60 protein-coding genes, 1 tRNA gene and 1 pseudogene are annotated in these 42,766 nt (G+C 58.1%); 4 read left to right on the top strand and 58 right to left on the bottom strand.

Annotated elements, in window-relative coordinates:
- Nucleotides 1-136 precede the first annotated feature (136 nt).
- Entirely contained in the window at nucleotides 137-787 is a 651-nt protein-coding gene (msrA, locus tag EDC90_RS06960; protein ID WP_132309879.1) for a peptide-methionine (S)-S-oxide reductase MsrA, read from the bottom strand.
- 396 nt (nucleotides 788-1,183) lie between these two features.
- Between msrA and EDC90_RS06965 the strand changes: the two genes are divergently transcribed.
- A tRNA-Ser gene (locus EDC90_RS06965) sits at nucleotides 1,184-1,273 on the top strand.
- A gap of 147 nt (nucleotides 1,274-1,420) precedes the next feature.
- Here the strand turns inward: EDC90_RS06965 and EDC90_RS06970 are convergent.
- From EDC90_RS06970 to EDC90_RS07230, 55 genes are all read right to left on the bottom strand, one after another.
- Nucleotides 1,421-1,618, bottom strand: a complete 198-nt coding sequence (locus tag EDC90_RS06970; protein ID WP_132309881.1) for a hypothetical protein — start codon at nucleotides 1,616-1,618, stop codon at nucleotides 1,421-1,423.
- Between the two features lie 265 nt (nucleotides 1,619-1,883).
- The gene (locus tag EDC90_RS06975) at nucleotides 1,884-2,102 is read right to left on the bottom strand and encodes a hypothetical protein (protein WP_132309884.1); all 219 of its coding nucleotides are present in this window, start codon (nucleotides 2,100-2,102) and stop codon (nucleotides 1,884-1,886) included.
- A gap of 112 nt (nucleotides 2,103-2,214) precedes the next feature.
- A complete protein-coding gene (locus EDC90_RS06980) occupies nucleotides 2,215-3,036 on the bottom strand; it encodes a DNA adenine methylase (RefSeq protein WP_132309886.1) in 822 nt (273 codons plus the stop codon).
- 143 nt (nucleotides 3,037-3,179) lie between these two features.
- The gene (locus tag EDC90_RS06985; RefSeq protein WP_132309888.1) at nucleotides 3,180-4,151 is read right to left on the bottom strand and encodes a phage late control D family protein; all 972 of its coding nucleotides are present in this window, start codon (nucleotides 4,149-4,151) and stop codon (nucleotides 3,180-3,182) included.
- Nucleotides 4,151-4,408, bottom strand: a complete 258-nt coding sequence (locus EDC90_RS06990) for a tail protein X (protein ID WP_132309890.1) — start codon at nucleotides 4,406-4,408, stop codon at nucleotides 4,151-4,153. The genes EDC90_RS06985 and EDC90_RS06990 overlap by 1 nt, the downstream gene beginning before the upstream one ends.
- A 2-nt stretch (nucleotides 4,409-4,410) precedes the next feature.
- Nucleotides 4,411-4,848 (bottom strand): phage tail protein, encoded by a 438-nt coding sequence (locus tag EDC90_RS06995; protein WP_132309892.1) that lies wholly within the window; start codon nucleotides 4,846-4,848, stop codon nucleotides 4,411-4,413.
- A complete protein-coding gene (locus tag EDC90_RS07000; protein ID WP_132309895.1) occupies nucleotides 4,848-7,169 on the bottom strand; it encodes a phage tail tape measure protein in 2,322 nt (773 codons plus the stop codon). The genes EDC90_RS06995 and EDC90_RS07000 overlap by 1 nt, the downstream gene beginning before the upstream one ends.
- Before the next feature lie 126 nt (nucleotides 7,170-7,295).
- On the bottom strand, nucleotides 7,296-7,688 hold the full coding sequence (locus tag EDC90_RS07005) for a phage tail assembly protein (protein ID WP_132309897.1): 393 nt from the start codon (nucleotides 7,686-7,688) through the stop codon (nucleotides 7,296-7,298).
- A gap of 229 nt (nucleotides 7,689-7,917) precedes the next feature.
- Nucleotides 7,918-8,445, bottom strand: a complete 528-nt coding sequence (locus tag EDC90_RS07010) for a phage major tail tube protein (RefSeq protein WP_245510967.1) — start codon at nucleotides 8,443-8,445, stop codon at nucleotides 7,918-7,920.
- 72 nt (nucleotides 8,446-8,517) lie between these two features.
- The gene (locus EDC90_RS07015; RefSeq protein WP_132309899.1) at nucleotides 8,518-9,786 is read right to left on the bottom strand and encodes a phage tail sheath subtilisin-like domain-containing protein; all 1,269 of its coding nucleotides are present in this window, start codon (nucleotides 9,784-9,786) and stop codon (nucleotides 8,518-8,520) included.
- 157 nt (nucleotides 9,787-9,943) lie between these two features.
- Nucleotides 9,944-10,600, bottom strand: coding sequence for a DUF4376 domain-containing protein (locus tag EDC90_RS07020; protein ID WP_132309901.1), 657 nt, complete (start codon nucleotides 10,598-10,600; stop codon nucleotides 9,944-9,946).
- Nucleotides 10,600-11,580, bottom strand: coding sequence for a hypothetical protein (locus EDC90_RS07025; protein ID WP_132309903.1), 981 nt, complete (start codon nucleotides 11,578-11,580; stop codon nucleotides 10,600-10,602). The genes EDC90_RS07020 and EDC90_RS07025 overlap by 1 nt, the downstream gene beginning before the upstream one ends.
- Nucleotides 11,581-11,684: 104 nt before the next feature.
- On the bottom strand, nucleotides 11,685-14,039 hold the full coding sequence (locus EDC90_RS07030) for a hypothetical protein (RefSeq protein WP_132309905.1): 2,355 nt from the start codon (nucleotides 14,037-14,039) through the stop codon (nucleotides 11,685-11,687).
- A 1-nt stretch (nucleotide 14,040) separates the two neighbouring features.
- Nucleotides 14,041-15,204 (bottom strand): phage tail protein I, encoded by a 1,164-nt coding sequence (locus EDC90_RS07035; RefSeq protein WP_132309907.1) that lies wholly within the window; start codon nucleotides 15,202-15,204, stop codon nucleotides 14,041-14,043.
- Complete coding sequence (locus EDC90_RS07040) at nucleotides 15,201-16,124, bottom strand: baseplate J/gp47 family protein (protein ID WP_165972765.1); 924 nt, start codon at nucleotides 16,122-16,124, stop codon at nucleotides 15,201-15,203. Before EDC90_RS07040 ends, EDC90_RS07035 begins: the two co-directional genes overlap by 4 nt.
- Nucleotides 16,121-16,501: a baseplate assembly protein gene (locus EDC90_RS20845; RefSeq protein WP_165972766.1), complete on the bottom strand. Its 381-nt coding sequence runs from the start codon at nucleotides 16,499-16,501 to the stop codon at nucleotides 16,121-16,123. Before EDC90_RS20845 ends, EDC90_RS07040 begins: the two co-directional genes overlap by 4 nt.
- Nucleotides 16,502-16,518: 17 nt before the next feature.
- Nucleotides 16,519-16,713: a hypothetical protein gene (locus EDC90_RS07045; protein WP_132309911.1), complete on the bottom strand. Its 195-nt coding sequence runs from the start codon at nucleotides 16,711-16,713 to the stop codon at nucleotides 16,519-16,521.
- Between the two features lie 4 nt (nucleotides 16,714-16,717).
- Entirely contained in the window at nucleotides 16,718-16,900 is a 183-nt protein-coding gene (locus EDC90_RS07050) for a hypothetical protein (protein ID WP_132309913.1), read from the bottom strand.
- A 13-nt stretch (nucleotides 16,901-16,913) separates the two neighbouring features.
- Entirely contained in the window at nucleotides 16,914-17,456 is a 543-nt protein-coding gene (locus EDC90_RS07055) for a phage baseplate assembly protein V (protein ID WP_132309915.1), read from the bottom strand.
- On the bottom strand, nucleotides 17,449-17,958 hold the full coding sequence (locus tag EDC90_RS07060; RefSeq protein WP_132309917.1) for a hypothetical protein: 510 nt from the start codon (nucleotides 17,956-17,958) through the stop codon (nucleotides 17,449-17,451). Before EDC90_RS07060 ends, EDC90_RS07055 begins: the two co-directional genes overlap by 8 nt.
- 175 nt (nucleotides 17,959-18,133) lie before the next feature.
- Nucleotides 18,134-18,613: a phage virion morphogenesis protein gene (locus EDC90_RS07065; protein ID WP_132309919.1), complete on the bottom strand. Its 480-nt coding sequence runs from the start codon at nucleotides 18,611-18,613 to the stop codon at nucleotides 18,134-18,136.
- Complete coding sequence (locus EDC90_RS07070) at nucleotides 18,613-19,029, bottom strand: gp436 family protein (RefSeq protein ID WP_132309921.1); 417 nt, start codon at nucleotides 19,027-19,029, stop codon at nucleotides 18,613-18,615. The genes EDC90_RS07065 and EDC90_RS07070 overlap by 1 nt, the downstream gene beginning before the upstream one ends.
- A gap of 122 nt (nucleotides 19,030-19,151) precedes the next feature.
- Nucleotides 19,152-19,553 carry a helix-hairpin-helix domain-containing protein gene (locus tag EDC90_RS07075; protein ID WP_132309923.1) on the bottom strand — a complete coding sequence of 134 codons (402 nt, stop codon included), beginning with the start codon at nucleotides 19,551-19,553 and terminating at the stop codon, nucleotides 19,152-19,154.
- Nucleotides 19,554-19,578: 25 nt separating this feature from the next.
- The gene (locus EDC90_RS07080; RefSeq protein ID WP_132309925.1) at nucleotides 19,579-20,547 is read right to left on the bottom strand and encodes a capsid protein; all 969 of its coding nucleotides are present in this window, start codon (nucleotides 20,545-20,547) and stop codon (nucleotides 19,579-19,581) included.
- A gap of 33 nt (nucleotides 20,548-20,580) precedes the next feature.
- The gene (locus tag EDC90_RS07085) at nucleotides 20,581-20,961 is read right to left on the bottom strand and encodes a hypothetical protein (protein ID WP_132309927.1); all 381 of its coding nucleotides are present in this window, start codon (nucleotides 20,959-20,961) and stop codon (nucleotides 20,581-20,583) included.
- Nucleotides 20,958-22,013: a phage protease gene (locus tag EDC90_RS07090; protein ID WP_165972767.1), complete on the bottom strand. Its 1,056-nt coding sequence runs from the start codon at nucleotides 22,011-22,013 to the stop codon at nucleotides 20,958-20,960. Before EDC90_RS07090 ends, EDC90_RS07085 begins: the two co-directional genes overlap by 4 nt.
- Before the next feature lie 413 nt (nucleotides 22,014-22,426).
- Nucleotides 22,427-23,638 carry a phage head morphogenesis protein gene (locus EDC90_RS07095; RefSeq protein ID WP_132309931.1) on the bottom strand — a complete coding sequence of 404 codons (1,212 nt, stop codon included), beginning with the start codon at nucleotides 23,636-23,638 and terminating at the stop codon, nucleotides 22,427-22,429.
- Nucleotides 23,639-23,688: 50 nt separating this feature from the next.
- Complete coding sequence (locus EDC90_RS07100) at nucleotides 23,689-25,245, bottom strand: DUF935 domain-containing protein (protein WP_132309933.1); 1,557 nt, start codon at nucleotides 25,243-25,245, stop codon at nucleotides 23,689-23,691.
- The gene (locus EDC90_RS07105) at nucleotides 25,245-26,903 is read right to left on the bottom strand and encodes a hypothetical protein (protein ID WP_245510968.1); all 1,659 of its coding nucleotides are present in this window, start codon (nucleotides 26,901-26,903) and stop codon (nucleotides 25,245-25,247) included. The genes EDC90_RS07100 and EDC90_RS07105 overlap by 1 nt, the downstream gene beginning before the upstream one ends.
- A complete protein-coding gene (locus tag EDC90_RS07110) occupies nucleotides 26,900-27,502 on the bottom strand; it encodes a DUF3486 family protein (protein ID WP_132309935.1) in 603 nt (200 codons plus the stop codon). Before EDC90_RS07110 ends, EDC90_RS07105 begins: the two co-directional genes overlap by 4 nt.
- Nucleotides 27,503-27,504: 2 nt before the next feature.
- Nucleotides 27,505-27,816, bottom strand: coding sequence for a VpaChn25_0724 family phage protein (locus tag EDC90_RS07115; protein WP_132309937.1), 312 nt, complete (start codon nucleotides 27,814-27,816; stop codon nucleotides 27,505-27,507).
- Nucleotides 27,813-28,142: a DUF2730 family protein gene (locus EDC90_RS07120; RefSeq protein ID WP_132309939.1), complete on the bottom strand. Its 330-nt coding sequence runs from the start codon at nucleotides 28,140-28,142 to the stop codon at nucleotides 27,813-27,815. The genes EDC90_RS07115 and EDC90_RS07120 overlap by 4 nt, the downstream gene beginning before the upstream one ends.
- Nucleotides 28,132-28,404 (bottom strand): hypothetical protein, encoded by a 273-nt coding sequence (locus EDC90_RS07125; protein WP_245510969.1) that lies wholly within the window; start codon nucleotides 28,402-28,404, stop codon nucleotides 28,132-28,134. The genes EDC90_RS07120 and EDC90_RS07125 overlap by 11 nt, the downstream gene beginning before the upstream one ends.
- Entirely contained in the window at nucleotides 28,370-28,732 is a 363-nt protein-coding gene (locus EDC90_RS07130) for a hypothetical protein (protein WP_132309943.1), read from the bottom strand. The genes EDC90_RS07125 and EDC90_RS07130 overlap by 35 nt, the downstream gene beginning before the upstream one ends.
- Nucleotides 28,732-28,983: an NAD(P)+ transhydrogenase beta chain gene (locus EDC90_RS07135; protein WP_132309945.1), complete on the bottom strand. Its 252-nt coding sequence runs from the start codon at nucleotides 28,981-28,983 to the stop codon at nucleotides 28,732-28,734. The genes EDC90_RS07130 and EDC90_RS07135 overlap by 1 nt, the downstream gene beginning before the upstream one ends.
- 2 nt (nucleotides 28,984-28,985) lie before the next feature.
- Complete coding sequence (locus EDC90_RS07140; protein WP_132309947.1) at nucleotides 28,986-29,687, bottom strand: peptidoglycan recognition protein family protein; 702 nt, start codon at nucleotides 29,685-29,687, stop codon at nucleotides 28,986-28,988.
- Between the two features lie 113 nt (nucleotides 29,688-29,800).
- On the bottom strand, nucleotides 29,801-30,163 hold the full coding sequence (locus EDC90_RS07145) for a hypothetical protein (protein ID WP_132309949.1): 363 nt from the start codon (nucleotides 30,161-30,163) through the stop codon (nucleotides 29,801-29,803).
- A 73-nt stretch (nucleotides 30,164-30,236) separates the two neighbouring features.
- A complete protein-coding gene (locus EDC90_RS07150; protein WP_132309951.1) occupies nucleotides 30,237-30,617 on the bottom strand; it encodes a helix-turn-helix domain-containing protein in 381 nt (126 codons plus the stop codon).
- Nucleotides 30,614-30,823 carry a hypothetical protein gene (locus tag EDC90_RS07155; protein ID WP_132309953.1) on the bottom strand — a complete coding sequence of 70 codons (210 nt, stop codon included), beginning with the start codon at nucleotides 30,821-30,823 and terminating at the stop codon, nucleotides 30,614-30,616. Before EDC90_RS07155 ends, EDC90_RS07150 begins: the two co-directional genes overlap by 4 nt.
- A complete protein-coding gene (locus EDC90_RS07160; protein ID WP_245510970.1) occupies nucleotides 30,820-31,077 on the bottom strand; it encodes a hypothetical protein in 258 nt (85 codons plus the stop codon). Before EDC90_RS07160 ends, EDC90_RS07155 begins: the two co-directional genes overlap by 4 nt.
- Nucleotides 31,074-31,274 carry a hypothetical protein gene (locus tag EDC90_RS07165; protein ID WP_132309955.1) on the bottom strand — a complete coding sequence of 67 codons (201 nt, stop codon included), beginning with the start codon at nucleotides 31,272-31,274 and terminating at the stop codon, nucleotides 31,074-31,076. Before EDC90_RS07165 ends, EDC90_RS07160 begins: the two co-directional genes overlap by 4 nt.
- Entirely contained in the window at nucleotides 31,274-31,936 is a 663-nt protein-coding gene (locus tag EDC90_RS07170) for a gp16 family protein (protein WP_132309957.1), read from the bottom strand. The genes EDC90_RS07165 and EDC90_RS07170 overlap by 1 nt, the downstream gene beginning before the upstream one ends.
- The gene (locus tag EDC90_RS07175) at nucleotides 31,929-32,171 is read right to left on the bottom strand and encodes a hypothetical protein (protein ID WP_132309959.1); all 243 of its coding nucleotides are present in this window, start codon (nucleotides 32,169-32,171) and stop codon (nucleotides 31,929-31,931) included. Before EDC90_RS07175 ends, EDC90_RS07170 begins: the two co-directional genes overlap by 8 nt.
- Nucleotides 32,168-32,854: a DUF7168 domain-containing protein gene (locus EDC90_RS07180; RefSeq protein ID WP_132309961.1), complete on the bottom strand. Its 687-nt coding sequence runs from the start codon at nucleotides 32,852-32,854 to the stop codon at nucleotides 32,168-32,170. The genes EDC90_RS07175 and EDC90_RS07180 overlap by 4 nt, the downstream gene beginning before the upstream one ends.
- Nucleotides 32,851-33,000 (bottom strand): hypothetical protein, encoded by a 150-nt coding sequence (locus EDC90_RS20850; protein WP_165972768.1) that lies wholly within the window; start codon nucleotides 32,998-33,000, stop codon nucleotides 32,851-32,853. Before EDC90_RS20850 ends, EDC90_RS07180 begins: the two co-directional genes overlap by 4 nt.
- Nucleotides 32,997-33,305, bottom strand: a complete 309-nt coding sequence (locus EDC90_RS07185) for a hypothetical protein (protein ID WP_132309963.1) — start codon at nucleotides 33,303-33,305, stop codon at nucleotides 32,997-32,999. Before EDC90_RS07185 ends, EDC90_RS20850 begins: the two co-directional genes overlap by 4 nt.
- Nucleotides 33,305-34,072 (bottom strand): DUF3164 family protein, encoded by a 768-nt coding sequence (locus EDC90_RS07190; RefSeq protein ID WP_132309965.1) that lies wholly within the window; start codon nucleotides 34,070-34,072, stop codon nucleotides 33,305-33,307. The genes EDC90_RS07185 and EDC90_RS07190 overlap by 1 nt, the downstream gene beginning before the upstream one ends.
- Nucleotides 34,069-34,308 (bottom strand): hypothetical protein, encoded by a 240-nt coding sequence (locus EDC90_RS07195; protein WP_132309967.1) that lies wholly within the window; start codon nucleotides 34,306-34,308, stop codon nucleotides 34,069-34,071. The genes EDC90_RS07190 and EDC90_RS07195 overlap by 4 nt, the downstream gene beginning before the upstream one ends.
- Nucleotides 34,305-34,613, bottom strand: a complete 309-nt coding sequence (locus EDC90_RS07200) for a hypothetical protein (protein WP_132309969.1) — start codon at nucleotides 34,611-34,613, stop codon at nucleotides 34,305-34,307. Before EDC90_RS07200 ends, EDC90_RS07195 begins: the two co-directional genes overlap by 4 nt.
- Entirely contained in the window at nucleotides 34,610-35,635 is a 1,026-nt protein-coding gene (locus tag EDC90_RS07205; protein ID WP_245510971.1) for an AAA family ATPase, read from the bottom strand. The genes EDC90_RS07200 and EDC90_RS07205 overlap by 4 nt, the downstream gene beginning before the upstream one ends.
- A 117-nt stretch (nucleotides 35,636-35,752) precedes the next feature.
- Nucleotides 35,753-37,726, bottom strand: a complete 1,974-nt coding sequence (locus EDC90_RS07210; RefSeq protein ID WP_132309973.1) for a transposase domain-containing protein — start codon at nucleotides 37,724-37,726, stop codon at nucleotides 35,753-35,755.
- A complete protein-coding gene (locus tag EDC90_RS07215) occupies nucleotides 37,723-37,929 on the bottom strand; it encodes a hypothetical protein (RefSeq protein ID WP_132309975.1) in 207 nt (68 codons plus the stop codon). Before EDC90_RS07215 ends, EDC90_RS07210 begins: the two co-directional genes overlap by 4 nt.
- Nucleotides 37,929-38,393: a hypothetical protein gene (locus EDC90_RS07220; protein WP_432419992.1), complete on the bottom strand. Its 465-nt coding sequence runs from the start codon at nucleotides 38,391-38,393 to the stop codon at nucleotides 37,929-37,931. The genes EDC90_RS07215 and EDC90_RS07220 overlap by 1 nt, the downstream gene beginning before the upstream one ends.
- Nucleotides 38,390-39,211, bottom strand: a complete 822-nt coding sequence (locus EDC90_RS07225; RefSeq protein WP_132309979.1) for a ParB/RepB/Spo0J family partition protein — start codon at nucleotides 39,209-39,211, stop codon at nucleotides 38,390-38,392. The genes EDC90_RS07220 and EDC90_RS07225 overlap by 4 nt, the downstream gene beginning before the upstream one ends.
- Nucleotide 39,212: 1 nt before the next feature.
- Nucleotides 39,213-39,572, bottom strand: a complete 360-nt coding sequence (locus EDC90_RS07230) for a hypothetical protein (RefSeq protein WP_132309991.1) — start codon at nucleotides 39,570-39,572, stop codon at nucleotides 39,213-39,215.
- A gap of 218 nt (nucleotides 39,573-39,790) precedes the next feature.
- Here EDC90_RS07230 and EDC90_RS07235 point away from each other — a divergent pair, with 218 nt between their 5' ends.
- Nucleotides 39,791-40,228: a hypothetical protein gene (locus tag EDC90_RS07235; RefSeq protein ID WP_132309994.1), complete on the top strand. Its 438-nt coding sequence runs from the start codon at nucleotides 39,791-39,793 to the stop codon at nucleotides 40,226-40,228.
- 149 nt (nucleotides 40,229-40,377) lie between these two features.
- Here EDC90_RS07235 and EDC90_RS07240 read toward each other — a convergent pair whose 3' ends face one another.
- Nucleotides 40,378-40,671: a helix-turn-helix domain-containing protein gene (locus tag EDC90_RS07240; RefSeq protein ID WP_132309997.1), complete on the bottom strand. Its 294-nt coding sequence runs from the start codon at nucleotides 40,669-40,671 to the stop codon at nucleotides 40,378-40,380.
- A 148-nt stretch (nucleotides 40,672-40,819) separates the two neighbouring features.
- Between EDC90_RS07240 and EDC90_RS21545 the strand changes: the two are divergent.
- Nucleotides 40,820-41,041 (top strand): annotated as a pseudogene (locus EDC90_RS21545) (helix-turn-helix domain-containing protein); the annotation flags it as partial.
- 9 nt (nucleotides 41,042-41,050) lie between these two features.
- Nucleotides 41,051-41,338, top strand: a complete 288-nt coding sequence (locus EDC90_RS21185) for a hypothetical protein (protein WP_245510972.1) — start codon at nucleotides 41,051-41,053, stop codon at nucleotides 41,336-41,338.
- 768 nt (nucleotides 41,339-42,106) lie between these two features.
- Here the strand turns inward: EDC90_RS21185 and EDC90_RS07250 are convergent.
- Nucleotides 42,107-42,766 (bottom strand): hypothetical protein (locus tag EDC90_RS07250; RefSeq protein WP_207903867.1); only part of this gene is annotated, 660 nt, incomplete at its 5' end.

Below are 42,766 nucleotides of genomic sequence, written 5' to 3' on the forward strand. Positions count from 1 at the left end.
CATCGTTACACGGCTTCAACAAAATTTCACCACAAAATTTTCCATTTGAGCAAAATTCGGATGAACCGCCCAAAAGAAAAGGGAAGCGCAACCGCACTTCCCTTCGTCATTTCGCTATGAACGGCCTGACCTGACCTTAACCAACGGGGCAGGAAACGCCTGTTCCGCGAAGGCCGCAATATCCACCCGGGTTCTTGGCAAGATACTGCTGATGATAATCCTCAGCCGGATAGAACGCTCCGGCAGACGTAATCTCCGTCGTGATCGGTTCGGCGTGCCCCGTCCCATTGAGCGCGGTCTGAAACCTGTCCCGGATCGCTTTTGCCAAATCCAGTTCTGCCGGATCAGCAAGATAGATCGCGGAACGGTAAGTTGTGCCAATATCGTTGCCCTGTCGCATACCCTGTGTCGGGTCATGCGCTTCGAAAAAGATCTGCAAAAGCTTTTCAAGGCTCACAATTTCAGGATCATAGATCACACGCACGACCTCGGTATGACCGGTCAACCCCGTACAGGTTTCCTCATAGGTGGGGTTCGGCGTGATGCCTCCGGAATATCCGGCAACCGTGACATAGACACCCGGTGTATTCCACAAAAGCCGCTCCGCGCCCCAGAAGCACCCCATGCCGAGCATGACTTCTTTCATGCCCTCAGGATAAGGCGGGGCCAGCGGATGCCCGTTGACAAAATGATGGGACGCAGTGGGAATGGGCTGAGACCGTCCCGGCAAAGCGGTTTCAGGTGTTGGCAGTTCCACCTTGTCTTTCTTCAGCGCTGAAAACAGCATGATCGACTCCATGATCTTCGAAATGACCGGCCCGTTCGGGCGGAATGTCTTTTGGCCTGTTGCGTCTGGATATCGTTTTCCATTTACGACGCCATTGCGGGAGCAAAACGCGATAGAGTGTTGAACTTTACCGGCTCCAGCGGACGATACTACCAGATAGATAGAAACGGCAGCAGCTTTCGGCAAGATGACAACTTATCCGGACGCATCGCAACCAGTTCAAAATCGAAGCGCTTGAAGGAGCCGAATGTATGAAAACACCATCATTTTATGCCAATCAGGCCCGAAAGGCGCAAACGCTTTAAAAAACTGTCAGAATTGGGTTGATCATTCACGGATCATCGGTATATATCGCGCCGGTCCCGATTGATGGCTTCGGCCTCTTACGCGGACTTTGGACAGGTGGCCGAGCGGTCGAAGGCGCACGCCTGGAACGCGTGTATACGGGAAACCGTATCGAGGGTTCGAATCCCTCTCTGTCCGCCATTACCTCGTCCCAAGATCATGTTTTTATTCATGGTTTTATTTCCAGGGTTGGTTGAGGTACATTTCAAGGTATGTAGCGTGACGCGCGGTTCCGGAATTTTGACAGCACGATCCGGAATTTTGTTTTTTGAAATGTAGCGCGCAACGTCACTTGGCGGGCCGCTCCTGCAGACTTTCCTTCCAGTCTCCATCATAGCCAAAGATCGGGGCGTCGGTCATATCGGCGTACCAGAAGGTCGTGAATGCGGCGGCCCTGGGTTTGCAATACCAGTGCGCCTTGCCGTCGGCGTCCATGGCCCACCACCGCGCTTCCCTTGGTGCCTGTTTCCAGTCAACTTTAAACATGCATGGCTCCCTTCCGTGTCCGGAGCGTTATCTGTTTGCGACTTTGAGTACACGGGGCCTCAAGGTCAATCATCAGTCTCGTTTGGGCGGCTTCTTACCTGATCCACCAGGGCTGGTCGTTGGCGTGTAATTTCGTGGTTTGGTATCGCTGCTGTCCAAGCTTACGAGAATGATGGCCAACAACAGCATGCCTAAAATCATCATGTTCTTTGCCCTTTAGTTAAGAAGAAGCCCGCCCCATTCTCATGAGGCGGGGCTGCTGTTTCTAACGCTCAGTTCGCATGCGGTTGATGGAGCGGGTTGCCGAGAGCATGGCGGCGATCTCCTCCAGATGTTCATCCAACCGGCATAAGCCGCCGACCGCGCAGTTCGGGCCGTTTTCCTCAATATCCTTTGACGCCAGATCGGTGATGTTCATGATCTCCTCGGCCGAGACCTGCATGGTCTTGATCAGCTGCTTCATGGTTTCGCGTTTATCGATCATCTTTATCTCCTATGATGGTTGATGACCGGACCATCGCTCTCGTGGCCGTCGAAGACGAGCAATCCACGTGCTTCCGTCGGCCGGACGTGAATCAATTTTGCTGCTCTTCGCTTCATTCTGCCGCCATGCGCAGGGTCTTTGCTGGCGTTATGATCACCTCCTTCACGCCCTTCCCGTTGCCGTCCGATATCGAATAGGTGCAGTCGACCTCCTCGATGTCGAAACGGGCGAAGGTTTCAAAGACGCCTTGAACCGCGTTCAAAGACAGAATGAAGGTGCCTTGAAGTCCTTCGAGAACATCTGCCATCTGTTCGAAATCATCCCGGCCGAAGACGCCGGTTCCGTAGTCGGTCTCATTGCCCCAATATGGCGGGTCGAGATAAAACAGCATGCCCGGCCGATCATAGCGGCGAATGAACTCCTGCCACGGCAGGCACTCGATCACGACACCGGCAAGACGCTCGTGGATATCCTCCAGCGTTGAGGCAAGCTTGGTCAGATTGAACCGGGCGCTGGTGGTTTTGCTGACGCCGAAATTCCGGCCAGCCACCTTGCCGCCGAAGGCCAGACGCTGAAGATAAAGAAAGCGGGCCGATCGCTCCAGATCGGTGAGCGTCGTTGGGTCCGTCTTCATCAGCCGTTCGAATTCGCGGCGGCCGGAGATCTGGAAGCGAAGCGTATCCATGAACTGCGGAAAGTGGCGCTGCAGGATGCGGAAGAAGTTGGCAACATCACCACTGATATCGTTGATCACTTCTGTTTTCGGCTGATGGTCCCGGCGCAGAAACACCCCGCCCATGCCCACAAACGGTTCTGCGTAGCCATCATGATCGATCGCGTTGATCTTGGCGATGACGGTTTTCGAGAGGATGCGCTTGCCACCGATATAACCGGCCGCAGGCGTGACCGGCGTAACCGGCTGCTGATTTACCATTTCAAATATCTCACGACTCAGTCACAAAGCCGCTGCCCGCTTTTCGCGGGTACGGGTGCGACGGTTATCGTGTGTTGCTGTCGGGCGGGTTCGGACCCCCATCCAGTCCCCGCCGCCAGGGCTTGCCCTGGCCACCTGTCACATCATGCTTTCTTGCCCTCCTTTGTTGCCTCCAGACTGATCTGGACTGAGTAGCCATTGGAGAACTGGTGACGCACCGATTTGACGTACCAGAGGCCAGCAGCTTCCTGGCGGAAACCGGTGGCATTGATCGTGGTGCCTGCCAGAATATCGGTGCGGCCTGCCATGGTGATCGAGCCGGAGCCGGTTTTGGCCGCCTGCCGGTTGGCCTCGGATCGCGCGGCGGCTTCGGCTTCCTCTTTTGTGGCATAGGTGGTTCGAAGCGTCTTCGAAGGGCCTTCAAGGCCGGTTTCAGCGGTCGTTGTCTGAACCGTGTTGGTTTCCCGATCGTACCAGCCCGCCTTCGCATTGCCGTAGGTCGGGCGCGGCTCGATGGAAAATGACCAGCTTGCGCATTCCGCTTTGTCGATCGTGATCGGGGCGAGAATGCCGGGTTCTAAAAATAAGAACTTTCCATCCTTGATGGAAAATTGCGCGCCGGTGCGCCGGGCCAGACGGCTTAAAAAATCGGCCGTGCTTTGATTGGTCCGCGCGATATAGGGAATGACAAGCTGGTCGAAGTTTTCCGAGACCTTGGCATCATAACCGTGCCGATCGGCAAGCTGGCGGACGATATCGCCTGCGCTCATATCGTCGAAATGCTCGTCGGCCGGTTCCTTCACCGCCTTGCGCATATCGGTCGAGCGGCCGGACAGCGTGATAAACTCGCCACCGCTGCCGCCCCTGATCTTCGGCTTTTCGATTTCAAACAGGCCCATCCTGGCCGCACCGCCCGGCCGGTAGCCGAAATCGAGCTGAAGCTTCGCACCGGCCGGTGGAATGGCAACGGCATTGTCGGCATCGTCAAAGGTCAGTTCGCAGGTGTCGGCGGTGTCTTGCGTATTATCGACAATGGAAGCCGAGACCAGGCGATTGTAAAAACCATCCCGGACGGCTGAACCGTTGACCTTCGCTTCGATAAAGGGCGTGGCCATCAGTCCCAGAGCCTCACGGTTTCAGCGGGCTTTGCCGCAGTCTCGAACTCCGGCAGGTGAACAACCGTGCCGATCGGCAAAACCGAACCGAGCGCGGCAAGGCCGGGATTGATGGCGAGCGTTGCCTCGACATAGCCGTAAAGCAGCCCGGCCTGTTTGCGGTCGCCAAGGCGAGCATAGGCGAATTCAAAGCAGACCAGATCAAGGCTGGCATCTTCCTTGTTCACTTTGATGGTGGTTGCTGGCAGCTTCGTCATGATCACATCCCGAACAGGCCGACCGGTTTTCCACCGGCCTCATGGCTTGGTGCAAGCTCGATTGCATACTGGATGCGGCGGCCTTTGCCGTCCGGCCCGATATAGGTTTGCGTGTCCTCAATAGCCTTGATCATCACAAGCCCGAAGACTTCCGCTGCCGTGCCGGTACCAACGGCCCAGCCGGTAAACGAAAGCGGGCGACCGGCCATCTGGCTGGCGCGCAGCTTCTCGTATTCCGCGCGGTCATCGAACTCTTCGGGAAACAGCAGGCCGGATATGGTGATGGTGCCGCGCTTGTGGCCGGTAAACTGTGTGCCAGCGCGCCCGCCGAAACGGGCGATTTCGGCCAGCTCGGTTTCGGTGCGCCTACGGATCGACTGGAAATTCAGACTGGTGACCTCAAACGTGTGCGGCCCAAGGCCCAGAAGCGGCATGCCCATCAATCATCTCCATCGTAAAACGTACCGGATTGCGCGGAAGACAGCCCGCCTCCGGAGGCGCGTGCATTGGCGGTTGCCGTGCGCAGTTCACCGGCGGCGGCAGTGATGGCGCTCGCCGCATCCTGCATGGCATTGCCTGCGGCCTTGCCGCCGTCTTCAACGGCCTTGCCGGAGCGCGATGCGCTTTGTTCCAGCTCATCGCCAGCGCCGGTCATCCAGTCCCATGATTTGCCAAGCCAGCTTTTTTCATCTGCCGTTGACGGCTGGCCGATCGGCGGACCGATATCGGCATAGGCTGAAGATGCACCGTTATCATTGGCCGGTTCTGCAGGCGGTTCGTCATCGTCACCGCCGCCGCCAAGCAACCGGTCGAGCCATGCCGGTTTTTTGAAGACGCCGGAAAGATCGATTGTACCGATCTTCTCGCGGATCAAGGCGGGCCAGTTCGTGAGCCATTCCCAGATGAAGGCGGCTCCGGCCTTGATGCCGTTGGCGATCTTTTCGCCGATCTCGCGACCGGCATTCTCATAGTTGGCCTTTTCTTCATCGGTGAGCTTTTCCTGTTTGAAAAGCCCTTTGAGCCAGGCAAACGCCCCGTCGAGCAGTTCCTTCGCGCCATCAATGATGCCGGAGAAGTCGAAGAAATCGCGGACGGCCTGTTTTGCGCCGGATGTATCAATGCCGGTGATGGCGGAGAACTTGTCCAGCAGCCAGTCGATCTTGCCGCCGACAAAATCGAGCGCGCCGCCGAGCAGGTCTTTCAGCGGCCCGAAAAAGCCCGAGAGAAACGAACTAACGTGATCCCAGTATTTCCACACCAACAGGGCGGCAGCCGCGATGGCCGCGCCGACGGCCCAGACTGGCGCTGAAATCCCCGCCAGAACTGTGACCAGCCCGCTGCCAAGTGTACCAAGCAGGCCAAAGGAACCGGCCAGCATGCGGCCAGCACCGGCAATCAACCGCCAGCCGGAGGCAACATTCTTGCCCGACTTATCGAATTTCAGGAAGGCACCTGTCAGTCCCAGCAGCGGCATGCGCAAGCCTGCAACGGCAAAGCTGGCCAGTCGTGTGGCAATATTGAAGGCCAGAAGCCCGGCAACGGCCATGACAATTGTGCGGGTTAATTCCGGATTGGCCTGCGTCCAGGCTAAAACCTGATCGATAAGCGGGCGAACCTCCTGCACGATCTCCAGAACCACCGGAAGCAGAACGTTGCCGATCGTGATCGCCATGGCCGAAAGCTGGTTCTTCAGCATTGCGAACTGCGCGGTGAATTCTTCCGATTGCTTGCGGTAGGCTTCGTCGACCGCATTCGCGCCGTTGCGCATGTCATCAAGCGTGGACGTGAACACCTCGTTTTGCGAGCCGGTCAGCCCAATAACGGCGTTATAGGCCTCTTGTGAACCTAACAGCTTCTGAAGCGCCGCATCATTTCCACCGAGGGCATCACGAATGCGGCTAAACGCCTGCACCATGCCACCGGATTGATCGACCAGGTCTTTGAAATTCTTGGCTCCAAGTTCCTTGAAAACGGAACGGGTCTCTTTGGTATCCTTGGTCAAGCCGCTGATAGCTGCACGGATTTGTGTATGAACCTGAGCAGCTTTCATGCCAGTTGTCGTCATCGCTGCGACAGAAGCCAGATATTCGTCGACACCGATGCCTGCGTTAGCAACCGTTCCAGCAACATCACCGAAGCCCTGAGCAAGACCGTCAATCGTGGTCTTGCCGTTTTTGACGGTCTTGAAGATCACATCATAGATGCGGTTCTGCTCTTCACCTTCGAGGTTGAACGCGTTGATCGACGAGGTCACCAGATCGACCGCTGATTTCGTTGAACCGAGACCGGCAACACCCAGCCTTGCTGAGCCTTCCAGAACCCTGAATTGGTCAGCGGCGGATATTCCGGCCGAACGCACATCATAAAGCGCGCCGGTCAGGTCATTCAGCTTCACCGGCGTGCGGGCAGCGATTTCGAGCACCTTGCTCTTCATCGCGTCCATGCTTTCCACGGACGTATCAATCAGGGTTGAGACATTGGCCATCTGGGCAGAGAAGTCAGCCGCCATCATGATTGGCGAAACGATGATAGCGCCCATGGCGGCAGCGCCGAGAAGGCGCTGCCGCGCCTTCTGCAGATTGGCCTCGGCCTTCTGGGTGGCCGCTTCCAGATTGTCGACGGAAAAGCGCGTGGCAATGGCCCCGCCGACATTTTTCTTCATCCGCGACGCGCCGTCTGCAACACGCTTAAAGCCCTCGCGCAGACGCTGCGCGGGGCCGTTGAACTTATCCACCAGGCGAATGACAAGTGACGCATCCATGTCAGTTCTCCTGTTGTCTCAGGCTAGCAAGGCGTTGGATTTCGGCGCGGTAGCGAACCGCCTCATCGAAAGGCAGTTCGTCGATGTCTTCCGGCGACCAGCGGAAGAAAAAGGCCAGGTCAGCGGCTATTTCGAAGGCGCGGCTGACAGGAGCGCCGGAAAAAAATCGACAAACGCCTCAAACAGTTTCGGCAAATCGTTCCAGTCGAGGCCGTCGATGAAATCGGCGGTTTCGCCGCACATATCGGCAAGAACGGCTGTTGCCTCGTCCAGGACGTCAGCCTTCATCATCGCTCCGGAAATTTCGGTGGCGAGCTTTGCCTTGTCGATTTCGGTCTCGCCATTGGCCATCAGCGCCTTGACCAGCTCCGGGCCGACCAGCACGGCCAGACGCTTGGCATGGCGCAGCTTCGGCCGCTTGATGGTGATGCTGTCACGCGTGGCGGGTTTATCGTCTTCGGTGGTAAACTCGACCGGGACAGAAAGCGGAATGGTGACTTTGGACTTCAGCGGGGTCATTGCGACATTTCCTTTGTTTACGTTAGCGTTGTTGTCTTGTCCTCACGCTGCCATGGCTTCGCCATTTCGCTCCGGACGGGGCCTCGCATTGGCTCGGACGCCCGCTTGGGCTTGCGGCTTCGCCGGTTCTTTTCCCTCGCACCGTCTTGCCGTATGGCACCCCGAAGCCTGCAAGGTTTCGCAAGCGCGACCGCGCGTCGGCCACGGTTGGCCGTGAGGACAGAGCTAATCAACTAAACAAAAACGAACGGCGATGGCTGTTCATCTGGTCGAAATTCTGAATGTCCCAGCCACCGGTTTTGAGCGAGAAACGGTGCAGCACCTGACCGTTCCAGTATTCGGTGTAGGTCCAGATCGACTTGACCTCGTAGTCATAGCCGTTGACCTTGCCGCCCTGCATCGCGGCCGGACCGATCTTGGTCAGGCGGCCGAGAACGTCTATGGCGTGTTCATGTTCTTCGCCGGTCTCTTCATCGACCACCAGTGTCTTGCCGGTCCAGGTGCGCCGCGTGCCGGGTTCACCGGCGAACATGGCATTAATGCCGGGCGCAACGCCTTTTACCTTAGCGCCAAGGGTCAGCGCCTTGGTGCCAAGGCCAGCAATCTCGACTTCGCCATCGGCCCCGCCTGGCTGGAAGGTCTCGACCGTCTCTTCAAGCGTGGGCAGCGCCAGCTCTTCGATCGACAGCGCCAGATTGGCGTCGTCATCGGCGACCAGCGTGAAGCCGCGCATAATCCGTGGTGCTATGACAGCCATGAAAATTCTCCTTTAGTGACGCAATTCCTTCACGCAAAACCGGCATCCACTTTTGCTGGAATTGCTTGTCTCCTAATTCGTGAGGTCGGAAATCGGGGTTTCGAACGAGACGCTCATCATCCGCTGCACGTCGGCGGCCAGATTGTCGAAATAGGCCTCGTTGCGGCGCGATCCGAAAATCAGGTCTTCCAGCGGCGGGGTTTCCTCCGCATCGAATTCGACGCGCAGCTTGCCAAGCCGCAGGTTCGCATTCGGATTGGCGTCGCGGTCCCAGAAGACATTGCCGCCGAGAATGGCCGTGGCGTTTTTCAGCTCATCAAGGAAGGCCTGAACCGAACGCATGACGGCCAGAATATGCTGGGCGGTCAGGTTTTCGTCATTGGCCCAGCGGAAGCCATCAATCAGCGTTTTCTCGATTGCCGCGCGGGTGCGCACGACATTAACGAAACCCCAGAGATTATCCTCGGAGGTGGTGCGGTTGCCCCAGAGAATGCGGCCATTGGCGGAAAAGTTTCCGCCCACGCCCTGGACGAGCCGGGACGGAATGAAAGTGGCAATGCCCGCCGCGTTGAGCTTGTTGGCCTCGTGGTCGATCTCACCGGAAAAATATGTGATCGGCCGGGCCGTGCCGAGAATGCCCAGGACATCCTGATTGGAGGGCGACCAGTAAGGCCCGCCCTTCTGCTTGTCGCGCTTGACGAACATGGACGCGACAAAGCCGGACGCCGGTTTGGCAATGATATCGGTGCCCGAAAGCACCCGCACGAAGGGATCGACCAGATACATGTAGCGGGATGAAAAATCGGCGCGGTAGGCAAGCGACGCATCGGCATCCGGCCCACCGGTATCGGCAATGCCGATGGCTTTCAGCTTGTTGGCGATCTGCTCGATGGCATCGGCGACCGGGTTCTTGGCATCTTCAATGCGGCCTGCCGTATAGCCCGGCGCGATGATCAGATCCGGCTCGACGCCGACATGACCACGCGCATAGGAAAGCGCATGAAGCCCGGTCATGGCCGCAGCCGAGCCGACCATATTCGCCATGGTCGCATCGGCATCGACGCCTTCTTCAACGCGGGAAAAGACAAGCTGGGCTTCAATGCCCTGAGATTTGACGGCATTGACGATATCGAGCGCGGTTCCGCTTGCGCCAAGGGCTGCAACCTTTTCCGTCTCGTGGGTGTAGAAAGCAACCGGCTCGTCGGGCGGAAAGATATCCGTATCGGCTTCAGGCGCGGTCACGCATGCGCCAATGGATGAAGTATCGGCGACCTCAAGCGAGCGGGCTTCGGATGAAGCATCGACAACGCGGGTGCCGTGATTGAATGCGGCTGTCGCCATGAACCTGATCTCCAGCGCGGTTTGAATGAGCGTTGAAGACAGGTTATGCGGGGCTTGAAACGCAAAAGAGCCTGACAGTGTCAGGCTCTACGGGTCGGGGTGTTCGGCTGGCATTAGAGGTAGCAGAGGTTCGGCCGGTCTGCAATCTGGTTGGGCGTTAACCGCCCGAAGGCACAGGCCAGTAACTGTCGTTTTCATAATCGGCAGGAATGGGGTCCATATCCTTGATCAGTCGGGCCGCCAGAATATGCCCCTGTTCATGCGCCAGAACGGCCTCACCCAGCGCGGCCATGGTCGGTGCATCCAGCCTGTGAGACCCATTGTCCGCCGCGATCCACACAAAGTCGTAATCCTGACCGTGCCAGCGATAGTCACCAGATGTCGCCCCGGCGTCCATTGCGTTTCGGGCCGATGCCGCCCAGCGGGATATCTTGTCGATATCACCGGGACGAGACTGGTAGGCAACGCCGTCGAACAGAAAACCGTCTGCAATGCGCCGGTCGCGCGCCGCATCCACGGCTTTGCGCATCATGCGGCTATCGCGGGCTGCGACAAACGCCTCGACGGCATCCCGGTGTCGATCCAGCATAGCATGAAGATCATTCGGTGATGGGAAATCCGCATCAACATGCCATTTGAGGATCACAGCCGAGCCGAGACGCTGGTCGGTGCTATCGTCAATCAGGTGTCCCGTCTTAAAGTCCTGACCGGCAGATGCGTCCGGATATGCCAGCGACAACAGGTGACCGAGCGCTTCACGATCCAGATCAGGGTTCAGGGCATTTGCGCTGTCAGGAGAAATCGTCGTGGGCATCAGTAGTTCCTCAAATACTTGGCGCGGACGTGCACCCAATTCGAAAAATCGTTCGTGCGGAGGCCGGTCAATGCCATTTCATCCGAACAATCCACTGTGAGGTTTACCGACGACACATCGACATGGCCGACCTCATAGGTGCCGGAGTCATGCTTTATTCGCGCTCCTGCGGGAGCCCTTGCGTTGGCATACGCTGCCGCTCGGCTCTCGATCCGATTTCCGATGGCGGCAAAAGCGCTGGTGCTACCCCATTGTGCCCAGATGGAACCATCAGCATTTCCGTTGGTGGCAAACGCTGCGCCGCCAACGGAAATGTTTCGATCAGATCCGAAACCATCCTTGAACGTCACCCAGCCGTTGATCGTATCGCCGGCCTTGTTGACTGGCGCATAACCGAGACTGGCCTGCGCGCCGATGTTTTCTCGGGCCGCGTCCACGTCATCAAGGTCGGACAGGTTCGCGCTCTTGGCGACCCTCGATGCAATGGCTGCCGCCTGAGGCTCGCTGACCGGCATTTCGGCCGGCGTCAGGTTCTGGACTTTGGACAGCCCAAGCTGCGCCTTGGTGACGGCGTGCGGATTATTCTTGTCATCCCGGTGGGCGGTGAAGGTGGCGCTGTTGAGCTTTTGCGCCAGCCCGGTTGCAAGCGCGGTGGCAACCGCTGCGGTCGCATCCTGCAGGCCGGCGATCTCGGTATCCGACGTGAACCGCTTCTCGTCTGTCTCGATGATGCGATCGGGCGTCAGGCCATTTTCGAGCTCGCCGAGCAGATCGGCCAGTTGCGCCGATTTCTGCGCAAAGTCGTCATTGATGGATTTTACCAGCGCATCGACATCAAGCCTGTTGCCTTTGGTGAAGGCATCGCCGAGCAATTCGATCGCATCGACGCGAAGGTCGATGTCGCGCAACACGTCCTTCAGGCGCAGAAGAACGTCGTCGTTCTCGCGAAGTCGGTACTCTTTCTCATATTTGCGGACCATATGTCTGTCCTCACGCTGTCATGGCTTCGCCATTTCGCTCCGGACGGGGCGGGCAAACGTGCCCGACGCCCGCTTGGGCTTGCGGCTTCGCCGTTCCTTTTTCCTTAAGCCGTTTTACGCGCGACCAGCCATTCGACATGGAACGGCACGCGGGCATTGTTGGTGGCCGCTTCCAGTTTCAGTTTCACCGTGTCCGGCGTGGTGGCCGAAAGATCGAACGTCCATTCGATCTCGACAGCCGCCTCCTGATCGGGCCGGGCCTGCGACCGGCCAACGACCGGGCGAACGATCGTTTCGGTGGCGGGGGTTTCGGTGGCAAAGTCCACGCCGCTGAGGATCGTTGGCACCATGGTATGACGCGCGGCATCCCATGCCCCGACGACGGCCCGCAGCTTCATTTCGCTGGCCTGTTCACCCAGCGCCCAATCCGTGGAAAGCCATGTCAGCTGATCTTTTGGCCGGGTGAGCCGCACGCGGCTGTCGCCCATTTCGATGATCGGCATGCCCCATTCGGTTCCGGTGAACACCACGCGGGTTTCGTAAAGCGCGGTAATGCCATTGATGAAAGCAGCGTCAGAGTTCTGGGCCGACAGTGCCTTCCATGAACCGTTGACGTTGATCTCATAAACCACATTGGCGGCGGACGGGACGAGCTGCGGGGCGAGAATATCGATGCTTTCAATACCGCCTGTCAGCTGCCAGCTATTCAGCCGGATCGGCATCTGGGTGATTTCGAAGGCGCAGAAGTCGATGCCCATGATCAGATCGCGTGTCACGTCACCGTCGAAATAGATACCGTCCGTCGAGGTGAACAGGTTGCCGCCGAGGAAGGCTGAACCGTCTGCGGTGGCGACCGTCACATCGCCGGTGACGAAATACATGATCGCATAGGCGCGCGCCTTCGAACCGGAACCGGCAAGCGGTTTCAACAGGCGCGGCTTGTCGAAGGTGAAATAGGTCCGTTCCGGCCATGCGGTAAAATCGGCGGCCGTCTTGGTGACCGAGGCCAAAGCGCGTTTCGGGTCCGGCGTGCCATCATTGCGGCATTCGACCAGAACGGCGGTTACCTCCGCACCATCGCCCCAAGCCTTGATGCCCAGCCATGTGCGCGGTGTCCAGCGCTCCTGATGGATCAGGAAGCTTTCAGCCTTGACCACGCCGGAAATCGTCTGCTCATTGACCTTGTATTTGTCATAAGGCACCGAAATCGTATCGGTCCAGAAGCGCTGCAGGCGGACAGCCTGATGATCCACCGAACTAGACGCGGTGTAGCCTTCAAGAACCGGCGCGGCCTTGTAGGTGTCGCCATTGGCTGCGGTGAAGATCCCCGCAATCGGGTCATAGTGACCGGAATGCCACCACTGCGAATTGTTGCAGATGGTCATGGAACTGCCATAGCGGATACGCTCACGGCTTTCCGTCAGATGCTCGACCGTGATGTTTTGAACCGACAAACCGCCAAGCGCCATCTCGCCGGATGCTTCCGTCACCGCGATGCCTTCGACCGGTTGATATTTCGGGCAGATCAGGCCGGAGGCGGCATGCATCAGGTTCGGGTCGTTCGGGTTGTAAAGCGACAGCGCGAACTCGTTGACGCCATCATGATTGAAGCGAATGCCTTCCTCGACCAGTGCATCGAAATCGACATGAGCGTCATCGGTCTCTTGGCGGTCGAGAAAGCGGTCGGCCCAATAGGGCGCACCGTCATCGGCAATGTCGAGGCGATCCTTGATCAGCGCCATATCGACGGCGAGCGCTGCCATGGTCGACTTCGAAGCCGATCCGGCAAGCTGGGCCTTGATCCCTGCCTGGTCAGCGCGCAGGCCCTCAATATTCTGCATCATCACCGCAAGGGCTGCCTGAATGGATTGCTGCTGGCTGGCGACTTTCTCAAGCGTCTGGGCCTTTCCGTCCGGGCGCATGGTAATCGTCTGAATGCCGGATGTACCGATCAGGATCTCGGCCACGGCAACCGAGCCGATCGGTGCGGTTGGCGCAATCGGCCGGGCGGCTTCGGTTCCAGGCACAACGGTCAGAACAACCTTGCGGTTCTTGGTGCGATAGTCGTCTTCAACGGTTTGCTGCGTGCCTGCATCCGGGTTCTGCGCGTCAATCGCCCGCTCATAATAGCGGTTTTCCAGATCGTCGGAGACCTCCTGTCCCTGCGCAACCACAAGGCAGATGACCGACTGACCAGCTGTGACCGGCACGAAGGCAGCAACCGAGCGCTCTTCGACGCTTTCAGAGGCATACATTTTACCACTGTCATAGACCCGGCCAGGTGCAATCTGGACGGTCACGGTATCGGACTGCGAGACGGTGAAATCCGCATAGACAATACTGGTCTGAAGCAGGTCACGGCCGAGAAATTCAAAGCCGCTTTGAGGATAGGTACCGAGGCGCTCGAAATCCGTTTCGGTGACGCCCTGGGCTTCTGAAACCACTACGCGCTTATACATATCAAATGCTCCTTCTGTCGCCGAACTTGGTTCCGGCCGGGATGTTACGAATGTCGGCGAAGGTGAGACGCCGGGTTGCTTTCAGTGAGATTGCGTCTTCATCACGAAGCGCGGAGGCCGCTTTGATCGCCTCGATAAAGGTCAGCACCCGTGGCTCGCTCGCGGCGGCCACCTTGCGTCCCTGGGCAAACCGCCCGCGCGGCAGCTGACGCGACCAGCCAACCGTCCAGCAGGCGGAAAACGGCTTGCGGGTAACGCGGGATTTGCCAACGACATTGAGCGGGTGATGGGCCGTGGAGACACCGGTTTTTCTGGAAAACTTCAGCGATACGTAGCCATTGGCAATTGCGACCGGCGCGACCGTGCGCAAGCCACCACGCCCGGCGGGTGTGAAACGGGCTTCAACGCCGGTTTGAAGCTTCTTTGAAGCCGCTACGAAGGCTCCGTTATCACCGTCAACAGCAGCGGGCCGGACATAGGCACCGCCCGCGATCGACGGACGCACCGCCAGCACGGTTTCGTCAAGCTTGCGCGGGCCTGCGCGCCTGAAGGACTGACCGCGTCCGGCAATCAGCATTTTCCGGCGACGCGCCGGGAACGTGATCTTCTCGCTTAAACCCTGCGGCCGTATCGCCAGACGGATTTCGTTGTCACCCTCGACCAGAACCGCCTTGCGAGACAGGCGGGCATCGCCACGGGCGAACAGATTGACCCCGGCAAAGCGACGCGGTGAACCTGACCGGACGATCACGGCCGGATCATAAATGCGGATCTCCGGCAGGCCCTCCGCCCAGACTTTTTCACGCTCGGCCGAGACTGCGCGATCAACGAAGAAGCCGTGGCGCGGCAGGTTACAGGAGACCAGTTCGGCATCACGATAAGACAACGCCATGCGCACGCCTGCTGGCGTGGTCTTGCGGCGATGATAGGTCAAAGCCTCGGCGACCACCTTGCGCTTGCGCTTGACCGGCCAGTCATCATTCCAGACATCAACCGACAGCGCCCAGGCAAGCAAGGGCAGCTCGCTTTCCGGGCAGGACCATGCGTCCCACAGCGTTTCCAGAACCGGGATCTGGCTCCGGATATTGTTGAGCCGCTCGGCATTGACCTGACCGAGTGTGCGCTCAAAGGCTCCGGCATTGGCTGGAAGTTCTGAAACGATCATGCCAGCACCTCCGTTTCAACGTTGATCGCCTCAACGAAAACGGCCTGCTCCGGACGGGCCGCGATGGCGGCGGCTGGCGCATCGACGCGCACCGTCGCCACCGGGCCGACATGGGCCGCCGATGCGATGGCCTCGACATAATGGGCTTCGTTGAGCCGGTGCAGCTTTGCGGCCAGTGCGGTGAGTTGATCCTTCGCCAGCGCCTTGACCTGGGCGGGATCGGGGCCGCGCTTCATGAAGAGGGTCACGTCCCACGTGACGGGCTGGATATCGGCGGAAAGAACAGTCAGGACATCGGTCGATTGCTGTCCCTCTTCCGGGCGAAACGCCTGAATGATCTCGGCAAGTGTTGAAGCCGGGACCGCGCCGTTGCCGTCACGCCCCAGCACGCGGATCTCGACACGGCCATTGCCGCGATTGATCGGCCAGACATGCTTGATCCGATCGGCAAAGGCGGAGCGAATTTTGTAGATGTAGCCGCCGGGCGTCAGGCCCATATCGGCCAGCGCTTCGGGGGCGAGCTGCGACCGCTCGCGATAAGCCGTATCGGTCTCGGTGATGGCCGGTGTGTCTGCGGTCGCGGCGCGGACGGTCTTGCGAGCGGTGCGGTGATAGGTTGTTGCCAGATGGTCAAGGTCAGCACCGTTTGCCTGGGCAAGGCGCAGCTTCTTTCCCGCATCGTTGATCGCAGCCAGCAGAACCGTTTCGGCCACGCCAAAACTTTCCGAGGCGATGGTGACCGGCTCATATTCGAGCGCCAGCGTATCGAAGGCAGGCAGGTCCGGGTTCCTGGCACGTGCGGCTTCCCATATCTCTCCATAAAGTGCCTTGCGCGCGGCGATGATCGCTTCGCGGTCGATCTCGACAAGCTGGGCTGCGGGCAAGGTGGAAAGGTCGAGCGTGTCAGCAGAGTAACTCACGATGCGCTCCCTGGAACAGTGAGGCTGCGGGCCTCGGAAATCGAATAATCGCCAAGGTGGCCACGCGGATAGAAGATGCCGTTGAGCTGGAAGGCAAAGCGACCGGCGCGGCCGTATTCGGTCATGGCGATGGATTGCAGCGAAAAGCCCGGCTCGCCGGTATCGGGATCGTTGATCGCCTCGGCGATGGCGGAAAAGGTTTTGAAGATGGTGACGGCACCCGCATTGGCGTCCTGAAGTTCTGGCACGACCGAACCGATATGGCGGCGCGCCGGGCGGCTGGCATAGCGCGTGGAAATGCATTTGCCGATCGACTGGACGCAATGGTCCCAGCCGGTCAGCACCTTTCCCGTCTCTGCATCAAGCCCCGCACGCATGGCGTCAATCTCCGGTGTTATCTGGACTGATCGGACGGGTCTGCCATCCAATCGCGCATGTCGTCAGGCGTTCCCCAGCCATCCGGGAACTGAGCATATTTGCGGTTCGATCCGCGATTGCTGTTGATCTGCTCTCGCTCACCATCACTGTACTGGATGCAGATCGGTTGCTCCTTTGCGTCAAACCACTTGTCTCCTACTTTCACGCGCATGGTTTCAGTCTCCGGACTTCTCTGTCTTCGGCTTTGCGGTTTTAGCTGCGGGCAACGCAATCTCACCGGCGATCAGCGGGTAGCGCGCCTGTTCTTCCGTCAGCGTGATCGGCTTGCCGCTGCCGGGCGACCGGCGACCGGCCACCCATGCGCCTGCTTTTTCGGTGACGTTGAATGTCTTTTTCATCTGTTTCCTCTTTCTAAACGGGTTCGTCGGTGTTGCTGCCGCCAGGCTTCACGCCACCATGCTTGTGCGTGTCGCCGACATTCTTTTGGTTGTGGCGGAGATTGCCGGAGAGCAGATCAATGTCGCCACCGGAAAGACGCACGGATGCACCGCCGCCCGACAGAACAACCTCACCATCACGCATGACGATTGAGCCGCCGCCATAAGCGATGACGAAATCCGAATTCTGCTCAGCCGGGTTCGGTGCGTCTTTCGTGTGGCTGTCACGCACGGCGAGAGAGGCGGACCCGATCTCGCCATTCGGTGATAAAAGCCGCATCGGATCGCCGACCTTCACCGGCAAATTCGTGCCGGTCGCGCCTGCAGCATCCTGAAGCTGGACCCATGGTGACAGGAAAGGCTTGCCGGTGGCCTCATCGGCGGGGCCAAGTTCCAGGCGCACCCGGTTGCCGTCGATCGCGGCGACCTTGCCCGACAGGATCATGGCGGCCTGGCGGCGGCTGATGTCCTCAATGCGCGAAGACAGGTTCATGATGGCGCGTGTCACATCATCCATCGGTCTGCACCTCTTCGCCGTTGAGGTAAAACTCGGTGATGACATGGCCTTCATCATTGAAGATGCCTTCGCCGAGATGGCGCAGGGTTTGCGTCCATTCGACCGCAATGATGGAGACCGAACGGTTTTTCAGGTCACCGGTGACAATCGGTGTGATCCGCACAGCCGATGGCCCGGAAAGCTTCAACAGTCCGAACATCTGCGCCGGTGACAGATCGGTGAAGATCGCCTCTGCAATCGTCCAGGCGCTTTCTTCGTGGTCGCGACCTTCAGTGATGGCGAAGGCCGCGCATTTGAGGACCGCCGACTTGCGGTCAGACGCTTCCTGTTCGCTCTCGCTGGAAAGGACGGCCACGCGGACGGACGGCGCGCGGATCGAAAACCGGTCAAGCGCATCGATGTCGAAGCGGCCGAACTGGATTTCGCAGGAGCGCAAAGCCGGGAGCAGCGTCTTGATATGATCGCGCACGGCGTTCCGGAAGGTGTTAATGCGACCGCTCATGGTTCTGTCCTCGCGCTGTCATGGCTGCGCCATTTCGCTGCGGACGGCGCGCCAAACCTTTGGCGACGCGCAGTCGCGCTAAGAACCACGTAGCCCGAACGGGCGTCGGGCATCCTTGCCCGCCCCGTCCGGAGGTCAGGGCGAAGCCCGGTGCGGCCGTGAGGACGAAACGACTTCATTGCAAGAGGCCTCCAAGCCAGTCTTCCGTGGTTTCGACGACTTCGCTGCGGTTATCGGCGGATAGGCCGAGATAAGGACGCGCAGGCATGGTGACGGATTTGACCATGCGGAACTGACCGCCGATCTTGAAGGCCAGCGCCTTGGCCGACTTTGGCTCAATCTTGCCGCCCTGCTGGTGGATGCGGGCATAAACCAGGGCGGACCCGACCTTGACCGAAGACGGCGATGCCTCATAGTCGATCGAACGATAGAGCGCACCTTCGGCGTAGAGCGTTGAGGTTTGCGCCGCGTTCTCTTTCCAGGCGGTTCCGTCCGGTGCTGTCTTTTCATCGGCAATGCGGCGGCGGGTCTGCTCCTGGACGAGACGGCCAATGCCTTCCGACAGATCGTCAAGCGGTGCATTGAAGATGCCGTTAAGCCCGTTCAAAGCGGCTTCAAGGCCCTGATCGAAAACCTGAAGATCAATGCCAGCCATCAGAACCTCCCGCGTTCGAACAGGCGCTCATGTCCGAAATAGGCAGCACCGCCGTCCGACGCGCCGTCGCCGGTTTCAATCACCGGCTCGTCCATGCCGAGCCCGGCCTTGCCGTCGGCAATGCGTTTCAAAAGTGCAATCGCATCTTCATAGCGTTCGCGGATGGTCTGGGTCAGGAATGTGTGACGGTTGGCCAGCGTATAGATCGCGATATTGATCGCTGGCAGTTTCAGGGCCGCCGGTGCATTTGCCAGCGGCAGGCGATAGCGGGCAGATAGATGCGTGTCGATTTCGGTCGACGCCATGTCGAGCGCATGGCCAACCGCTTCATCCGGGTCCACGCCCTCATCCAGCATGCCGGTGAGAAAATCCGGGCCGTAGATCGCGTCTATGTCTGTCCTGGTCGCGTAACGCATGGTTTTCTCTCAGATTGTTTGCCGCTGTTTTGAAAGGGATGGGAGGTCGACCCCTTTCCGGGCTTCAGAGATTGCCCGACAAGGGGAAAGGCAATCTCTTCGCGGCGCTCCCGCGCGGTATTTCAGCTGATCGCTTTTAGCGTTTTCAGCTCCGCCAGATCCTCGGCGGAAATATCGACAGGCAAGTGCTCGCCAGGGCAAAAATACTGACGCCGGTAGCGCACGCGGATATGGCAGACCGGGCCTTTGGCAGCCGTCTCCGGCTTGGTGTCCGGAACATCTGGGAGTGCCGGTTGCGTTGCTTGCTGCTGATCGCCAGCGCCTGCATCTTCGTTGCCGGGGTTCGCCGGTGTCGCGGCAGCGCTGGCGGCAGCAATCCATTTCTGCCAGTCTTCCGGCGCAATGCCTTCCGGGGCCTTTTGCGGATCGGCGGCGGCAAGGGTTGCCAGATCGGCAAACCCGGCCTCGGCCAGTTTCTTCGCCGTTGCCTGACCGATACCGGAAATTTTCGTCAGTTCTTCCATGTCGAACGTCCTTATTCGGTTTCGATCAGATCGGGTTGCGGATCAGGTAGCCAAGCGACTTGGCGACCACGAGTTCGCGCACACGCTCGCCGACGCGGACGCGCTCGCCGCCTTCCAGCCCGATATCGGGATCTTCGATCGAGCCGGAAATGCGGGTGCCGAGTTCGGCGGTGAAACCCCATGTCATAATGCTGTCGACGGCGGCCTGCTTGGTGACATCGATGTAACGCAGTGAAATGGCATTGCCCCAGGCACGCTCAAGATTGACCTGCTGGCCCTTGCGCGCCGTGTTGATCCAGGCCTCGCCGATCAGAAGATTTTCCAGATTGATTTCGAAGAGATCCGCAAACTGCTGCTTGGTAATCGCTCCGTCTTCCGTCAGCCCGCCCTTGATCGCCTTGATCAGGCGTGGGTGCCGCTTGAGCTTGTCCCAGACCGATCGACCCATGGTGATCTGGTTCGGGCGATAAATCAGCGTGGACGAAAAACCTTCATCAATGACGCCATAGGGATCGGAGTTTTCGAAATCGGAGAATTTGTCTGTCCCGACCAGAGCAACCTGCCGACCGGCATCATAGTTCGCCGGGTTCTGGACGATCGAGGCGGAGCGGACTTCGCGATCATTGTCGAGCTGGTCGGTGATACCCTCGACGGCGGCCGCACGCGGATCGTAACGTGAGCGCTTCATCTGGCGCTGGCGGGCAGCCTCATCGATATCGGACTGCGGGATCGGCGTGTCATAGCCATAATCCTTGACCGAGCTTTCCTCCTCTTCGGTGTTGAAGGTGAGCTGCGGAACGCGACCGAGACGGCTGACTTCGGCATCGCCGGTATTGAATGCCTGGTCGATGGGGAAAATGTTGTACTTGAAGGTTTCGCTGCCGACCGAAACGCCGGGCAGCGCCCGCGTGCCGATACGGGCCGAAGCCGGGTTGCGGTAAGCAATGGAGATGGCCGTCAGCGACGGATCAACGGGAAATGGGCGCTTTGCCATGGTCAGTGTTCCTTATGGAAAAAGGCGTGGCGATCAGGCCGACGGGTTGGAAAGGAAGCCGGGGGCGGCGAGATAAGGGATGACGTCTTCCGCCTCGCCATCGCTTTCGGCCGTGCCGATAATGGCGACGGTCTCACCGGCAGCGGGTGCGGCCTTGACGGCCTTGCTGTTGGCATCTGCCGTCAGTGGATCGCCGTTCTCGACCGTGCCGCCGAGCCGGACCTCGGACATGCCAGCCTTGACGATATCGGCCATGCCACCGTCTTCCGAACCAAGCTCGCCGACAGCGCCGATCAGCTTGTCGGTCGGCGCTGTTGCCGGTTCGGCAGAGCGATGATCGGCTCCGTGGCGGGCAATCAGATAAGCGGCGATGCCGCTGACGGTGCGATAGCTGAGTGTAAGCAGCGGGATCATTCGCCCTTCTCCTTCAGTTCCTCAATGGCTTCGCTGGTGGAAATGACGCGGCCGAGCTTGGCCTGCGCGTCCTTGTAGGCCGTGGCACGGGCGGCCAGCTCCTGCGGGTTATCCGTCGGCAGCCTGCCGGTTTCAGCTGGCAGGTCGCCAAGCTCGGATTGCGCACCGATGATGGCCGGAAGCGTGGCAGCCAGTTCGCGGAACTGCTCAAGACCGCCTTCGGCCTCGCACATCTTCTTGTAGTGCTCGCGCGACGCCGGTGCGATCTTGCGGTCTTTCACAGCCTGATCGAGCGCAGACGCGATTTCCCGGTCGCGGTCCTTCGTCGCCATGGCATCGAGCCGCTCGGTGAGTGTTTTGATTTCGGCTGATGCTTCATCCTTCGCCGCAAGAACGCGGGTCTTCTCATCGCCAAGCGCGGTGATGGCGTCGGGCGCATCAGTGAGGTTTTCAACCTCCAGCGCAGACAACACGGCGGCCGTCTCGGTGTTGCGGGTTTCGATGGCAGCAAGAATGGTTGCCGCATCGGCGTCTTCATCAAGGCCGAGCGCCTTGGCGATGGCTTTCAGGTCCATTGCATTTTCCTCAGTTTCGGTTTCAGCACGCGCAAGCGCAGGCATGACAAAGGCGGGTCGGTTCACCAGTCCAGCGCCCGCCACGGAGAGAACATTCTTTTGTTTGTCGACGAGAAATTCGGGCGAGGTGAACCGGTATTCGCGCGCGGCAATCATGGCCGCCGCCTTGTCGGTCCATTCGGCTTTCGCCCAGAGCGCGCCGTCGCGCATTTCCATGGCTGTGATCCAGCCAGCCGCCGGGGCGATCTCACCTTCGGCGGCCTTGTGAGCCTGGCCGTGCTCATAATCGATAGCGAGCGGCCCCTGGTTCTTTTCAAAAGCGGCGATGATCGCGTCCGGATCGTTGATCGTGAAGCGACGGCCGTCGCGTGCTTCAATCGCCGGGCCTTTGGGAAACAGCATGATCCAGTCCGGGGCCTTGCCGCCCGTCGCTGCAATCTCTGTTATTAAAAAATGGGTTGCGGTTCGTTTCGTCATGGGCCAACCTTGGCTGGTCGGCGAAGCGCAAAAGAGCCTGACAGTGTCAGGGTCTTTCTTGTCCTCACGGTCGCACGCCCTTCGGGCTGACCTGCGGACCACGCGCCAAACGATTGGCGACGCGCAGACGCGCTGAACAAGATGACCCCGGCAAACTTTGCCAGACCAGACGCAAATGCACCCGCCCTTTCTCATTCAGGATCAATTTCAAAGCCGTTTCAAAGCCCGTCAGCGCTTGCTCGAGTGCTTTCGGCTATCGTTGACCGTCAAAGCGGCTTTCGGCGCTCTGTGGCCAATTGCAAAGACAAGCGTTAACGACTATATTTATGACCAGACGGCGTGAGACATTTTCGTGCTACCTGGACGGCTTGCCGGATCAGCGAAGGGGTTCACGTCCTTCCACGCCGTCATTTTCATTTCAGCAGCTTTCCGTCTTTTTCCGCCCGCCTCTTGATGCGGTCGATCTCTTTGCGTGTCTTGCGGTGGAAGCTGGTCATCCACCATTCGGTTTCACCGGTTTCAGCGACAACGGCCTTCGCTGTCAGTCTCCATCCCTTGCCATTGGCTTCTCCCAGATAGGTGAAGCCTTTTTTCGAATGGAGCGGAATGGCCGCTTCCGGATTTGCGGCAACGGCCAGGGCCGAACGCATATCGTCAAGGGTCAATCCACGCTCTTTGTGTTCCTTGATCATGTGTTCCAGACTGTCGGATGACAGCCGCACAAAGGTCGGCTCCGCGCCGAGCGCCTGGGCGAGATCCTGCCTGACCGGCGCGACCGGCAGAAACATGCCTTTCTTCGGTTTCTCATACATCGACTTTAAAATTGGCGAGCCGACAATATCCTCAATCGCGGCCGTGCGCCGATTGGCCGGAAGAGCCGCGACGCGATCGGAAAGGAACGTCGAAACATTCTTCGCGCGGTTCTTGCCGGGGTTTTGCGCCCAACCGGGATCTATGCCGCGCGGCACTTTCTCGGTCTTGCCGGTGCGCTTGTTCTTCCAGTTCTCGAAAACAACGACCGGCTCTTCCTGATCTTCCGACCAGCCAAGTGCAACCGCCTCGCGCCGCGAGATCTGCCGCACCGTGCATTCGCAGCCCCAACCGTTCGGCGGGTAGTGCGTTTCCCAAAAGGGATGATCGACCGGCAAAACGATCCCGACAAAGCCCAGATGCTCGTCGCGCGGATCGCGGGCGATTGTGCGCTGGTAAAGGATGAAGGGCAGAAACGCCTTGTTGCGCTGGGTGCGTTCCCATTCACCGGCCGCATAGGCCGTGCGCGTGTTCGCCCAATAGATGGTTTTGAGACGGCGCGGCGAGCCGAGCTGAACGATATCGGGAACACCGGTTTTGGGATCGGTGGCAATGGCACGGCCCCACCAGCCTTTCTTCTGCAGCGTCGGCGTGAGGCTTTTGCGGAATTCCTCGAAGGGCACCTGATCCCGGACGGCTCGCGACACCTCTTCACGGATATCGTCCAGGACATCAAAGCCAGCCGTCTTGGCAACGGTGAAGGTGAAGGCATGTTCGTCCGGTGCAATGTCGCGCCAGTCGAAAGTCGGCTCCGATCCTTTGGCCTCGAAGAAACGTGTAACTTCTTTGGGCGCGGTCTTGAACAGATCAGACATGTTTTGTCCTCACACTGCCGCCGCGCGGTCGCGCTTGCGGCTTCGCCGGATTATTCATCTGCGAGATCGCCAAGGCCGCGCGCTTTCATTGCGAGCTTCGCTAGCCGATCGGCAACCGGACCTGCATCCATTTTGGCGATCAAATCATCCAGTCCGTTTTCGATATCTTCATAGGATGTGGCCCGCTCAAACAGGTCTCGAAGCGGCTTTATCATCGGTTCAAGGTCGGTCTCCCAATCGGCAAGCGCATCTTCTGCCAGCGCGTCCAGTTCGGTTTGCTCGCTGGCGGCCGTGTGGACTTCTCCGCAATGGGCGCATGGCTTCAGCCGCGCTGTTTCAGGTGGTTCTTCCGGTGGCGGAGCCGCTGATGGCGGTGGCGTAAGAAGCTCTTCTTCATCGTTCGGTGCATCCAGAGCGAGCTTGCTGCGGACACTCGACATGGACACCTTGAGGCCAAGCGGGACCAGCTTCTCCAGTGCATCCGCAAGCGACTTGACATCTTCCGGTTCGGCAATCGGCCATTCAAGCTTCGGATACTTATCGCGCGGGCCATAGTTCAGATCCACGAACGGACGAATGAGGTCGCGCTGAACACTGCCTGCCAGCTGGCGCGCATCGGCACGGGCGATATCAATACGCACATTCTCATGGATTTCGGCCTGCGCCATGGACGCGCCGTCGTCACTGGTCATCGTCTGACCGAGAACACCTTTCGAAATCTGCTTGTCCAGGTATTCAGCTTTTGATCCGAAAACAGCATTGCCGGAGCCGCCCTTGGCCTCGATAAACTCGATATCCATTTCGCGCGGAATGATCGCTGCAGCATCGGAGGAAAGCTGACGCACGGCTTTCAACAGCACGCGCCGTTCGTCCGGCGACGTTCCCTTGCCATAACGGCCGACACGGAACGGCATGCCGTAGACTTCCAGAAACGCCATCCAGTCTTTGAGCGTATAGGACTTGAACAGGAAGGCCCAGGCGGAAAGACGCGCCAGCCCGCCGCGCACCGGCAGGCCGCTTTTCAGCTTCGGATGATGGATGGTAAACTGGAAGGCTGGCAGGTCGACGCCCTGAAGATTGGTCCCGGTTTTAAGGCGAAGTGTCGTTCCATCCTCACGGTCAATCACGAAATGACGCTGGTCGCGCCAGCGATAGCCTTTCGGCCACCATTGCCGCTCGGAAAAGTCCCAGAGCGTTTCGACAACGGAAAACCCTTTGCCGAGTGCGTCCAGAACGTCGATCACATAATCATCGGTAAAGCTGGGGTCTGTGACAAGCTGGCGCACGTCGTCAGCAATTTTCTCGTCCTCCGAACTGTCGGAAGCGGCGGTGACCGTTGGTGTAATGCCGGAGATAGCAAGCTTGCGCGTGGACAGGACCGCTGCGTAATGCAGATCCCGTTCCTCCATTTCGGTTGCCAGGGCAATGTAACGCTCATGATAACCGCGCGCCGCCTGGTCGAGAAGATAGGCCAGACCATGCGGCGTGAGACCGCTGGCAATCGTGTCCTGCCAGACGGAGCGCACGCCGAACGTTTCAGGTGCTGCAAACTCTTCTTTCAGTTTGGCGGTTTTTATTGGTTCGCCACGGTGGTCATAGAGCACCATCAGTAAAGGCCTCCGGAAAGTTCCGGCAGCATACCGCCGCCGGTGGTTTCATCGTCAAACAGCTTCACGCCTTCATCGACCGTCTCGTGTGCGCCGGTATATTCGATGATCTCGATCTCCTGCCGTGTTGCGAAATAGGCCAGCGCGCCAGCAATGGCGCTGTCGCCATGGCGGTCAAAGCCGTCCGTGCCTTTGAAGCGGTGGTTGTCGGGGATCTTCACATAGCCGTTGACATAGGCGAGTGCCTGATGATCGGTGAGCGTGTCTTCGCTGGCAGGCAGCACAATCGTCTTGTCGCCGAACGCTTCAAGATAGGCGGGCATTTCGGTCTTGTACCAGCTGTCGGAAAGCTGAACCTCAACGACATTCGAGCCATAGCGCTGGGCTGCCTTTTCCGCCAGATAAGCACCATTGCCGCGCGCATCGAGCGCACCGCCAGACATGCGCGGCAAGTGGTCAACGATATAAAACAGGATCTCGCGCTGCTGATCGAAGGGCACATTGCGCAACTCGATCTGGGCCACGGCACGGCGAACGAGATCGCGGCCAAGTTCAAGCGGCAGGATGACCGTCGCATCGCCCTTGCGCGCAAAGTCCTCACCGAAATAATGCGACCGGCGTTTGTCCAGCCGATCGAGAACAGGCTTTAGTTCCTTCTCGCAGAAATCCAGCGCCGCGCGGGTGCGCACGTCATCAGACGCATTCTTGAAATCGTCGTTGCAAGCCCAGCGAATGACCGGAATGCCCTGTTTCATGCAGGCTTCAATCTGGACGCGGGACAAAGCCGCGCCTTCGGCATCGGCAGGGATGGCGTCCAGCTCCTGCCGCATTTTGGCGGTGCGCACGCCATAGGAATTGCGGATTTGCGCTTCCCATTCGCGCTCGCCTTCTTCGGTCCATTCGGTCCCTTTGATCAGGCAGACCCGGCGATAAAGACCATTCGTGACAGCATCGGTGAACGGGATTTCATGCACGCTGAACGGCACCTTGCCCGCACGCGCCTCACGCAGCAGCTCGTTAAACGGGTTCAGGTTGCCATTGTGCGACGAGATCACGCGGATCTTGCCGCCCCAGATCAGAAGCGCGTTTACCGCATCCAGGACTTCGCGAACATCCTTGTGGAATGCTGCCTCATCAATGACGACGACGCCCTGCAGGCCACGAATATTTTCCGGCCGGGACGAGAGCGCCTCGACGCGGAAGCCGGATGCAAAACGGATGACATAGGACGCAATCTGGCGGGTTGAGCCGTCGGCCTTCTGATCGGTAAAGAAACTGTCTTCGATCGACACGAGCTGCTTGGCCACCGTTTTTGCGAATTGCGCCACATAGCCGATGAACTCGCGGCCCTTATCCTTGGTATCACCGATATAGAAAACATTTTGTCCGCCCGCCGAGCGCTTGGCGGCGGCAATCAGCGTATCGTCCAGCGCCTCGGCAAAGGTTATGCCGGTGCGTCGGCCTTTCGCGCAGGCCTTCAGGTCGCTGTCATCTTCCAGCCATTCGCTTTGATGGAGCATGAGAACGCCATCGGCAAGCGGGTCCAGTTCGTCAGGGATATCCGCACCGCGCGGCCATTCTTCCGGCAGCTTGTCGGGTTCGCGCGGCAGGATCGGGTCGCGCCACTCCCCGCGTGGAATGTTCTGTTTGCCCTTCATGAAGCGCGGCCTTCCTTCGGCCTGACACCGAGGAAATCACGGCGAAGCTGGGCAATAGTCTCAGAGGAGAGACCGGCTTCCTGCGAGACCTTCTCGATAACCTCTTCCGTCTTCGCTTCGAACGCGGCCTCGACCTTCTGGCGGCGTGTGGTGGAGACGGACTGAGCGGCAGTGGCCGCCCGCAGTGCATTGGCCAGTTCCTGCGCACCCTTGGTGGAAAGGCCGCTTTCGCCCGACGATTGAAGCAGTTCAAAGATCAGCGTCTTGATCGCCTCGGCGGCAATCAGCGTCAGATCATCGGAGGCTTCGGCATCCATACGTTCCGAAATGATCGCGGCCATTTCGCGGGTTTGCTGCAGGCGGCGCGTCATCTGCGCCAGCTTGACCGAGTGCCGATGGAACGAGGAAAAGGACGGTATATCGAAGCCAACGCCATATTCGCCCTGGACGGCAATCAGCTTATCGCAGAACTCCGGATAGATCTCGGTCAGAGGCCGGTCCCGATCGGCCATTTCCTGCGCTGCCCACGCGACAACATCGTCACATTCTTCGGGTAAAAGATCGATCTTGGATAGTCGGCCGCGTCCTCTGGTCGCCATGCTCACTCACCCAACATAGGGGGGCGCGTGACCCCTTCGATGGCAATGTCGCGATCAATGTGGCGCCGTCCGCGCTTGGTCAGCGTGGCGATCATGATGCTTTCGGAGACCGTGAGTTTGATCGCGTCCATCTTCTCAAGGTATTTGAGTTGTTCGCGTATCCATGGTTGGTCTTCACGAATGGCAGAAAGCGGCAGAACTTCTTCCAGAATGCTGCTATCAAGGGAACCGTTCAGCTGCTCGGCCAAGGCTCTCAGAATAACCAGACGCGCGCGCTCGCGGCGAACCTGTTCCCAATCAACCCCTAAATTCATTTCGTCACCTGTTTTTGTAAGAGATCATGCAGGAGCTGGTTATTCGCGTGGATTGGCTTCAGGCTCTCCGAAAGCACATCCATACGGCCGTTCAACTCAACCAACCCGACTTCAATGCGGTGCTGGCTTTCCTTGTCCGGCAAATGCTCCATTTCGTCTTCTAGTGACTGAATGCGCTGGCCATGGTCTTCGACCTTACCTTCCAGCTTATCCAGTTTTACGCTGTTGCCTTTGGCCTTGGCGGTGATAACTGCATAGATGACGGCACCTATTGAAAGCAGTGTCGCAGCGATCGAGAGCCATAACTGAAGATCTCTAGGTTCCATGGAGTTCTCCAATTAACTCGTGTTCTTCCGGCGCAGCATCCACGGCGTTGACAGCGGCAGCGCGGCGGATCTCGCAGACTTTCAGCGCGATGCGGTCGAATGCCCAGAGGTTAAACACCTCTGCCTCGCTCAATCCGCCATCATTCGGCAGACGTGACGGTGCGGCGCAATCGTCACGCGCACCTTCTGGCAGCACCGGTTTGACAAGCTCAGTGATGACGACCGGTTCATCGGGGGAGGATGCGCACGCGCTCAGGCCCAAGGCCGCAAGCATCGCCGCCAGGCAAAGCCGCATTCGCTTTCTCCATTTCCTTCAGTTTGGTTTCAGCTTCGGCCTCGGCCGTGCGGATCTGTTCTCCGGCGAGCATGACGGCGCGGAGCTGGGCGGCGACGGCCTTTTCCTTTGCCGCATTGGCTTTGGCAATCTCGCCTTGCCAGAATGCGTTGCGTTCGGCGTTTGCCGTGTCTTTCGCATCTTTCACCATGTCGTTGACCTCGTTGACGGCGGCAAAGGCAAGCAGCCCACCAGCCGCAAACAGCAAGCCAGCGACCACGAGCGGAGACAGGTATTTCGCCAGAAAAGCGGGCATCACGCCCCCTTGTCCGGTTGATCGCGGCCAAAGCGTGCTATGGTGCGCATATCAATCGAGCCAAGTCCGCGATGGATGCCGAGAAGCGCAAGGATCATTCCGACCATCAGAGGAATGATGGTCGGCGCAAGTGCCAGTGCGCCGTCAGAGCCATAGGAGGCGGCAGCAACGATGATGAAGATGACCGCCCAGGCAAGTGCATGGGAAATGCCCATGAAGCGTTTGGAACTGCGGTAGCTTGGCTTCTCCATGATCACAGCTCCAATGCCCGGTAAGGCGGTTTGCCTGCGAGCGCCCGATCCATTTCGTCGCGGGTCTGCGGGCCGACAATACCATCAGCAACAATGCCGCGCCGCTTCTGGAACCAGATGGTGACCATCTCGATTGTGTAATCGAAGGTATCGCTCGGCTGCACCGGCCACTCGTGATCGATCATCTCGCGGAAACGGCGAAGCTCTTCTGTCCAGTCAAAGACGGCAGGACCGATATCGCCGCGCCGCAAAACCTCGTCCTCAAAATTGGCAACGGCATTCATTGCCGGGAACAGGTGGGCGTATTCCGGGCGAGCCTCAAACGAAGGGCAGGCCTTGCCCGCATCATAGTCGTGGTGGCCGCTGATTTTCCCAATGCCGAAGCGGTCGCGAAGATCGATGATTTCGGCGAGAAGCGCGTCTTTCTGGGCGGGCGTGCGGGTGTCGGCAGCGGCGGTGAAATCGCGGTTCATGCCGCCGACATAGACCACGCCGACTGTACCGGTATTGTGGCCTTTGACATGCGCGCCGATGCGTTCGATCTGTCGGCCTGCCTCACGGCGGCCGTCGAGATGGATGACGCGATGATAGCCGATACCCGACCAGCCGCGCTCAAGGTGCCAACCATTGATCTCGGCAACGCTGACGGGGCGGCCTTCGGGCGTGGCCGTGCAGTGAATGATGATTTCGTTGATGGGGCGCATACCGGCTTTCCGTCTTCAGGGGATTGGTCATCTTGACCGTGAAGTCGGAGCCAGTATGCTGTTTTATCGGATGACGTTGTCAGGCTGACAGTGTCAGGCGCAGGTCAGAAGAGTCAGTTTTTCTGCTTCAGGAGGCCGGGGATATTCACGCCGTCAGCGCCAAATTCCACCAAACCATTACCGCAGAAGAAATCCCGATCTGTATAGCTGTCCGCAGACTGGATCATCCTTTGATACTGTCCCGTGAAGGATTGCTGGTTGCGAGGTTGGTTAAATACGGCCTCGGTAATGTGGTTCTCAAGGGCAACCTGCCGCATCACGCCTTCGTCAATGATAAGATTGTCGCATAGTTCTTCATAAGCATGTGCGCTCCCCATAATCTCCATGAAGGCACTTGGGGGGTATCTGTTCTGTGCTGTTGCAAACGATGCGGACAAAACCAGTGCGGCGGCTGAAATTAAAGCAATCTTTTTCATCAAAAACCTCGTTGTTAGACGGTCGCAGCTTAACAACTCTGGCGATCAGCACCATGACGATTTTGTGCAACGCTTAAAAAAGATTGCCCTGGTTGTCGTCGTCATCTTTGCGCTTGCGCGCACGCGCCCGATACGCGGAGCGAACATGCATGCCGGACACTTCGGCCGCCTCTGGCGCGCTCATGCCCGCATTCAATGCACGGGAAAGCCGTTCGCGCTGGCTGGTATATTTGGCCAACGGAATGAGGATGCGCTGGCCGGTGTCTCCAACCCGAAAGTGATCGCAAATTTTAACGGCTCTGTCGTAGCCAACCAGTTGTGTCAGCCAGTGATCGCTTATCGGAGAAGCGGGAATATAGACCACTCGTCCGCCATTCGCGCGCGCAATTTCCCAGGCAGCCTCTTTTCCCGCGACTTGAGCAATTTCATCGAGAATTGCAGGGAGCTGGTTCATTGTAGATTCCTCCCGTCGTTTTTCGTTTCGCAGCGGATGATTTCAGTGGTGACGATGGACAGTTCGTAGGTCAGCCCGGCGCGTTTGCGGCTCTGTGGCGAGAGGCCTTGAAGACGCATCAAGAGCGCATTGCGGCGCTCCTGAAGCCTCTTCAGAGCTTCACGGTTTTCTGTGACGGTGAAAAGCGGAAGGTTGCTGGCGGTCATCCCTTTCCCTTCCGCTCTGTGCGTTTTCTTTCAAGGCAGGTCACAACAGTGTCGTCGGTAATGACAAACTTGACGCCATCGGCCACCACGGCCTTCGCGCCATAACGAACACCATCCCGGCAGGCGGTGCGGATCTCTGCACGCAGTGCTTCGACATCGAGGCCGTGTTTCCGTTCTAGATAGCGCAGCAAGGCATGATCGCTGACGACAGCGATTTCGAAGCCTGTGACTGGCATTGAGCAAGAAGGTTTCACGATAGAAGCCTTTCGATATCTCTGGCTAAACTCGAAAGCGAGAGGTGCCAGGTCACACCCATGTCCTCGTTGAGCGAACACGTCATTGTGTCACCATCGTCGCTACGATCGATAGGAACGTCGGCATCCTCGAACGCTTTGACCAAAGCCTCTTCAATACGACTGACGCGGCGAAGCCTTTCTCTGACGTCATCCATCACGCACTTGCCTTTCGGGCACGGATACGTTTGCCGAGTTCATTGGAGACCAAACGCCAATCAGCGGGCTTCAAAATCCCGAGCGGTGTCGTAAGTTGTGCAATTCCAGCTATTTTCAGGACTTCTGCCGGAAAGCCTTTTGTGTCCGGATAAAGCTGGGCTTCTGGCTCAAGCAGACGCCACTGCGCCCAGCAGACCTTGGCAATGTCGGACTGAAGCCACTCTTCCCCCTGTGAGTTTCCGTAGCTCACGCCGCCTTCGCGCTTGATCCAAGATTTGAGCGCTTCAATCGCTTTCGAGGCGTCGCCGCCATAGGTCAGGAAGCGCGTGTGATCGATCCCGGTCTGACGTTTCACAAAGGCAAGCAGGGCCGCGTCATCGCGGTTGTTGACCAGACCAAGGTTCCACGCCGCAATCCAGAGCGCCTGGAGTTTCGGTGCAAATTTGCCGGTGAGCTTCTTGCGACCGTCCGGCCGTGCTTCGGTAGCCTTCGGCGAAAAGCCTTCATTGCGGAAGACCGTCAGAACCTTCTGCCGCTCGGCCTCCGACATTTCCTTGGCGGAAGATTTCCCGGTGATGGTCGAAAGCTTGGCGCGGTAGGTTTCATCATCCAAACCAAGCTGTTTCTTTGCGACATGCAGTGCCGCGATTGACCTACTCATGATCTGACCCTTTCTGAGCTTCGGCGATGATGTGCGAGACCGCAATCTGCGATGGTGCCGGACAGGGATGCGTGCAGGCGAAAAAGCCTTCAATACGCTCGAAAACAGCGCTACATAAATAAGCGCGGGCATGACGGTGCTCGTCGACAGAACCAACGACCATATCTTCAGCCGCGCCACAGACGGGGCAACGCCGGAACGCATCACTGGCGAAAGTACCGGCCAACGTATTCAAGTATCACCCGCCTTTCCGGCAATGGCTTTTGGCCCTCCAGAACCGTTGACGCCGTGCGCGAGATTGATGTTGTTAGCGGCGAAATAGCCGAGCGTCGCAATATTGCCGTTCTTGACCGCACCAGCCCGCTGGTGGACCGCAACCGTATCGGGGTAGCGTTCGGCCAACGCGCGTGAAGCGTCACTCCTTGCGTCATCTGACAGCATGTCCGCAAAGAGCGCCCGCAATCGTATACCGAGGCGAACAACCATGCCCGCCGTAAAATCATAAACGGCCTGACGTTTGGTTTTCTGTTTACGCAACCGGGTATAGCTCGGTGTCTTTTTGAACTCGCGGACGGCGCGGTCAATCGCCCGGTCGAGAACGACGAACAGGTAGGTGGCAATCTCGGGACCGGGTGCGCGGCCGACAAAGGTTCTGTGGTGGCCGTCGATATCACCCACAAGCGTCGCCGTGTTGGTCAACCATGCCAGATCACGCCAGAGACGATCGCGGATCGAAGCACCGTGGGTTTTTGCTTTCACCGAAGCCTGGCTGATCTCAATATCGAGGTCCGACAAGCCATATTCGCGCATTAATGCAGCTGCCTTTTCGGCAGCTGCAAGGGCTTCTTGTTCAGTGCAACCACGTGCTGTGGTCTTCTGTAGCAATGCGGCGATACGGCGTTTGATACTGTCGCTCATTTCGCCACCGCCTTTCCAGCTTCCTCATGCTCCTGCCGGACATGCATCTTCAGGCCCTTTTCGCCGCGGAGTTTTTTGCCGCAATGGGCGCACTGATGTTCAGCGCCGTTGCGCGACTTTTTGTGTTTCGAGGTGACTTTGATCATCGCTCACACTCCGCACGCTGGTGGTGAGTGCAACGAAGCTTCGACGCTAGCGACGCTGTGACCTCATCCTCTTGGATTGAAGGAAGGTCACCATTGGCAAGCATCATGGTGTAAACGGCACTCAAGTCTCCGACCTCATTGCTGAGCAGAACTCTGTTTGGCGTCGTGGGATCGGAGGGATGAAAACTCTCGTACCCATGGCGGAGGATTTTTCCGACAGCCTGGACGATCTCACCAGCTTCTTCCGCCAGCATAGCAAGGCGTTCCGCTTCGGCAGGTGATAGCCTGTTGTAATGCTCGCTCATCACGCACCTGCCTTCGCCAGATCAATCGTGATCGCCTGCCAGCGATCCTCGACCGAACGGCGATGATAGAAGCGGACATACTGCTTCGAGCCGGTCACCCGCATGGCATCACGGATGGCACCCATAGCGCGCTGCCAGCGCTCGTCATCGATGTTGTGGCGCAACAGGCTAAACAGGTCAGCGCGATTGATGCGGCCTTCCGTGTCAGTGCTGAATGCGCGGGTAACAATTGCCTGCAGTGGTGCCGGGCTATCGGCTGACCATTCATTCATACATTCGTCGAAAAGCTTTTTCGCAACCTGTAGCTCCGGCCCGAAATCGATACGGTCTGCTATCTGCACCTGAACTTTGTAAAGCCCATCGTAAGACTGGTAGGTCCGATTGCCTTTCTTGCCGCCCTTGGTGACTTCGTATTCCTGCGCTAAAAGCGCGTCGAAGCCGTCCAGGTCGATCATGGTGTGTTCAAGAAACCGGCCGATCTGCGCGGAGAGGTCAAAGGCAAAGCCGATGACCTTGCGCACAACCTCGTCTTCAAGCTTGTGCTGCGGCTTGACCATGTCGATCGGCACCAGCCGGTCGCTGGCATCGGTCATCATCTCACGGCCGTTCACCATCGTGACACCGGTACCGATCTCGCGAACCTGCGCCTGGTAAAGCGCTTCCGGCACGAACCGGCCGCGCACATCTTCGATATAGCGTCCGCCGTTGATTTCAGCGGTGCGCGGCTGGTTCTGCTGTGCTTCGAGAATGTATGCTTCACTGGTCATGCTGCATCACCTCCGTTGTTGTCGTGGTTGGAAATCAGGAACAGCTTGGGGCGGTTCGTCCTGGTTTTGGTCGGGAGGCGGTTCTCCGCCTCCAGTTCTTCTGTCAGGGCAATGCCGGTATTCATCCGGGTCACCATGCCTTCCAGTTCGTTGACGCTTGGCCGCTTCTGCATGCGCACAAAGCGCTTCATTTCATCGCGCACGCCCGACAGGTATTGAGATGGTTGGATGTTCATGCCTTGCCTCCCTTGAAATCCGGGCGGACGATCTTGCCATCTGGATCGGCAAGCATCTGCCTGAGTTTGCGCGTGGCTTCGTCTTCGAGAATTTCGCAACCTTCGCGCTGGGCTTTGTCGAGCCGGTGAACGTAAAGCTCCTGTTCTGTGTTGCGGGCCAGATCGGCGAGCACATGCAGCTCTCTGGCAAGCTGGCCGCACTGGGCCTCCGACAAGCCACCGCCTTCGCGATGCTCCTTGTCGAGGTGCAGCGCGTGAACCCGTAGCGTGTCGCTCAAAACCATGTTGATCAGGGTGGCACTCATTGCAGGTCTCCCAGATCACGATTTTTCCAGGCGGCTTTCAGATGATCGAGCGACAACGGCTGGGCTTCGCCCATCGCATACATGCGTGCCAGCTTGACCGTACGATCGATCTGGCGGAGCGCGCCGGGCTTGAGGCCGAGGCCGAGCAGAAACTTGATGCAATCGGGATCATCAATGCCGAGCGCGGCCACGAACAACCGGATGTCTTCGGCGCGGTTGCCTTCACGTCGTAAGCGCTTGTCAAAACGTGACAGCACCTGCGCCCGTGATGCGACGGATCGGCCTTGCTGACGCACATAAGAGGCCGCCGTGTCTTCATTGCCGACAAGGGCGACGCCGCAACTGTTGTTGTCGACAAAGTGGCGCAACTGGTTGATGCTCTCGGCTTCGAGGTTTTGGGCCTCGTCGATGATCAGCAAGGTGCCGTCACCGACACGCTGAAGCTTTCGCCCGATAGCGCGAACCAGCCGGGCCGGGTTGTGCTCGGATACATCAAGCGCTTCGGCCAGTTCGACCAGCATGCCATGTACCTTCTTTGTCGACGGGCTGATCGTCGCCATGTAGGCATGAGGCCGCGTAGCGCAGTAATGGCGGCAGGCAGTGGTCTTTCCAACGCCCGCGTCCAGCGTCACGGCAACAAGGGCTGGCGTCATCTGCGCCCACATAAGCGTTTGCAAGACTTCGGTAGCGACCTTCGTTTTCACGAATGAAGGGGACGCCGGAATGGCTGCGGCCATGTCGGCCGCTTCCTCAACGCTTGTTAGCCACTGCCCAATCTGCTGGTTATAGTTGGCCAACGTGCCGTTGTATTTGCCGGACAGCCACTGTGAGAATGTACCCTCGGCAACCCCGCTGCGGCGTGCCACTTCGGCTTTTGACCATCCGTTGGTTGATGCCATTTCGGCTGTGCGTGCAGTCAGCGCACGCCATTCTTCCACATCGCTGACAGGATGTTTTTCGAGAAAGGTTGCGGTTGGCTGGCTGAGAACCCAGCCGCTATTTGCATTAAACTTCTTAGTCACTATACTTGGCTCCGTTCTGTGCCCCTGATGGGGTGTTTTTCTTTTGGGCGGGAGCTGCAATCTCCCGCCCTTTTTCATTGTCGGAACCGAACGCAATACTTATCGGTCATCGCCGGTTTATCCGGTCTTGGTCTTGCCGCCTTGCGGGAATTGGATAACGGCATCGCTGTCGGCATACCTTTCGAGTGCGCGGCTGAAAGCGTCCTCGTAACGATCCTCGTCGAGCTGCTCTTCAGGCACAGGTTCGATTTTCGTGGCGAGATTGCCTGTGGCGATACGGGTTACTGTCGGCCTTACCTTTTCAGGCTTCGGTGTCGGGCTGGCCTTTTTGCCTCTGTCCAGAATGTCGGCCAGCTCTTCGGCTGCAAACTGGCGTTCCATATCGGCACGCTGTTTGGTCAGCTTGCTGTATGACTTGGCCTTGTTTTGCTGACGACGGCCTTCCGCGACGCTGTCAAACCTGATGCTGCCTAGCGGTTCGGCATCACAGATAAATCGACCGTTTGGCTCGTAGACCTTCACCGGCTTTTTCAGATTGTCCGGGTCGAAGCGAACCATCAGCTTTTTGCCGATCCACTGGTTGAGTTCGATGGACCAATACCGCGATCCCATGAAGTGGATGGAACCATCCGGTTGGCGCGCTTTCAGCCCCGTGGCCGACAGCAGCCAGATCGTGCGTTGCGCTTCCGTTGCCTGGCGAACGATGGTCGCCGGCGCGGCCATGCTTTCGGCAAACACCTGGTCGAAGCTTTTGCCCTTGGCTGTTTCGGTGCGGCGGCCGGTGCGGGCGTTGTGCTCGGCAATCATCTCGGCTGCGTGATGTTCGAGAACATCGAGCGGCACGGCCTTATCCATATAGTTTTCAGGCTTGGCATCCGGCTTGTTGCCGGTGTAGCAACCTGACATCGCCGGATGTTTGCTGATCTCTTCGGCCAGATCGCGCCATGCCCGTTCGATCGGCTTTGCCTGACCGTGATAAGGCGTTACGAAGCGCGGCTCGATGCCAAGTGTCACCAGCAGGCCGGACACTTCGTCCGCGTCGATCTTGTAGCGATAGCGTGTCTTCGCACCACCGGAGATCATTTTGGAGGCAAAGGCACGTCCATTATCGAGATAGATGCGCTCCGGTATGCCGAAATCTTCAACCATGTCACCGAAGCAGGCCCGGATCGCATCCCACGTTTCAGCCTCTGCAAGCCGCCATGAAAGCACCTTGCGCGAATATAGATCCTGCGTGCCGATCAGATACATGCGTGTTGGCTTCTCGGCCCATGGCACTTTCACAAACAGGTCGAGCCTGTGGCCATCGGCGTTGACCGCTTCCATTGCATGCAAATGTGCAACAGAGCGCTCCTGCGCCGGAAACATGCGCTTGGCCTTCTCGCGGCCTTCGCGGCTCATAACCTGCACGGCCTTTGGAACTTCGCGTTCCAGGCGGCGGCGCAGTGAGCGTTCGGACGGGATCGGAGACCAGCCTTCAGACTTTGCAGCCTTCACCATACGCCGATAGCAGGCAGAGAACTTCGGCCCTTCGGGGCGGAGAAAGTCGGACTTGAAGAATGCCCACGCTTCAGAGTGACAAGGTGCAATCTCTTTTTCGACACCATTGGCCTTAGCCGAGAATGCCGGAGCGAGTGCGGCGAGCCAGTCCTGTTTCGGCTGATCTTTCACCATCGCCCACCATTCATAGTAGGCGCTTTTTCCTGTGCAGGTGTACTGCGTTGCCGTTTCGACAGCCTTCTTCTTCGGTAGACCGGCCTCAACCATTGCTTCGACGCGCTGGATCACTTCGAGGCGCTTTTCGCAGAGCGCTTTATGTTCGCTTGAAAGGGCCTCAAACCGCCTCCAAAGAAGCTTTGAGACTTCGGATTTTTCCGGTTCTGGCTCGGTCAGGATAAACGCTAGCTTCTCGCGGGCGGCGGCGGGCAAAAGTGAATAATGGTATTCATACCCCCCGCCGACAGCTTTGCGCTGTCTGGCTTTGTTGGTGCCACGCGCACCAGAAAGACGCTTCCCAACATGTAGCTCGGAGGCAGGAAACCCCGGTAATTTCGCTGCCGCCAATTCCGAGGCTGTGAACCATTCCCTCATACCTTGCCTCCCTTTGCCGCCATTGCTCGACGGATTTCAGGAGCGTGAATTTCCATCCACTTCAGTGTGCGCAGAGCTGCCTCCAGGTGCTCTTTCTGAAGTGCACGATGTGAGGGAGAGAGCGTCAGCGATCGGCCATGAAGCAGGCTGTCCAGTGCCGCCACCTGACTTTTCAAAGAGACGCCGCGTTCAGCATTCGACATCAGCGTGCCCTCCGGATCGTAACGGGCTTGGAGCGGAGTGCCTTGAGCTGGCCTTCAATCTCCTTGCGCTCTTGCTGAAGACGGGCAATCTCTGCCAATCGTGCCTCGTCGCCCTGGAGAAGCAACAAGCCGTCTTCTGACACGATCACATCCCAAAGCCACACCGCACCTGTCGCACGGACGAATGCCTTGAAGCGCGGCAGGCTGATGTCATGCCCGCTCTTGCTCTCGGCGGTGTAGGCATCAATCGTCGCCTTCGAGATTGACGGCAGGCCGAGATAATGTGCCATTCGGGCTGCTATCGTCGGGCGGTCGAACGGTGCCTCGCGGATTGCCCTCGCCATTTCCCGCTTCAGACGTGCGCGAAAACGATCAAGGTCGATCTGTTCAACGGCATCACGGGTTGGAAAGACCGGTGATGAAAAGAAATCCATCTGTGAAGGGTCGCGTTTCGTCGACATCATGCTGCCTCCTGAAAACGGGATAGGCCAATCTCTTGGAGAAACTGATCTTTGACGGACTGGCTTGCCTGTCCCCATGCTTTGCGCAGAGCGGCAAGTGCCTCTGTGTCCGGATCGCGAGCGGGCTTTTCAGGCTTCTGGGGCTTTGTCAGCGCCAACACGCTCTGCGGGTCACCACTTTCTTTCAGCGCTGCCGCTGCCTTCACCTGCATATCGGGTGTCAGTTTCGCGAATTTCAGCAACAACGCCTGATTGGTTTCGGCCTCGGTTCCGCGCACAGCCTGTCGTAGCGCTGGATGCAGGTTCTGACCGATGCGATTGATAAGCTTGTAGGTTTCCGCGCCAATTCCAAGGCGGTTTTGTACTTGCTTCGAAAGTTCTCGACCTTTTGCAAAAACAGGGTAATCGTTACCCTGTTTCTCAGGGCGACCGCCTTTTGGATCGATACTCCCGTTTTTCTCTTCCCAAAGTTCCCGGTACTTCATCACGAAAATGGCGCGATCAAGCGGGTTCAGTTCGTTGCGGTAAAGGTTCTCGGATATCTCAAGAAGCTGAGCCTCGACTTGATCGGCAGCGACAACGATGGCGTCGATCTCGGACCATCCGATCAGGCGCGCGGCGGAAAGCCGATAGGCACCGGCGACCAGCGTATACGGCGTCTTGCCCTTATTTTGCGCCGGTGTGCTTCTGATCATGATCGGGCTGATCTGTCCGCGCTCTTCAAACGACGCGGCAATGGCCTCGACATACCCTTGATCAATCGGGCGCAGACGTTCGCCCATGTGGATTTTGTCTATCGATGCAGAAATGAACTCGGCCATGTCACGCGGCCTCCGCTTCGGCTTTGCCGTAGGCCTGCCCGTAAAGCGCCAGCGCCCGAAGGCCCATCTTGTGATAGGCTCGGTCGAATACCGTGCAGTCACGGCGCAGGTTGACCTTCCACATGGTTTGCTTGATGCGGCCGACATTGCGATCCGTAATCTTTGCAATACGGCGTGCTGGTACGTCGAAGTAGTCACGCATCATCGTTAGCGCGCATTGCCGCGCCAGTGCCGCGTCCAGGAGATCGTTCGGAGGGTCGATAATATCTTCGAGCGAAAGATGGCTGAAATGGCGAGCGACCGCGCTATAGCAGCAGGTCAGCATCAGCCTGTGGCGATCATCCTCTGAGTATATATTCATGGTAGTCCCCTTGATTTTAATGTCTGCCAGCGATCCAGAACCAACCGGCAGCCACACAACAAAGCGCGCAGTATCCGGCCAGCCCGATCCAGATCGTGATCATGGCAGTGCGCTTTCCGTCTCAATTGTTCTGTCGAATTTGGATGCACGTTTCGCCATTGTGCGCTGATAGCGTTTGCTGCAACCATGGTTCACACAACACAAATGGAGGCATGAACATGGGGTTGGATCAGCTGGCTGAATACATTGGCAAGGAGCAAGCCTACATAGGTGACCTATTGCTGAAAGAAGGCATTGAGAACCTTGCTGATGCTTGCGAGGAGGTTGGCATTCAGAAGCAGTGCGATCTAGTTTACAAGGAAAAATACAAGAGCATGACCCGTCTGTTTCTTGCCGGAAACAAAACGCGCAGGCGCATGTTTCTGGAAGGGTTGGGCGATAATATCGTCCGCCGCACATTCCTGATCGCCGTTGCTTTTGAGATAAGGTGCGCTGAAGCATATGCTGAAACGCTTCAGAAATACGACCCCATACCCCGGCTCGGACAGGCAAAAACATCGACTCTGTTGCAATATGCGGCGGCGGCTCAAAGCCTGCAGGAAAGCTATCCGAGCCTCTGGCCGTTTCAGGATCACGACCCGTTCGATGAAGGCTAGAAGGCTCCGTGTCGAAACGGTAGCGGTTGGCCGCGCGCCCACTCAGGTTATGGCGAACTTCCGGCGTCGAGGGGGTCTCAAGGTCACGACGTACGCTTTCGGCAAAAAGACGTGCACACTCTGTCAGAGGATCTGGATCACGCGCCATGTCACGCCGCCTCCTGATCGGAGATGCTTTTCCGGCTTTTCGGCGGACCGTACTTATTGCTATTGTAAATGACGGATGTTTTTCGTGGGTAGCGATCGGGCCAAAGCTTCTCAGGCGTCGTGCCGATGAAATCGGCCAGCACTGCCTGACCTTCATAATGCGTAAGGCCCTTAACCTTGCGCAAAGTGGACGGGTGTAGACCGTTGTGAGCGGCAAGCTCTGTGAGTGTCATGCCGCGATCGTGGACCGCATCTTTGATCTTCTTCCAGACTTTGTCTGGGGTCGGGGTGCTCATGAAATAACTCCGCTTTGAAAGCGGGCGCTGCAACGCCCGTTTTTTAAGGCTCGTATTAGTAACAACCGCGCCCCGCTTCTGTGGTGCGCATAGATAGGGATAAAACCATTTTCGATTTTTGTAAAGTCGAAAATGGTTTTAAGGGCTATTGGCTAGACCAGAGAGTGAACCGAAGACTCCGCTCGGCCAGCGTTTACGGGCTATTCGGCGTCATTTTGGGGACGAAGAACGTGACGCATTCGCGCTGAGACTTGGCTTAAGCAAGTCTGCGGTTGCGCGATATGAAAGAGGTGAGAACCCGCCAGACGCAGATGCTTTGGCTGCGTATCATGTGCGTCTTGGAATAAACGTTCACTGGCTTATCTCAGGTAAAGGGAGCATGCTTGATGATCCGGCGAAGGCTCTGCCCCCAGCATACAATCCGGCAGTCTTTGAAAAGCTTGCCGGGCTTGCCGACCAAGTACATCAGCAGTTCGACATCAAGTTGCCGCGCTTGGCGCTGGCAAGTCAGGCTGGATATCTCTTCGACGAATTATTGAAGCGCGTGTCTAATGTAAACGACCCGGAAGAGGTCGAGGCGGCGCTGCCATTGCTGGAGTTTATGTTGAAGAAACAATTGCAGGACGCTGCCGCAAGCCCTGGAGCTGGTAAACGCGGGGCTTCATGATCGTGCGCTAGGGCGCTCCCGCTACTCTGTCACCAGGCAACGGGAAATCGTTCGGGCGCGTAGTACCCGATGAAAAAAGCGACTTGTTGGGAGGATGTTCTATCCGCTATCGCCTACAGCGATTTTGAGGCCAAACAGATGAAATCGAACGAAACGCATGGCATGCACTCTTAAACAACTGACTTACGTGTCAACGCTATCAGTCGCGTTTTTGGGTTGCAACTAAGTACGCACTTACTCCCGCTGCCTTACCGACGGTCCTGCTCTGTATGGGTTAGACTTTCAATGGAGCGCGATTTTACCTAAGTGATTGTTTTCATGTAACTAACTCTTAACTCTAACCCAAAGTCAGACTTGAGATTGAAACTTTCATGATTTTTCGGGGGAAAATTAGCCACGGCGGCATTAGCCAAACTTTTCTTTGAGGCTTATTTTTCAATACCTTGAAGGCTCTTCAAAGCCCTCTCGTGGAATTTCAAAGAAATTTTGAGCCTTTGCCCTGGACTTGTCGCTTTGCACCGCTTCCGCTCGTATCGTACCATAGGCGCTGTCAAAAGCGCCGCGCCGCGATTTTCGCCGGAGTTCTCGCAATCCCTTTTATTTCAGGGCTTTCCCGCTCGATTTCGCCTATTCCCACCTAATCCCGGAAATTCCGGATCTCTGTGTCAAACAACAAGGTACATTCCGGCACGAAAGTCGAGGCTGCGCTTTCTTGTTCTGGTTTTTCGACTCTGCCTTTCCTACCGTAGCCGATGAAGCCGGCGTTCTCTATCGTGGCTGGTTCGTTTCCTTGTCATTAGCCGTTTCTCTCGTACTGACTTCCAGGATGCCGGTATCCTGCTTGATGCTTTCGAGCATTTTCTCGAGGCGAGCACCGACCAGTTCGCGATCCTCCATCAGCGCTTTTGCCATTGCTTCCAGCTCGGGCTGATGGCGTTGGAGGATTCCGGTGGCCAGCGCCTCCGCGTTCAGGAGACGCTGCTGGACACGCTGTCTCTGGGCGGGGTCATGAAGTGCAAGCCCGTCGGCATCACCTCGATATACAGGGCCATAGGCGCCAAGCCCCAGTTGATGGTCGATCTGCAGGGCCATGTTCGTGGCTCGGGCAAGATCCGACCGCCGGCTGCCACCCGCACCTGCCGAAATCTCGCCGAGGACGAGACGCTCCGCCGCCCGCCCGGCCATCAGGCACGCGATCTCAGCGTGGACATCACGCAGCAGGGATTGATTGCGACGGTTCTGCGTCACGGTTTCGCCGCCCAGCGGTTCCAGCATGATGCGCGTGACCGGGCCGAGCGCGAGCGCGGTGGCGACGATGGCATGGCCGCACTCGTGCAATGCGATGCGCCAGTCGAGCGCCTGATCGGCCTCAGTGTGGGAATAGCCGATGAGCGTGCGGAGGTCGTGGAGCCCAGGCATCCTGTTCTG

The organism is Martelella mediterranea (genome assembly GCF_004342225.1).
In the GTDB taxonomy this organism is placed as follows: Bacteria; Pseudomonadota; Alphaproteobacteria; order Rhizobiales; family Rhizobiaceae; genus Martelella; species Martelella mediterranea_B.

What these genes read in the sequence shown, in the direction of transcription:
- msrA (WP_132309879.1), bottom strand. Translation starts at nt 787, where the DNA reads ATGCTGTTTTCAGCGCTGAAGAAAGACAAGGTGGAACTGCCAACACCT.
- EDC90_RS06970 (WP_132309881.1), bottom strand. Translation starts at nt 1,618, where the DNA reads ATGTTTAAAGTTGACTGGAAACAGGCACCAAGGGAAGCGCGGTGGTGG.
- EDC90_RS06975 (WP_132309884.1), bottom strand. Translation starts at nt 2,102, where the DNA reads ATGATCGATAAACGCGAAACCATGAAGCAGCTGATCAAGACCATGCAG.
- EDC90_RS06980 (WP_132309886.1), bottom strand. Translation starts at nt 3,036, where the DNA reads ATGGTAAATCAGCAGCCGGTTACGCCGGTCACGCCTGCGGCCGGTTAT.
- EDC90_RS06985 (WP_132309888.1), bottom strand. Translation starts at nt 4,151, where the DNA reads ATGGCCACGCCCTTTATCGAAGCGAAGGTCAACGGTTCAGCCGTCCGG.
- EDC90_RS06990 (WP_132309890.1), bottom strand. Translation starts at nt 4,408, where the DNA reads ATGACGAAGCTGCCAGCAACCACCATCAAAGTGAACAAGGAAGATGCC.
- EDC90_RS06995 (WP_132309892.1), bottom strand. Translation starts at nt 4,848, where the DNA reads ATGGGCATGCCGCTTCTGGGCCTTGGGCCGCACACGTTTGAGGTCACC.
- EDC90_RS07000 (WP_132309895.1), bottom strand. Translation starts at nt 7,169, where the DNA reads ATGGATGCGTCACTTGTCATTCGCCTGGTGGATAAGTTCAACGGCCCC.
- EDC90_RS07005 (WP_132309897.1), bottom strand. Translation starts at nt 7,688, where the DNA reads ATGACCCCGCTGAAGTCCAAAGTCACCATTCCGCTTTCTGTCCCGGTC.
- EDC90_RS07010 (WP_245510967.1), bottom strand. Translation starts at nt 8,445, where the DNA reads ATGGCTGTCATAGCACCACGGATTATGCGCGGCTTCACGCTGGTCGCC.
- EDC90_RS07015 (WP_132309899.1), bottom strand. Translation starts at nt 9,786, where the DNA reads ATGGCGACAGCCGCATTCAATCACGGCACCCGCGTTGTCGATGCTTCA.
- EDC90_RS07020 (WP_132309901.1), bottom strand. Translation starts at nt 10,600, where the DNA reads ATGCCCACGACGATTTCTCCTGACAGCGCAAATGCCCTGAACCCTGAT.
- EDC90_RS07025 (WP_132309903.1), bottom strand. Translation starts at nt 11,580, where the DNA reads ATGGTCCGCAAATATGAGAAAGAGTACCGACTTCGCGAGAACGACGAC.
- EDC90_RS07030 (WP_132309905.1), bottom strand. Translation starts at nt 14,039, where the DNA reads ATGTATAAGCGCGTAGTGGTTTCAGAAGCCCAGGGCGTCACCGAAACG.
- EDC90_RS07035 (WP_132309907.1), bottom strand. Translation starts at nt 15,204, where the DNA reads ATGATCGTTTCAGAACTTCCAGCCAATGCCGGAGCCTTTGAGCGCACA.
- EDC90_RS20845 (WP_165972766.1), bottom strand. Translation starts at nt 16,501, where the DNA reads ATGCGTGCGGGGCTTGATGCAGAGACGGGAAAGGTGCTGACCGGCTGG.
- EDC90_RS07045 (WP_132309911.1), bottom strand. Translation starts at nt 16,713, where the DNA reads ATGCGCGTGAAAGTAGGAGACAAGTGGTTTGACGCAAAGGAGCAACCG.
- EDC90_RS07050 (WP_132309913.1), bottom strand. Translation starts at nt 16,900, where the DNA reads ATGAAAAAGACATTCAACGTCACCGAAAAAGCAGGCGCATGGGTGGCC.
- EDC90_RS07055 (WP_132309915.1), bottom strand. Translation starts at nt 17,456, where the DNA reads ATGGATGATGTGACACGCGCCATCATGAACCTGTCTTCGCGCATTGAG.
- EDC90_RS07060 (WP_132309917.1), bottom strand. Translation starts at nt 17,958, where the DNA reads ATGAGCGGTCGCATTAACACCTTCCGGAACGCCGTGCGCGATCATATC.
- EDC90_RS07065 (WP_132309919.1), bottom strand. Translation starts at nt 18,613, where the DNA reads ATGGCTGGCATTGATCTTCAGGTTTTCGATCAGGGCCTTGAAGCCGCT.
- EDC90_RS07070 (WP_132309921.1), bottom strand. Translation starts at nt 19,029, where the DNA reads ATGCGTTACGCGACCAGGACAGACATAGACGCGATCTACGGCCCGGAT.
- EDC90_RS07075 (WP_132309923.1), bottom strand. Translation starts at nt 19,553, where the DNA reads ATGGAAGAACTGACGAAAATTTCCGGTATCGGTCAGGCAACGGCGAAG.
- EDC90_RS07080 (WP_132309925.1), bottom strand. Translation starts at nt 20,547, where the DNA reads ATGGCAAAGCGCCCATTTCCCGTTGATCCGTCGCTGACGGCCATCTCC.
- EDC90_RS07085 (WP_132309927.1), bottom strand. Translation starts at nt 20,961, where the DNA reads ATGATCCCGCTGCTTACACTCAGCTATCGCACCGTCAGCGGCATCGCC.
- EDC90_RS07090 (WP_165972767.1), bottom strand. Translation starts at nt 22,013, where the DNA reads ATGACGAAACGAACCGCAACCCATTTTTTAATAACAGAGATTGCAGCG.
- EDC90_RS07095 (WP_132309931.1), bottom strand. Translation starts at nt 23,638, where the DNA reads ATGTCTGATCTGTTCAAGACCGCGCCCAAAGAAGTTACACGTTTCTTC.
- EDC90_RS07100 (WP_132309933.1), bottom strand. Translation starts at nt 25,245, where the DNA reads ATGGTGCTCTATGACCACCGTGGCGAACCAATAAAAACCGCCAAACTG.
- EDC90_RS07105 (WP_245510968.1), bottom strand. Translation starts at nt 26,903, where the DNA reads ATGAAGGGCAAACAGAACATTCCACGCGGGGAGTGGCGCGACCCGATC.
- EDC90_RS07110 (WP_132309935.1), bottom strand. Translation starts at nt 27,502, where the DNA reads ATGGCGACCAGAGGACGCGGCCGACTATCCAAGATCGATCTTTTACCC.
- EDC90_RS07115 (WP_132309937.1), bottom strand. Translation starts at nt 27,816, where the DNA reads ATGAATTTAGGGGTTGATTGGGAACAGGTTCGCCGCGAGCGCGCGCGT.
- EDC90_RS07120 (WP_132309939.1), bottom strand. Translation starts at nt 28,142, where the DNA reads ATGGAACCTAGAGATCTTCAGTTATGGCTCTCGATCGCTGCGACACTG.
- EDC90_RS07130 (WP_132309943.1), bottom strand. Translation starts at nt 28,732, where the DNA reads ATGCCCGCTTTTCTGGCGAAATACCTGTCTCCGCTCGTGGTCGCTGGC.
- EDC90_RS07135 (WP_132309945.1), bottom strand. Translation starts at nt 28,983, where the DNA reads ATGGAGAAGCCAAGCTACCGCAGTTCCAAACGCTTCATGGGCATTTCC.
- EDC90_RS07140 (WP_132309947.1), bottom strand. Translation starts at nt 29,687, where the DNA reads ATGCGCCCCATCAACGAAATCATCATTCACTGCACGGCCACGCCCGAA.
- EDC90_RS07145 (WP_132309949.1), bottom strand. Translation starts at nt 30,163, where the DNA reads ATGAAAAAGATTGCTTTAATTTCAGCCGCCGCACTGGTTTTGTCCGCA.
- EDC90_RS07150 (WP_132309951.1), bottom strand. Translation starts at nt 30,617, where the DNA reads ATGAACCAGCTCCCTGCAATTCTCGATGAAATTGCTCAAGTCGCGGGA.
- EDC90_RS07155 (WP_132309953.1), bottom strand. Translation starts at nt 30,823, where the DNA reads ATGACCGCCAGCAACCTTCCGCTTTTCACCGTCACAGAAAACCGTGAA.
- EDC90_RS07165 (WP_132309955.1), bottom strand. Translation starts at nt 31,274, where the DNA reads ATGGATGACGTCAGAGAAAGGCTTCGCCGCGTCAGTCGTATTGAAGAG.
- EDC90_RS07170 (WP_132309957.1), bottom strand. Translation starts at nt 31,936, where the DNA reads ATGAGTAGGTCAATCGCGGCACTGCATGTCGCAAAGAAACAGCTTGGT.
- EDC90_RS07180 (WP_132309961.1), bottom strand. Translation starts at nt 32,854, where the DNA reads ATGAGCGACAGTATCAAACGCCGTATCGCCGCATTGCTACAGAAGACC.
- EDC90_RS20850 (WP_165972768.1), bottom strand. Translation starts at nt 33,000, where the DNA reads ATGATCAAAGTCACCTCGAAACACAAAAAGTCGCGCAACGGCGCTGAA.
- EDC90_RS07185 (WP_132309963.1), bottom strand. Translation starts at nt 33,305, where the DNA reads ATGAGCGAGCATTACAACAGGCTATCACCTGCCGAAGCGGAACGCCTT.
- EDC90_RS07190 (WP_132309965.1), bottom strand. Translation starts at nt 34,072, where the DNA reads ATGACCAGTGAAGCATACATTCTCGAAGCACAGCAGAACCAGCCGCGC.
- EDC90_RS07195 (WP_132309967.1), bottom strand. Translation starts at nt 34,308, where the DNA reads ATGAACATCCAACCATCTCAATACCTGTCGGGCGTGCGCGATGAAATG.
- EDC90_RS07200 (WP_132309969.1), bottom strand. Translation starts at nt 34,613, where the DNA reads ATGAGTGCCACCCTGATCAACATGGTTTTGAGCGACACGCTACGGGTT.
- EDC90_RS07210 (WP_132309973.1), bottom strand. Translation starts at nt 37,726, where the DNA reads ATGAGGGAATGGTTCACAGCCTCGGAATTGGCGGCAGCGAAATTACCG.
- EDC90_RS07215 (WP_132309975.1), bottom strand. Translation starts at nt 37,929, where the DNA reads ATGTCGAATGCTGAACGCGGCGTCTCTTTGAAAAGTCAGGTGGCGGCA.
- EDC90_RS07220 (WP_432419992.1), bottom strand. Translation starts at nt 38,393, where the DNA reads ATGATGTCGACGAAACGCGACCCTTCACAGATGGATTTCTTTTCATCA.
- EDC90_RS07225 (WP_132309979.1), bottom strand. Translation starts at nt 39,211, where the DNA reads ATGGCCGAGTTCATTTCTGCATCGATAGACAAAATCCACATGGGCGAA.
- EDC90_RS07230 (WP_132309991.1), bottom strand. Translation starts at nt 39,572, where the DNA reads ATGAATATATACTCAGAGGATGATCGCCACAGGCTGATGCTGACCTGC.
- EDC90_RS07235 (WP_132309994.1), top strand. Translation starts at nt 39,791, where the DNA reads ATGGGGTTGGATCAGCTGGCTGAATACATTGGCAAGGAGCAAGCCTAC.
- EDC90_RS07240 (WP_132309997.1), bottom strand. Translation starts at nt 40,671, where the DNA reads ATGAGCACCCCGACCCCAGACAAAGTCTGGAAGAAGATCAAAGATGCG.
- EDC90_RS21185 (WP_245510972.1), top strand. Translation starts at nt 41,051, where the DNA reads ATGCTTGATGATCCGGCGAAGGCTCTGCCCCCAGCATACAATCCGGCA.